We start from the raw sequence: 56,178 nt of genomic DNA on the forward strand, positions 1-56,178 counted from the left end.
TATTCTACGATTGGAGGCTTTTTTATTCAATGTCCATTTTCTTTGGTTCTAAGCAATCATCTTTCCAGGCCTGAGCTTTTTTACGGTTGTACGCTTTGGAATTTGCGGGGCTTTTGGTTACCGGGTCGATGTTACCCCAGTTTTTGCGACGACTTTTCTTGATCGCCTGCTGCGCCGTTTTCGATAGTTTAGCGAAAGAAATTTTTGCATATTAGTTACCTCGGTTGTGGTTAGTTATAGGTATTATAACGTAGATTGAACAGATTATGTTGTTTATGCTAATTTCCTGCAAATATGGTATAATTTTTACAAAGTATTAAAATAAAGGACAAAGTAAATTTTATACTGGTTGCTTTTAGTATATTTTGCCATTAGCTGTTAACTTGAAACTGTTTTGAAGTTATACTAAACTGATGTTAGAAATGTAAGTTCACCTGAAAAGAGGCAGGCTATGAAAGTATTTAATAACATTACTGATATACTTCGGGATGATATGACATCCACAATTACAAAGGGCAGTAAAGTTTCTATTGCTGCGGCTTGTTTTTCTATGTACGCTTATAATGAGTTGAAGAAACAGCTGGAAAACATTGAGGAGTTCCGATTTATATTTACATACCCTACATTTATTGCAGAAAAGGCTGAAAAGCAAAAACGTGAATTCTATATTCCACGTCTTAATCGTGAACACAGTTTGTATGGGACTGAATTCGAGTTGAAGCTACGAAATGAGATGACGCAAAGGGCTGTTGCACGGGAATGTGCTGAATGGATACGCAAAAAAGCAACTTTTAAATCAAATACTACAGGCAACAATATGAGCGGTTTTGCCACAGTAGAATCTGTTCAGGAAAATGTTGCCTATATGCCGTTAAACGGTTTTACTACAGTAGACATTGGCTGTGAGCGTGGTAATAATAGCTATAATATGGTCAATCGAATGGAAACACCTTTTTCTGAAGAATATATGCAGCTTTTTGAAACCATCTGGAATGATAAAACTCAGTTGCAGGATGTTACAGATGTTGTTATTGAAAATATCAGTACTGTTTATAATGAAAATTCACCGGAGTTGATTTACTTCATGACACTTTACAATGTGTTCAGTGAATTTTTAGAAGATATTTCTGAAGACGTACTGCCAAATGAAGCAACCGGATTTAAAGCCAGTAAAATATGGGATATGCTTTATGATTTCCAAAAAGATGCTGTACTTGCCATTATCAATAAGTTAGAAAAGTATAACGGCTGTATTCTTGCAGATAGCGTAGGTCTGGGTAAAACTTTTACCGCTCTTGCCGTTATCAAATATTATGAGAACAGAAATAAAACCGTGCTGGTGCTTTGCCCCAAAAAACTGGCAGAAAACTGGAATACATATAAAGATAATTATATCAATAACCCCATTGCAAGCGATCGTTTAAACTATGATGTTTTGTTCCATACTGATCTTTCCAGGGAATATGGCACTTCCAATGGGCTGGACTTGGATCGTCTGAATTGGGGTAACTATGACCTTGTGGTAATCGATGAATCGCATAATTTTAGAAACGGTGGCGCAATTTCAGGAGATGACAGCAGAGAGAACCGTTACCTGAAATTGATGAATCGTGTCATACGTGCCGGAGTAAAGACCAAGGTGCTGATGCTTTCTGCTACCCCTGTCAATAACCGCTTTATTGATCTGAAAAATCAGCTGGCTATTGCTTATGAGGGCGATTCAAAATTGATCAATAATGCACTGGATACAACAAAAACGATTGATGAAATATTCCGTCAGGCTCAGAAAGCCTTCAATGTATGGAGTAAATTAGAACCGGAGGCTCGTACTACGGAAGCTTTGCTTCGCACATTAGATTTTGATTTTTTTGAAGTATTGGACAGCGTTACGATCGCTCGTTCCAGGAAGCATATTATCAAATATTATAATACTGAAAAAATTGGCAAATTCCCGGAACGATTGAAACCAATATCGTTATGTCCCAATCTCACAGATATGGACAGTGCAATCAACTATAACGAAATCTATGAGCAGCTATCATCATTATCGCTTAGTATTTATACTCCGTCCGATTATATTTTCCCCAGTAAAATAAGTAAATATAGTGATTTGGCACATAACAAAGGTATAGGGCTTACCCAGCAGGGACGCGAAGAAGGTATTCGCCGACTGATGAGTATCAATCTGCTCAAAAGGTTGGAAAGTTCGGTTTATTCCTTCAAATTGACACTTGGTCGTATTCAGGAGCTTATTGTAAGAACCATTCAGGCCATTGATCAGTTTGAAAAATTCGGCTCTGCTGACATTGATATGTATGAAATTGATAAGAGTAATGATTTTGATAAGAGTAATGATTTTGATAAGAGTAATGATTTTGATATGGAAGACCAAAATACGGACGTTTTTTCTGTTGGTAAAAAAGTGCGGATCGCACTCTGCGATATGGATTATATAAGCTGGCGTGATGAATTGAAAAAAGACGCCGATATTCTTGAGCTGCTTACTTTGATGATTGCCGACATTACTCCTGAGCATGACAAGAAGCTACAGACGCTGCTCAAATTACTTTCGGAAAAAATCGAGCAGCCAATTAACGCTGATAACAAGAAAGTGCTGATCTTCTCGGCGTTTTCTGATACCGCAGAATATCTGTACGAGCAAGTTGGTAAATACATTAAAAATAAATATGGCCTGGAAACGGCAATGGTAACTGGTGATGTTGAGGGGAAAACCACCATTAAAGGGTTCAGGGCAACTTTAAATAATGTCCTTACGTGTTTTTCACCAATATCAAAGGGCAAAGACGTGCTGATGCCCGACAGTAAAGAAGAAATTGATATTCTGATAGCAACAGACTGTATTTCGGAAGGTCAGAATCTACAGGATTGCGATTATCTGGTAAATTATGATATCCACTGGAATCCGGTGCGCATCATTCAGCGTTTTGGCCGAATAGACCGTATTGGCAGCAGAAACGCACATATCCAGCTGGTCAACTTCTGGCCTGATCTGACACTGGATGAGTATATCAATCTCAAAAATCGTGTTGAAACACGCATGAAGATTTCTGTCATGACTTCCACAGGCGATGACGATCTTATCAATGCGGAAGAAAAAGGCGACCTGCAATATCGTAAACAGCAGCTGCAACGTTTGCAGGAAGAAGTGGTAGATATCGAGGACATGTCCTCAGGTATTTCAATCATGGACTTGGGCTTAAATGAGTTTCGGCTTGATTTGCTGGAATACATCAAGACTCATAAAGATTTGGATAAGAAACCCTTTGGGCTCCATGCAGTGGTGCCTGCCAGCGAAGACATGCCGCAAGGTGCTATCTTCATATTGAAAAATACCAATAACAGGATAAATATAGATAATCAAAACCGTATCCATCCGTTCTATTGGTCTATATTGGAGCGGACGGAGAAATCATCTGTGATTACCTTAACCCGAAGAAGCTGCTTGATACTATAAGGCTGCTTTGCCGGGGCAAAGATGAAGGGATTACAGAGCTGTGCCGTAGATTTAATGCGGAAACCGACGACGGCAGAGATATGAGCGCGATGTCAGAATTGCTGAATGAAGCGATCGATTCTATTATTGATATCAAAGAAGAAAATGATATCGACAGCCTGTTTAAAGATGGCGGCACATCTGCGTTGTTGTCAGAGGTATCAGGAATAGAGGATTTTGAATTAATCTGTTTTATCGTTGTAAAATAGGGAAGTGTTGAAATGTTGGGTTTACCGCGATCTACCGAATTTAATAAGCGTATTCCCAAGCAGAAGTTTTATGAACATCTTGCCGGAACTGCTGCCTTAAAGCGAATTTTTGCAGAACAGGTAAAGTCTGTTTACTGGCGTAATAAGATAGCAGTTACAACTATGAATATTGCTGCCGGTACAGCAGTAACAGAGATAGAAGTATTTGAAATACGTCTGAATCAGTCCCAAATTGATGAGAATGTTTTGCGGCAGATCGACAAAGTGATACCTTATCATATTTTGTTTTTACTGGAATACGAAGGAAAATATAAAGTAGCCATAGGTTATAAAGAAGCCGCAGCGCCAGGCAGTAAAGCATTTGCCGTTATTCGCTATTATTATACAGACTGGCTGCCACTGGATGAAATGCCTGTTAAATTAGATGGTTTGAATATTGATGCGATTTATGAAAATTTTGTGCGGCAGGTAGCCGCAGATCAGCTGCAAATTAATGATAAAGACAGCATTAAGCACGCTATAGAAAAAGAGGAAAAAAGGCGGCGACTGAAAAAACAGATGGCTGCTTTACAAAACAAAATCCGCAAAGAAAAACAGCTAAACAGGCAGATGCAGCTGAATCAAGAGTTGAAAATGTTGAAGTGGACATTGGAGGACTTAGTATGACCAATCATGATGAGATAGTAAAAAAAGGTCTTTTAAGGATAAATTCAGCGGGGCTGTTGAAAAGTAGAGAAAGCAATACAGTTGAATTTAAGATTTCTTTTAATAAAGCAAATACAGCTAAATATGCAAAGACCATGGCTGCGTTTTCAAATAATCGTGGAGGATATATAATATTTGGTATTAAGGATAGTCCTCGTGTTATCGAAGGATTAAATAATGATAACTTTGAAAATTTTAGTCAAGAACAATTTTCAGAAGCACTTAATTCGCTTTTTGCGCCATCTATTGAGTGGGAGTGTGGAACTGTTATTCTAGATGTAAGTGTGAATAATAAAATAGTAAAGAAAAAAATTGGTTGGATTTATACAGAAGAAGCTATTCAAAAACCTATTATTGCGCAAAAGTCTAATGATGGAGAAAAAATTACAAGTGGGGACATTTTTTATCGCTATCGGGCAAGAAGTGAGAAAATTCGAGTTGCTGAAATGACACGAATTATAGAGGGAAGAATATCTAAAGAGCGAGAAGGATTACTAAAACTTTTTGAAATAATTAGAAAAAACAATACTGCAAGCCTGGGAATTGTGAACTATAATAACGGTCATATATCGACTCCTTATGGTGTTGATGTAGCATTTGAACGAAAATTAGTGACTCAAGTTTTGCGGAAAGCAAAGTTTATTAAAGAGGGGAGTTTCAACGAAACAGATGGTATTCCCGTTATAAAAGTAACTGGTAACATAGATTTAGCAGAGGAGGTACCTGTACCAGATGGGAATCCTGATGAAACACATCCGTACATTCAAAAGCAGTTAGCAGAAAAATTAAAAATACCACCTCAGGATATTTATGCACTTGTTTGGTATTATAAAATGAAAGAGGCAAGAAAATATCATTTAGAAATAACCGTATCAAAAAATGGGAAAACTCATAAATTCTCGGAATTTGCTTATCAATTTCTTAATGAGAAACTTAAAGAACTTCATAAAAATCAAAATGAATTCAATAAAATTAGAGAGGCATATAGAAATCGCAAGAAAAACGGAGGAACAAACTAATGGATAGGATGCGGATGGAGTCGGTTGATATGACAGCTCAGAATATTGATAAAATTGGTTCGATATTTCCCAACTGTATCACCGAAACTATTGATGAGAACGGTAAGCCGAAGAAGGCCATCAACTTTGAACTTCTCAAGCAGATGCTTTCGGATGAAGTGATAGACGGTGAGGAAGCCTACGAATTTACCTGGGTTGGTAAAAAGGCCGCTATCGTAGAAGCACATAAACCTATTCGCAAAACGCTGCGCCCCTGTAAGGAAGAAAGTAAGGATTGGGATAAGACAGAAAACCTCTATATCGAGGGTGACAATCTGGAAGTGCTGAAACTTTTGCAGGAAAGCTATCTTAATAAAGTAAAGATGATTTATATTGACCCGCCTTACAATACGGGAAATGATTTTATCTATCGAGATGATTTTGCTCAAAGCATAGAAGAATATGCTGAGCAGAGTGGCGTAAATGATGACGAACAAAATCGTCTGTTTAAGAATACTGACACCAATGGTAGATTTCACTCTGACTGGTGCTCAATGATTTTCTCTCGCCTTATGCTATCTAGAAACCTGCTGACAGAAGATGGTATTATCTTTATTAGTATTGATGAGAATGAGGTAAATACGCTCAAATTAATCTGCGATGAAGTGTTTGGCGCAGCGAATTTTATCGCAGAACTCATTTGGTCTGCAGGAAGAAAGAATGACTCGAAATATATTTCGGTATCACACGAATACATTCTCTGTTATTTCAAAAATACTCAGTATATTAAGGAACATCAAATTGTTTGGCGAGAAAAAAAGCAAGGATTAGATGATATATATTCAAAATACGAAGCATTAGTTAAGCAATACGGAAATGATTGTGAAAATATTGAAAAAGACTTAAAGGCATGGTATAAAGCACTTCCAGATGGACACCCTGCAAAAGATCATTCTCATTATTCCAAAGTGGATAACAAAGGAATATTCTTTGCTGATAATATTTCATGGCCAGGTGGTGGCGGTCCGAAATATCAAGTGTTACACCCTATTACACATAAGCCTGTAAAAGTACCTTCGAGAGGATGGCTCACTAATGAAGCCACTATGAAGGAGTGGATAGCACAAGGAAGGGTTGAATTTGGAAAGGATGAAAATGGAGTTCCTACACTGAAATCATATCTTAACGATAGAGAAACAAGTGTACCGTACAGTGTAATTTATAAGGATGGTCGAGCAGCATCAAAGCGATTAGCTAAATTATTAGGTGAAAAAGTATTTGAAAATCCAAAAGACGAAGAAGTAATTCAAAGGCTAATTGAATTTTGTGGAACAGACAATGATGATATTGTGCTTGACTTTTTTTCGGGTTCTGCAACAACTGCGCATGCTGTTTTTCTGGCAAATGTTGTGCAAAATAAATCAAGAAAATTTATTCTTGTTCAGTTACCTGAAAAAATCATTCCAGAAAAATTACCTAATGGTAAAAGTCGAAAGGTTGCAGAAAATGCAGTTGCTTTACTTGACTCTATCAAAGCACCACATAATATCTGCGAGATCGGCAAAGAACGGATTCGCCGTGCCGGGGACAAAATCAAAGCTGAAACAGGAGCGGATATTGATTATGGCTTCCGTGTGCTGAAATTGGCTGATTCCAATATGACCGATGTTTATTACAGTGCTGATGAATACGATCAAAATATGCTGTCTAAATTAGAATCTAATGTCAAAGCAGACCGCAGCGATATTGACTTATTATTTGGCTGCCTGCTGGAATGGGGTTTGCCGCTTTCCCTGCCATATAAATCAGAACAAATTGAAGGCTGCACCGTACACACCTATAATGATGGTGACTTGATTGCCTGCTTTGATAAAAATGTGCCCGATAACGTCATTAAAACTGTTGCCAAACGCAAACCGTTGCGTGCAGTGTTCCGTGATAATAGTTTTGCCAATAGTCCTGCCAAAATCAATGTAACCGAAATTTTTAAATTACTGGCGCCTGATACCAGAGTGAAAGTCATCTGAGGAGGATGCTATGGCGGAGAAAAATAAAAAAGAAGTGACCGTAAGAAGTTCTGCGGCTGAATATCTTACCTATGTTGCATCTGTTGGTGACAGTGTGGACAGTATTGAAATGCGTTATGAAGACGAGAATATATGGCTGACCCAAAAGATGCTGGCTGCACTATATGATGTGGATGTTCGAACAATAAATTATCATCTGAAAAAGATATTTGACGATGCCGAATTACAGGAGGAGGCAGTTATCCGAATTTTTCGGATAACTGCTGCAAAAAATTATTTAACGGCCGATGAGATGGCTTCACTTGAGCTCATTGTATCTGCTTATCTGGATTTGGCAGAAAACAGAACAAGGCGAAAAATACCTATGACAATGGAAGATTGGGCAAAACATATTGATATTTATTTAGCTGCTGATGATTTGGCCATATTGCAAAATCCTGGTAAAATCACTGCTGCTATTGCGAAAGACCATGCAGAAACTGAATTTGAGAAATATCGAATTATTCAGGATAAACTTTTCATGTCCGACTATGACAGATATTTGCTGGAATTAGAGGAAAAAGTAAAAGTGACCGGTGAGAAAGAATGAAACTACAATTTAAACATCAGAAGTTCCAATCCGATGCGGCAAAAGCAGTATGTGATGTGTTTTCCGGCCAGCCTTATCTGACCCCGACTTATCTGATTGATAAAGGGAATGAGCAGGGACAGGGTTCTTTGATAGAGTATACAGGCTGGAATAATCAGCGTATCGTGCCGGAATTAAATGATGGCGTGATACTGGAAAATATCAATAAAATACAAAGAAGTTACCAAATAGAACCATCTAATCAGTTGGAGGGAAGATACAATCTGACTGTAGAGATGGAGACCGGTGTCGGTAAAACATACACTTACATCAAAACCATGTACGAGCTGAACAAGCGTTATGGCTGGAGTAAATATATTGTGGTCGTACCGAGTGTTGCTATTCGCGAAGGTGTTTATAAATCCTTTCAGGTGACACAAGAACATTTTGCGGAGGAATACGGTAAGAAGATTCGTTTTTTTATTTATAACTCTGACCGGTTGACAGAGATCGACCGCTTTGCTTCTGACAGTTCGATAAATGTAATGATCATCAACTCGCAGGCATTTAATGTCAAGGGTAAGGATGCACGTCGTATTTATATGCAGCTGGACGAGTTTCGCAGCCGCAGGCCGATCGATATTATTGCCAGGACCAATCCAATAGTTATCATTGATGAACCGCAGTCGGTAGAAGGCAAGCAGACGAAGGAACGCCTGAAAGAATTTAATCCGCTGATGACGCTGCGTTATTCTGCTACTCATAAGAGCGACAGTATCTATAACATGGTTTATCGCCTGGATGCGATGGAGGCTTATAACAAGCGTTTGGTCAAAAAAATCGCAGTTAAGGGCATTACCGAAACTGGCAGTACTGCTACAGAGAGTTATGTCTATTTGCAGGGCATCAATCTTTCCAAGTCTGATCCAACGGCTACGTTAGAGTTTGATTTTAAAGGATCTGCTGGGATCCGTAAAGTCAGTCGTATCGTTGGGATCGGGTATAATTTATACGATAATTCCGGACAATTAGATGAGTATAAGTTGGGTTTTGTCGTCAAAGCTATTGATGGACGCGATAATTCTGTCGAGTTTTTGAATGGTATCAAACTGTATGCAGGTGATGTTATCGGTAAGGTAAGCGAGGATCAACTGCGCCGTATCCAGATCCGCGAAACGATATTATCGCATATCCAGCGCGAACGGCAGTTGTTTTACAAAGGTATTAAAGTATTATCGTTGTTCTTTATTGACGAAGTCGCCAGGTATAAGCAGTATGATGCAGCCGGGCAGGCTTCCAATGGCATTTATGCAGATATTTTTGAGGAAGAATATAACGATGTTATCAACAACTTACAACTTCAGTTTGGCGAAGATGATTACATTAAGTATTTAGAAGCTATCTCTGCCCATAAAACCCATGCCGGGTATTTCTCGGTAGATAAAAAGGGCAGGCTGATCGACAGTAAGGTGGGGCGCAGGGAAACCACGTCTGATGATATTGATGCCTATGATTTGATTATGAAAAACAAGGAACTGCTTTTGGATAGAGATCCCAAGAAGTCTCCGGTGCGTTTTATTTTTTCTCACTCTGCTCTGCGTGAAGGCTGGGATAATCCCAATGTATTTCAGATCTGTACGCTGAAACAGAGCGGCAGTGATGTGCGCAAGCGTCAGGAGGTTGGGCGAGGGCTGCGTTTGTGTGTCAATCAGGATGGCGAACGTATGGACAGCAATTTGCTGGGGAATGACGTTCATACTGTCAATGTGCTGACTGTTGTTGCCAGCGAAAGCTACGACAGTTTTGCTAAAGGTCTGCAAAGCGAACTGGCTGAGGTAGTGGCAGATCGTCCCCGTGCAGTTACGGCAGATTTGTTTATTGGGAAGGTCATTCGGGATGTCAACGGTAATGAACAGGTTATTGATATGGGTATTGCTCAGGCAATTCATTTCGATATGATCATGAATGGTTATATTGACCGTAAAGGTGCACTGACAGATAAATATTATGCGGATAAGGCCAATAATGAGATCAAGGTTGCCGAGGAGGTACAGGATTCGGCAGCGGATGTGCTTGCTATTGTTGATTCTATCTATGACAGTAAAGTTATGCTGCCGGAAAATGCCCGCAGCAATAATGTGGAATTACAGGTCGATCCTGATAAACTGGCTATGCCGGAATTCAAAGCCTTATGGAAGCGAATCAACAGTAAGTCTGTTTACGTTGTGGATTTTGATACTGATGAACTGGTGCGTAATTCGATTACGGCTCTTGATGCGCGATTACGTGTATCAAAGATTTTCTTTAAAGTGGAAACCGGGCATATGGATAATATCAAAAGCAAAGATGCATTGCTTAGTGGAGATGCTTTTATAAAAGAAGCGTCGGCATCTTACGGAACGGGGGCTAAAATTGCCGTCAATCATGGCGTGAAATATGATCTTGTCGGTAAACTTGTAGAGGCGACGGGTCTGACAAGAAAAGCAGTTATTGCAATTTTGACCGGAATCCAGAAAGCAGTTTTTGATCAGTTTAAGGATAATCCTGAGGACTTTATTTTAAAAGCGGCTGCCCTCATCAATGATGAAAAAGCAACTGCCATTATTCAGCATATTACATATAATGTTTTGGATGAGCATTATGATACTGATGTCTTTACCGAGCCGACGATCAAAGGCAGGTTGGGCGTAAATGCAATTAAAGCAACTAAGCATCTGTACGATCATATTGTATATGATTCTAATAATGAGAGAAAATTTGCAGAGGATTTGGATGTCAGTAATGATGTCGCAGTCTATGTGAAGCTTCCAGATGGTTTTTATATTTCTACTCCGGTGGGGCGTTATAATCCCGACTGGGCGATTGCATTTTATGAAGGTGCGGTGAAGCATATTTATTTCGTTGCAGAGACTAAAGGATCAATGTCGTCTATGCAGCTTCGATTGATTGAGGAGTCGAAACTCCATTGTGCAAGAGAACATTTTAAAGCTATCAGCAGTGGAAATGTAGTTTATGATGTTGTGGACAGTTACCAGTCGTTGCTGGATAAGGTTATGAAATAATTTTGGAGGGATATGTAGATGATTGCGCCTACATCAGTAGATACAAATTTGAGCCAGTTACTGGAAGAAGTTAGCAACGGTAAAATACAGTTGCCTGAATTTCAGAGAAGCTGGACATGGGATGATAATCGTATTCAGGGCATTATTGCCAGTCTTTCACAAGGTTATCCGATGGGGGCTGTTATGCGCCTTCAATATGGAAATCCGGATATAAAATTCAAGTATCGGCCTATAGAAGGCGTAAGTGGAATAAGCGTTATGCCGGAATATTTGGTGTTGGATGGTCAGCAGCGCTTGACATCTATTTATCAGGCGGTTTTTTCTGATAAATGTGTGAAGACAAAGAATGACAAAGACAAAAAGATTGAAAGGTTCTATTACTTGGAAATAGAAAAATGTATGGATGAGAGCGTTGATAGAGCTGATGCTGTTACTGCAGTTCCAGCAGACAGAAAAATTAAGGGAAACTTTGATAGGAATATCAAGCTTGATTTGTCTGACCGCTATAAAGAATTTGCGAATAAAATGTTCCCGATGAATATTGTTTACCACAGTAAGCAGCTTACTGATTGGATGATGGGGTATTTTAAATTCTATAACGGGGATAGTGCGGCAACAGATCTATTCATGGAGTTTAAGGCAAAAGTGATTGACACGATTATCGCTTATAAACTGCCAGTTATAACTATGGACAAATCAACTCCGAGGGATGCTGTTTGTAAAGTTTTTGAAAACGTTAATACTGGTGGAGTAGCGCTTACTGTTTTTGAGTTGGTAACTGCTGCTTTTGCCACAAGGGAATTTGATCTTCGCAAGGATTGGCTTGCATGTAAACGTGTGATACAAGGCAGGGATGATACTCTGCGTACAGATTTATTAGATGGTATTGATGAAACTACATTTTTAACGGCAATTACCTTGTATATCAGTTATATAAATAAGAGCAGTGGAAAAACAGGAGCTGTTTCCTGTAAGAAGAAAGATGTACTGGCGCTGGATTTTGATTCTTATATAGCTAACAGGGAACAGATTCTTGTCGGATTTCAACTTGCTAGAGAATTCCTTTTAAAATATCAATTTGTGTTTAGAATGCGTGATCTTCCCTATACGACACAGTTGATTCCACTTGCGGCAATCTGTGCAGCGCTTGGAAAGTCAAAATGCAATGAGCCCAATACTATAAAAATCCTTTCGCGCTGGTATTGGTGCGGAATTTTAGGTGAGCTATATGGTGGTGCTAACGAAACACGGTACGCCAATGATATAGAGGATGTGATTGAAGAAATTTATGGCAGACCAAATGCTTCGAGAACGATAAATTCTGCTTTTTTCTCTTCGACTAGGTTGCTTACATTGCAGACCAGAAACAGTGCTGCTTATAAAGGTATCATGGCCTTGTTTTATATGCAAAAGTGCCGTGATTTTATGAATAATATTACAATTGATATTGTTAACAGTATGCTACAATCCCCAGATATTCATCATATATTTCCAGAGGCTTACTGTGAAAAAGTGGGCATCAGTCGCCAAAAATATAACTGTATTGTGAATAAAACTCCTATTTTGCCGGAGACAAATCGTTCGATTGGTGGTAATGCGCCTAGTGTTTATACAAGATCCATATTGAAGAAGGTGGCTGGACTTACTGAGTTAGAATTGAAGAGCAGGATTGAATCTCATTTAATAAACTACAAGTCACTTGCAACTGATGATTTTGATACATATTTTATCGACAGAGCCAAGAAAATACTGGATCTTATCGAGATGGCTATGAATAAACCAGTATCAGATAGAAATGCTGAGATTACGGTACAACAATTTGGAGCAGCTTTAAAATGACGGTACAATCTCCGCCACATCGCCGCTAAAATCGCCGCTGTGTCGCCTGTTCATAAAAGAATAAAGTAATAAACAAGAAAAGATACAGGAGAAAAAAATAAACGTTTTGTATTTACGGTACAGCATCGTGGGTTATTCTATTAACGTACTGCCTACAAAGTAAAATCAGTTTAGAGTTTTAATATAGTATTTATCTCAATACTAACGTACTAAGCAGAATATAAAACCAGGTATTACCTGCTAACGTACGTAAGCAGTAGTACGCGAAACAAAATTTAAAATTATTTTTACACTGCCCTTGAGATAACAGGGGCAGTTTTCTTTTGCCCCGAAGCAGGGAAGTGATTACAAAACCGCTGTTTGAGAAATTATTTGTGTAAGCAGCCTGATTTTGGGGATTTGTACTGTGTATTTAGTCTGTGAAGGAGAAGATATTGGCGGGTAAGCAGTTACAGGCAGGTGATTTAAAAGAAAATTTGTGTAAGGCTGTATGTTTTTTGGGTGGTTGCCTGCCCTATATATAGTGAGGGGGTAAAGCGATAGGCTTGTTCTTTGAGCCTGGCGCAGGAGTTTTTTATCATGAGCGTGCAAAAAAGAGCTGTAAATACTCGTTTAGAGGTGGGAGGAGATCAGAATGGAAAATTTATTCAGCGAGGGTTTTATTCAGGTGGGACGCAGGTTGTTTAAAGAGCATTACTGGGAGGAGGCGACGCCGGAGCAGAAGGTGATTTTGCTGACGCTGCTGAGTCTGGCGGTATATGAGCCGAAGGTTTGGGACGCTTATGGCCGAAAGATCACTTTGCAGCCAGGGCAGTTTGTCAAAACGCTGCCGAAGCTGCAGCAGGAGTGTGGGCGTGGCATAACGCTGAGCCAGATCAAGACGGCGCTGCACCTGTTTGCAGTGGCCGGTTGGGTGACGAGCGAGCCTGTCAGCAGGTCGCCGAAAAGCGGTAAGCTGTTTACGGTGGATGCAGCTTTGCGAACAGGACTTTCCCCAAGTGAGATTGAACTGCAGCGGCTGCGCCGGGGATGTGGTGCTGACGGTATGCCGTTTAAAATAAATTGATACGCTGGCTAAAATAAAAACTCACTGCCGCAGCAGTGAGTAAGGTGGTTGAGAAAATTTTTATTTCAAGTAATTTGTGCAGGGCAAGGTGCGTTTACCCTTATCGCTGACATTACCGTTCTTAATGTCAGTGGTTGCTATGACTGCCGCAGCCGTGCTCACCGCAGGTATGACCTGCGCCGCCGTGTTCATGTTCGTGGTGGTCGCATTTTACTGCGGGGTCATAGCTCAGCTTATTGTTGAGTAAGGCCGTCACTGCCGCGTCAGCCTCGCCGGTAACGCCGCCATAAAGCCGGATACCTGCCTGTGCCAGCGCCATTTGCGCACCGCCGCCGATACCGCCGCAGATCAGCGTATCAACGCCGCAGTCCTGTAAAAACTGTGCCAGCGCACCGTGACCGCTGCCGTTGGTACTGACGACTTCTGTTTTGACGATAGCCGTATTTTCGATATCGTAAATTTTAAAGAATTCGCTGTGGCCGAAATGCTGAAAGATTTGGCCGTCCTGATAAGTAACTGCAATTTTCATGGTTAGACCGCTCCCTTGTTGTGATGTATATGATTTTACGGCATATGCCCTAAACATTGTTTAGCATAGCACTGTTAATGGCCGGTGTCAATAAAAGGGTTGCATCTAAGTGCTGGCACTGCTGGCTGGCAAAATAAAAAAGCCCGTCGTCAGGGCAGACGCAAGCGGGCAAACAGTTTATTACGGCAGAGGTTCTGATGTTTTGGCGCTGGATATGTCGATTAGCATATCAGCGCTGCGCTTACTGCCTGCGTTGACGCCGCAAAAAGTACTTGGTCAGGCGGTAAGCCACGGTGCGGTATTGGGTAGCCAGATAGACGCCGCCGAGGATGAGTGCGCCGCCGACAGCCTGCGCTGCGAGAAATTTCTCATCTAAAAATAGTACGCCGCAGACGATGCCGACCAGCGGCATGATATTCATAAAGACAGCGGCCTGGCTGGGGCCGACGATGCCGGTGCCCCGGTTCCAGAAGATCATGGCGAGCAGCCCGCCGGCAAAAATGACGAACAGATAGGAGCCGAACGCCAGCGGCGAAAGCGTGGCCGGCAGCTCAAAGTGCCCCAGATAAGCGGCTCCGGCAGCCGTCGTTAGCGAGCCGAGCAAGCCCGACCAGGCAACGATGGCAAAGGGGGAGACAACGTCGATAATGCGCACGACGATAATAGAATACAGGGCCCAGGCGACCTGACTGGTAAAGAACAGCACGTCGCCGATATTGAAAGCAAGGTTTAAAATAACTGCCAGCGACCCGTTGCTGAGCAGGTACAGCGCGCCGCACAGGCTGCTGCAGATCCCCAGCCACTGCAGGCGGTGCAGCCGTTCGTGGATCAGCACAAAGCTGAGCAAGGCCGTGACAATCGGTGTCAGCGTGGCGATAATGGTAAAGTTGGTGACAGTTGAATATTGCAGGCCGGTAAACTGGGTGACATTGTTGATGCAGACACCGAGGATGCCCATAGTAAATAACGCCGGCCAGGTTCTGCGGGGCGGCAGCAGTTTTTCGCCGCGCCAGGCGAGCATAGCAAACAGCGTCAGGGCTACGATAGTGTAGCGAATGCTGACCATGGGGATGGGCTGCATTTCCCTGACGACGAATTTGGCGAACATTGGTTGGATGCCCCAGATAACGCAGGTGCAGATTAAAAGCGCTGAGGCGGTAAGCTTGTTTGTTTGCATAAGTTGCTTGACGACCTTTCGATGTTGCTTACTGAAAGTAGCGACTGGTAAAACCCGGCTTAACTGTTAGTCAGTGATTTTTGCCGGCGGCGTTTGACCAGATATTTGGCCAGCTTATAGGCGGCATGATTGTAGTGGGTCGTCAGATAAACGCCGGCAATGATCAGCAGGCCGCCGACAGCTTCGGATGGATAGAATTTTTCGTGCAGAAAGAGGATGCCGCAGATAATACCGACCAGCGGCATTAGATTCATAAAAACTGCACCCTGGCTGGGGCCGACGATGCGGATACCCTTGTTCCAGCAAATCATGCCGACGATACTGCCAATAAAGATAACGTAAAAATAAGAGCCCCAGGCGAGCAGCGACAGATCATAGGGCAACGCAAACTGGCCCGTAGCCACGCTGTAAGCGGACGTAGTGAGCGAGCCCAAAAGACCGGCCCAGGCTACAGCGCTGTAAGCGGAAACATATTTGCTGACATAGGCGACAAGGATCGTGTAAAGCGCCCAGGCGACCATGCTGACGACAAAAAGGATATCGCCGAAATTAAAGCTGAGGTTGATGATCGTGGACAGCGAGCCTTTGCTGATCAGGTAAACGGCGCCGATGATGCTGGTAACGATGCCGAACCACTGCACCTTATGCAGACGTTCCTGCAGCAGCACCAGACTGAGCAGTGCGGTGACGGCAGGAGTCAGCGAAGCGATGATCGTCAGATTGGCGACGGTAGAATAACGCAGCCCCGTGAACTGGGAAACATTATTGCCGCCGACGCTGAAGACACCCATCAAAAACAGCGGCAGCCAGGCCTTACGGGGTGGCAGCAGTTTTTCGCCGCTGTAAGCCAGAAAAGCCAGCATCAACACGCCCACGGTAAAGTAACGGATACTGACCAGCGGGATCGGATCAAATTCGCGGACGACAAAAGTGACAAACATCGGCTGTGCGCCCCAGATAACGCAGGCTGCCAAAACCATCAGTGTTGCTGCAGAAAATTTTTTTGGCATGGGAAACCCTTCTTCGCTGTTTATTTTACCAGCTGCGGGCTAAAAGCTTGCGTATCACAGCTGACAAGTTTATAGGTGATGCCGTTGCGTACGCCTTCAAAAACCATGCCGGCGTCGCTGCCGTGGATATGCCCGAAAACGCAGTGGCTGACGCCGTAGCGCTCCAGCAGGTCGGCGAAAACGGATTCATTGGCTGCGTCATACAGCGGCGGATAGTGCAGTGCGGCGATGATCTCGCTGTAACCTGCCTGTCTGGCAGCTGCCAGCGAAGCTTCCAGGCGTAGTCTTTCGCGGCGGTAGATCGCGTCGTCGTCCGCGCTGAAATTATCGGACGAAGGCAGGAGCCAGCCGCGGCTGCCGCAGATAGCTGTACTGCCGCAGGTATAAAAGTTGTTTTGCAGAAAGCTGAATTTATTTTCCGTTGCTGTCTGCATCTTTTTTAAGGAAGACCACCAGTAATCATGGTTGCCGCGCAGCAGGATCTTGCGACCGGGCAGGGCGGCGATCCAGTTCAGGTCTGGCAGCGCGCCGGTCAGGTCCATAGCCCAGGAGGTATCACCGCAGATGATGACGGTGTCGTCAGGGCTGACGAGCTGGCACCAATTAGCGGCGACTTTAGCGGCGTGGTCCTGCCAGTGGGGGCCGAAGATCTCCATCGGCTTGGCCGGCGGGTCACCTGAAAGATGCAGGTCGCCGATAGCGTAAATATTCATAGGATGATACTCCATTTTCGTAACATATTGTTAACTTTATGTTAGCCTATTTGGCGCTGGATTGCAAGAAATTGCTTTTTTTAGTTGCCTGCTGGCCCTGGCGCAATATGGAAAAGGGCTAAAAATGACTTGGATATAAAATATATGTTATAATCTTAGTGAAATAATTTATAAATAACAGGGGAGGGAGCGGCAATGAAAATTAATAAAAAGTTGTTATGCAGTCTGCTGTGCAGTCAGTTTTTGCTGAGCACAGGCGCTTATGCTCTGGAACCTTCGTCTGTAGAGTATGTCTATTACAAGGACAGGCCGCTGGTGTGCCTGAACTTTTATGGTGCAGGGAAAAAACTGAATGATGATTATGATTCTACCTATACCCTCACTGCCCCTTTAAAGCAGGCTCTTATGCAGGGTATGGATTATATGGCACAGATGTTGGGGCCGCAGGCTGCAAATAAGGAACCGGTAAATTTTTATATTTTTACCAATGATGTTGCGAATGCTGACGCTACGACTACTAATGAAGCTGGGGAGATGTGTCTGGATATTTTGCAGCAGGCTTTTGTGCAAGGTAAAGTTTTGCCGCCCATGACCGGCGCTTATATCCGTATTGGTGTGATAGATGATAAAGATGAGGAAAATAAAGGATGGGCAACGGACTTTTCTTCCCAGCTGCCGACAGGGGGCAACAAGTTTTCGCTGGGGCCGACGATAGCCCATGAGATGGTGCATGCATTGGGCGTGCTGGCAGCACAGGATGAAGATGATTCGACTCGATTTGCTTCTGCTTTGAATATTTACAGCGAGCATTTGTATGATTACTATGGTAAACAGGCCCAGCCCGGTATGCAGATCGTTGACGATACCTATACACAAAATGCAGATATTGCCAACAGTTTTATTGTGCGGGGCTTCGATGATCTGTCGGATGAAGGCGGCGCCTATTTTTCTGGCGAGCATGTGCGGGAAGTTCTGCGCGGCGCGAAGTTGGGAGATAAGTATCAAGTACCTGGCGTTCCTGTTAACGGGTGGGAATATATGGGTGATGACGACGAGGGGAATCCAGTAGTGTTGCCGGATATTTCGCATTTAGAGCTGCGCAACGGCTTGATGAGTCATTTTAATTATCGTAATTATACTACTTTTATGGAAGCGGAACTGGCGGTGCTGCAGGATCTGGGTTATCAGATCGACCGGCGCAATATGTTTGGTTTTTCCGTTTATAATGACAATGAAACATTTATCAATACCCAGGGCTACAGCGCCCGCAACGCAGCAGGGACAGCCTATCTGCCGGGTGTGGCTAATGACAGCGCTTTCGGTGTAGGGCTGCATATCTATGGTTCCAATAATACGATCACGCAGGCGGCGGATATTCTGACGGACGGGTTTGCCGGTACTGGTATCCGTATCGATGGACTGGGGAACAATAAGATAACGGTAGCTGCTGATACCAGTGTGCGCGCTGACGGCAGCAATGGTATCGGTCTGTTGACCTCCTATGGCAAAAACCATGATCTGACTGTCAACGGTGTGGTAACGGCGCTCGGCAGCGGCGGCGTGGCGGCCCGGTTTGATTTTGGCGACAATTTACTTGCCAATGGGACGGAATACCGGGGGTCTTATATCTGTTCTGTTGATAATGCCAATCTAAAGTTAAGCGAAGAAAATCATCCTGAGCTTAGTGGAGCTTTAGTCAAAAGCTTTAATGTAAATGGTACTTTGGCCGGCAATACTGCCGCGATCTATATCGCACGCAATGCCTTTGTTGAAAAAATCAATATCGAAAACGGAGCGCGGCTTTATGGCGATATCATTTCTGAATGGGGTCATTTTGCTGAAGCCGAAGTTCCGGAGTACTTAAAGATTCAATATTATGATGACGGCAAATTAGGGACAGACCTTTTAACGCAGCTGAACTTTAACGCTGATCTGGCCTATACCGGTAAGATCACAGGCAGTGATAACCTGCAGCTGAATGTTACAGGCGGCAAGTTAATGTATGACGGCAGCGCCGATGTTGTCTCAGTAAATGTAGCGCAGGGAGCGCAGCTGCTGGGCGGTAGTTATAAACTTAATCAGCAAAACAGCATTAATTACGACAATTCAAACTCAGGCCAATTTATCAGCGCAGGCCTGATCGGCGCTTTGACACCGACTGATAGCGATACGGTGATGAGGATAGAAGGCGAGCTTGACGCTAAAAACAGCAAGCTGCAGTTTACGGCCAATAAAGATTTCATAGGTACGATTTCTGTTACCGGCAAGGCCGATATTACTGATACGACGCTGCATATCGACAGCCAGGGTGTATATATACCCAATAAAACTTACAATACGGATCTCGTCAAGGCAACAGGTACTCTGACCGGCAGTATCACAGCTATGGAGGAGTATCGTTCAGGCATGATGGGAGCGGAGTTAAACAGTGCCGATACCACAAAGCTGTTGAACGCTCTAGACAATTCTGGTGTGGTCAATATTACTTTTATGCCGCAGGATAATCTGGGCGTACGCACGGCAGTGCAGCAGCAAATGTATGACAATGTCAGCAGTGTTTTAACGTCGAAGCCTGCTTATAACTATGATTACGCAGAACTCTACAGTTTGGATGCCGCTAAAGCTAAAGCGGCGCTGACTTCGTTGACAGGCGGCCTGCAGTCTGAGCTGGCTACAGCAGTAAAGCAGGATCGTTCTGCGGCTGCTGCTGTGTATGACAGGCTGGCAGCAGCGGATACTGACAATGATAAAGAGCTGTGGGCAGTGCTGCAAAAAGGCTGGGGCAGCATGGACAGCGCCGGCTGGCGCGGTGAGAGCAAGACTAATAGCTTCGGCGTCACTATCGGCCAGGATAAGGCTTTGAGCGACTTATGGCGTGGCGGTGCGTTGCTGCACTATGGCAGACAAAATGTCAGCAGCAGTGGTGACAAGGGTTCGGCTGATGATGTACGTCTGGGCCTTTACAGCCGTTATGGTAGGGAAAACGCGGCCAATGTCGCCATGTATCTGACTTATGGCTGGCAAAACAATGAAACGCAGCGTTCATTGGTCAATCTGCCGGAACGCCTGCGTGGCGATTATCACAGCGAAGTTTTGAGTACAGGCCTGCAGTTGAGCCGTACTTATCCACTGTCTCCCCCCCGTGTACACAATGACAGCGACTGGAGTATCAGGCCTTACGCCGGTGTGGACGCTTCTTTTTACCGGCTGCATGGCTTCAGTGAAACAGGCTCCCGTGGTTATAGACAAAGCTATGATGGGCAAAGTGATAAAGTAGTTAGCGTCGATGCAGGACTGGAACTAAAACGTAAGCTCGGCCCTGACGGCAGTTATACTATCGGCGCAGGTTGCCGCCATATTTTAACCGGTGAGGATACACCGCTGATGGCAAGGCTTGCGGCCGGCGGCAGCAGCTTTACCAGTATTGGCAGCGGCAGTGCTAAAGACCTGCTGACGCTCAAGCTGCAGGGTGAGGCTCGGGTCAGGGAAAATCTGACCATCAGCGGGCAGCTGCTGCAGGAAATGGGGCAGGGCACCCGCCGGCTGACAGCAGCACTCAATGCGGAATGGAGCTTTTAACTGAAAAAATTTAACCGCCAAAATTGTTTTTGGCGGTTTTTCTTTGCTGTTATCTACTACCAAAGTCTGAATGATATTCATAATATAGATATGAAGTTGGAATTGACCGTCAAGAATCTTTTTTCTTTCTATCCCCGGTTGCTGTTGCCGCTTTCGGTGTTTTTATACAATAAAGATACCAAAATATAAGGGAGGGGTAACAATGACCAAACAGCAGGATTTCAGTATGTGGTCGGCAAACTTTATTTTATTTTGCCTGGCTAATTTTTTGTATTACGGGGCTTTTTATTTATATATCCCGGTTTTACCGCAGTATGTAGAAATTCTGGGCGGTACGCCTGCCGACATCGGGCTGGTTGGCGGTGCTTTCGGCCTGTCATCGTTTATTATCAGGCCGTATCTGGGTAAGCTGGCCAATGAATGGGGCCGCAAACGCATGATGCTGCTGGGTACGATCTCTTTTGCGCTGCTGTTTCTGCTGTTTGGCAGAGTCACTGGCGTAGTGGCGCTGGTGGTGCTGCGTCTGGCACATGGCGTTTGTCTGGCTATGTATCTGGCGGCTTCGGCGGCCTATATCGCTGATTATGCTCCGGTTGACAGGCGCGGCGAGGTACTGGGGATTTACCAGACCTGCAGCGTTGTTTCCATGGCGATTTTCCCGGCAGTAGGTATCTGGATACTGCAGCATACGCAAAGCTATCCCTTTTTGTTCAATGTGACTTTTGTGACGGCCTTGGTCTGCTTTTTCGTGCTGCTGCCGCTCAGGGAAACAAATCCGGTTTATGACCAGGAACGGAAGCTGGATCTGCTGCCGATTTTTAAGCGCCGGGTGATTTTTATGTGCTCGCTGTGTCTTTTGGGAGCGTCGCTGGTCTATGGCGCGATCCTGACTTTTTTACCGATCTATGCACCGCTGCGCCATGTAAGTGATTATGGTATTTTTTTTGTAGTCTATGCTCTGGCAACGATGGGCAGCAGGGTCTTTGCCGGTAAGCTGTCCGACCATATCGACCGCCGGCTGGTCATCCTGCCGTTTTCGCTGCTGGTAGCGCTGGCAGCCTTGTGTTTCTTCGTTTTGGATAATGTCTGGACGCTGGGACTGATCGCAGTTCTGTTCGGTTTGGGCTATGGCGCTTTGGTGCCGGCGCTTACAGCGTTGGTCGTCGATGTGACGCGGCCGGAAGAACGTGGTCCGGCGCTGGGATTTTTTACGGCGTTTATCGAAGTGGGTATCGTTGTCGGCGCTATGGGGCTGGGTTTTATTACCGAGGCTTTGGGCTATGCCAATATGTTTGCGCTGTCGGGCATCATCGTGCTGGTGATCACGCTGGCCTTCTGGCTGCTGGTGCAGCAGCGGCATACTGTTAAGCTGGAAGTAGAAGAAACAGGCTCCAGGTGAGTAAAGGCCGTTGCAAGCCGGCTGTCGCCCCACAGGCAGCAGTACAGTAAGAAAAGACTTGAAACTCCACGGATTTGTGATATAATGGTTAAAGTATTTGCAGAATGAACAAATTCGTGGAAGCGGAGTAGTAATCTCAGGTCCCTGTTGCAGAAAGTTGACGGAAGCTGCGAGTCAATACAGGAGCAAGGTGAACTCGCCGCGGAGGAGTCGCGTCAAAAGCGCGGACGCAAACCGGCGTTACAGGTTTCGAGTGGCCGAGTTTTTTCGGCAAGCAGGGTGGTACCGCGAAAGCCATTTCGTCCCTGGCCTAACAGCCGGGGACTTTTTTATTTGCCGCGCTGCGGCGGTAAGCAAATTTTAGGAGGTTATGAGAAGAATGATCGAAGAAAAGTATGCTCCCCATGCCATAGAAAGCAAATGGCAGAAATACTGGGAAGATAACAAAGCTTTTAAAACTGACATTGACAACAGCAAACCCAAATCCTATGTGCTGGAAATGTTCCCGTATCCTTCGGGCAACCTGCATATGGGTCATGTGCGCAACTATTCTATTGGCGACGTAGTGGCCCGCTTCCGCAGCATGAACGGTTTCAACGTGCTGCACCCGATGGGCTGGGACTCCTTTGGTATGCCGGCCGAGAACGCCGCTATCAAGCACGGTATCCATCCGGCTAAATGGACGATGGAAAATATCGCCAATATGACCCGTCAGCAGAAGGAACTGGGCCTGTCCTATGACTGGGACCGCGAGGTTGCCACCTGCAAGGAAGATTACTATAAGTGGACTCAATGGTTCTTTGAGTTGTTCTATAAACGCGGTCTGGCCGTGAAGAAAAAATCCGCCGTCAACTGGTGCGATGAATGTAACACGGTTCTTGCCAACGAGCAGGTTATCGACGGCCGCTGCTGGCGCTGTGATCATGAGGTCGTTAAAAAAGACCTGTCGCAGTGGTTCTTTAAGATCACCGATTATGCGGAAGAGCTGCTGGACGATCTGAAGCTTTTGAACGGCTGGCCGGAACGCGTCAAGACCATGCAGAAAAACTGGATCGGCCGCAGTGAAGGCCTGGAATTCAGCTTTGACGTGCCCTGCATCAATGCCAAACTGCCTGTGTATACTACCCGCCCGGATACGGCTTTCGGCGTCACCTTCGTGGTTCTGGCTGCCGAACATCCCATGGTAGAGCAGCTGTGTGAGGACAATCCCAAGGCTGACGAGATCAGGGCTTTCTGCGCCCGTGTGCGCAATCAGTCCGATATCGAGCGTACCTCCAGCGAGTCGGAAAAAGAAGGTATCTTTACCGGCAAATATGCGGTCAACCCCTTCAACGGCCGTCAGGTCGAGATCTGGGTCACCAACTATGTTCTGTACGATTACGGCACCGGTGCGGTCATGGGCGTACCTACCCATGATGGCCGCGACTGGATGTTCGCCGATAAATACGGTCTGGACAAGATCGTCGTTATCAATCCGAAGGATAAAGAACTGAAGCTGGAGGATATGGACGACGCCTACGAAGAAAAAGACGGCGTCCTGGTCAACTCCGGCCAGTTCAGCGGTATGGAAATGCACGATGCTGTTAAAGCGATCATGGATTATGCGGAAGCACAGGGCTTCGGTTCCCGCCACGTCAACTACCGTCTGCGCGACTGGCTCATCAGCCGTCAGCGTTATTGGGGCGCGCCGATCCCGATCATTTACTGCCCTGACTGCGGCGAAGTGCTGGTACCGGAAGCAGAGCTGCCGGTACGTCTGCCTGAAGACGTCAAGTTTGATGCCGGAAGTGTTTCGCCTTTGGCAACCAGCGACAGCTTTGTCAACTGCACCTGCCCCAAATGCGGCAAGCCTGCCCGCCGCGAGACCGATACTATGGATACCTTCCTGTGTTCTTCCTGGTATTATCTGCGTTATACCGACCCGAAAAACGCCGCTGCCCCGTTCAGCAAAGAAGCTGTTGATTACTGGGCTCCGGTCGATCAGTATATCGGCGGTATCGAGCATGCGATCCTGCATCTGCTGTATTCCCGTTTCTTCATGAAGGTACTGCGTGACGCAGGCCTTGTTAAATACGACGAACCGTTTACCAACCTGCTGACCCAGGGCATGGTCATCAAAGACGGCGCTAAAATGAGTAAATCTCTGGGCAACGTCGTTTCGCCGGAAGAGATCATCAGCAAATATGGCGCCGATACGGCCCGCCTGTTCATTATGTTTGCCGCACCGCCGGAAAGAGAGCTGGAATGGAGCGATCAGGGCGTGGAGGGTTCCTTCCGCTTTATCAACCGTGTCTGGCGTATCGTCAGCCATTTCCAGGGCGAGCTGGCACAAAAAGTTACCAGCTATGATACGTCCAAACTGGATGAGGCGGATAAAGAGCTGCGCCGCGTGCTGCATACTACGATCAAAAAGGTGACCGACGATATTGAGCAGCGTTTTAATTTCAACACGGCTATCAGTGCCATGATGGAACTGGTCAATGCTTTGTATGTGTATAAGGAAGCGCAGAAAAATTACAATGCCGGTCTGGTTTACGAAACTATTTCCGCACTGCTGCGGTTGCTGGCTCCTTTTGTACCGCACGTGACAGAAGAATTGTGGCACGGCGTGATCGATGCTGGCAGCAGCGTCCATGCGCAATGCTGGCCCAAAGCCGAAGCAGAGGCTATGAAGGTAGATAATGTAGAGATCGTGCTGCAGATTAACGGTAAAGTCAAAGGCCGTCTGGTAGTGCCGGCGGAAGCCAGCAAAGAAGAGCTGGAAAAACTGGCTTTGGCAGATGAGCATATCGCCGCTATGGTCGATGTCAGCAAGATCGTGAAAGTCGTTTGCGTACCGGGCCGTCTGGTCAATATTGTAGCCAGACCCTGAGCCGCAGAAGAAAATTAAATAGCAGGATCAGTAAGATCACATCATAAAGACGCTATGGCAGAGTTCCTAAGGTATAACGAATTTATTGTTGACCTAAGGAGCTCTGCTTTTTTGCGTTTTAAAGGGGCTGGATAGCAATGCTGGAACGGGGATTAAGAAAAAAAGTAGCGGCACTGGGGGCAGCGGTAGTTTTATGTGCCGGCGGCAGCCTGTGGGGATCGTCGCCGCAGGAAACAGGGGAAATGGTCATGCCTGCTCCGGCTGCTGGCGTCAGTGCGGTACCGGCTCAGGGTGTACAGGTCTATGTGAGCGGTGCGGTAGCGAAGCCGGGTCTGTATGAAGTACCGGCAGGCAGCAGAGTAACGGCAGCAATCGCCGCTGCCGGAGGGCTGACGCTGGAAGCCAATGCGGATAAGGTCAATCTGGCGAAGCTGCTGAAGGATGGTATGCAGGTCAATGTACCGCGTTTAAATGCCAAACAGCTGCGGGAGCAGCGGTCAGTTGCTGTCGCTGACAGAAGTGCTGCTACAGCAGGCGGTAACGATGGCGCTGTGGGCAAGAGTAGTGCTGCCCGTGGTGCGTCAACAGCCAAAACTATGGGGAAGGTCAGCCTGAATACGGCGTCGGCAGCCGAACTGACCTCTTTGCCGGGAGTGGGCGACGTAACGGCGCAGCGGATCGTGGAATATCGGGCTTCACACAGATTTGCCAGCATCGAGGAGATCATGCAGGTCAAAGGTATCGGCAAAGCTAAATTTGCCAAAATGCAGCCTTATCTGGAGCTGTGATGCGGCAGCAATTGGAACAAATACTTGTCTATGGCACGCTGGCCTTTCTGCTGGGGTGTCATCTGGGACTCGGCAAAATTATACCCTTGTGGGCAGCCGTCAGCCTGGGTGCAGTGTTTAGCCTTTTGCTTATCGGCGCCTGCTGCAAAGACTGGGAAAGTAAAATTTTGGCAGTGCTGGCTGTGGGTGTTTTTTTCTGCTGCGGCGCTGCTATTGGCAGCGGTGCTATGCGTCAGGCGCAGCTGGAAATCGGTTCGTTTACAAGTCAGCAGGTGCTGGTGTATGGTACGGCGGAACCGGGCAGTGTTAAAAACAGGCCCGAAGGCACCAGCCTGGTACTGGTGTGCAATGCGGTACAGGCCGAATCTGTCGCAGCAGATACTAAAGACAGCTTAAACACAACTGCTGCCCCAACCAACAGGACAGCGACTGCTGTGGCCGGTAAAGTACGTGTTTTTATCAAAAATGTGCAGCTTGCTGATAAGCTTGTCGGTCAACTGGCGCTCAGGGGCACCTTAAAGCCGCTGACGAATTTTGCCAATCCGGGCGGCTGGGACGGCGAGCTGTGGAACGAGCTGCAGGGTCTGCAGGGAAGGATGTCTGTCAGCGGCAGCGAAGTATATTTGTCTGGCGGCAGTCCGGGTATCAGCGACCGTATCGCCGGGCTGGCGAATAATTTGCGGCAGCAGCTGCGAAGCACTGTTCCCGGTCAGGCCGGCGCAGTGCTGGCCGGTATGACTTTGGGTGGGTATGACGGTATCAGCGCAGAGACGCGGGATGCTTTTGCCAGGGTAGGGCTGGCACATCTGCTGGCGGTATCGGGCACGCATATAGCGTTGCTGACCGGCTTTTTACTGTTGGTGCTGCGTCGCCGCAACCGTTATACATTGCTGGTAGTGGCAGCTATCCTGCTTTTCTATGCGGCCTTGTGTGGTTTCAAGCCGCCGGTGCTGCGGGCGCTTTGCATGTCGCTGGCTCTGTTTGCTGCTGGCAGCGCCGACAGACTGCCGCAGCGCAGTAATATTTTCTGCGGCGTAGTTTTGCTGCTGCTCTGTTATCAGCCGCGCTGGCTGTGGGACGTGGGCTTTCAGCTCTCCTTTGTCACCACGGCGGGGCTGTTGTATTTTTATCCGGTGCTGAGTGGAGTCTGTGCCCGTTACATGCCTGTAGCCGCTGCCGAGGTTTTGGCGGTTTCCTTAACGGCGCAGCTGGCAGCTTTGCCGTTTTTAGTACATTATTTTCATCAGCTTTCTCTGGCCGGTTTGGCTGCCAATCTGTTTTTGGTGCCATTGCTGGAAATAGCTGTGCTGCTGACACTGGCAGGTTTTGCACTGCTGCCGCTGCTTGGCTTGGGCAAGCTGCTTTTTGTGCTGGCTGGCACGTTACTGCTACCGCTTTTAAAGCTCATCGGCTGGCTGGCGGGCTGGAGCTGGGCCACCATTACCATTGGCAGCTGGCCTTACCTGTGCAGTGCTATCTATTATTTGCTGCTGCTGTTAGTGCTGGGCAACAGCGACTGGGATGATTTTTCAAATAAAGAGCGGCGTCTGCTGATCGCTTGCTGCTGCTTTACCTTAGTTGGTATCGGCGTTTACGATAAAGTCAGGCCGCAGCCGCTGACTGTACATTTTATCGATGTGGGGCAGGGGGACGCGGCATTGGTCATCACGCCGCAGCGGCAGACGCTGCTGATCGACAGCGGTGGTCTGCGCGGTGATTATGATACAGGCCGCCGCATCATCCTTCCCTATCTGCGTTACTTGGGTATCCGCAGTCTGGATGTAATGCTTTTAAGCCACGGCCATCACGACCACGCCGGCGGTGCGGCCGCTGTATCCCAAAATCTGACAATCGGGAAAATCATTCTGCCGCAGGAGCAGCCTGCGGCAGATGTACAGGCCTTGCTGCGAAACACCAAAGCGCAGGTCGAGCATGCACAGACGGGCAGCAATTATTCCCTGGGCAATACTGAGTTGCAGATCGTCAGCGCACCTGTCAGCAGCAGTACTGCCGGTGACGCCAATGAAAGCTCGCTGATCGTACGGGTGGCCTCTGCGGGCGGCAGCATCGTCTTTACAGGTGATGCCACCGAAGACGAAGAACTGCTGGCAGCGGGGCAGATCCAGCCCAGTCAAGTACTCAAGGTCAGCCATCACGGCAGCGATCATTCTTCCTGTATGCCTTTTTTAACAGCGGTTCGTCCGCAAATAGCGGTCATCTCCGTCGGCGCCGGCAACAGCTACGGGCACCCCGGCAGCGCTGTGCTGCAAAGGCTGGCAGAAGTGGGGTCACAGGTCTGGCGAACAGACTTAGGCGGTGCCATCAAAATCACTTTTGACGGCGGCACGGTAAAATGTTATAGTTATCGGTATCAGAAGGAATATTTTTAGTGCTTCAGGATTGCCTGAAGGAGTGTGATTTTATGAAACTGGGCATCATCAGGTGTATGCAAACGGAAGACTATTGCCCTGGCACTGCTGATTTTAAAGCGGTACGTGAGAAAACAGGTGCTTTTGCGGAGGTCAGGGAAGAAATAGAGATCATCGGCTTTATAAACTGCGGTGGCTGCCCCGGTAAAAAAGCAGTCCTGCGGGCACGTGAACTGGTCAAACGCGGCGCTGATACGATCGCTTTTGCTTCCTGTATCCACAAGGGCACGCCGATCGGTTATCCCTGTCCCTTTGCGAAAAAGATGCAGCAGCTTGTTGCCGCAGATCTGGGAGCGGACATTACTTATCTTGAATATACGCATTAAAAATAGTTTCAGTATTTTGTAAGGAGCAGACGTATGGAAATCACGGCAGAAAAAATCATGCAGCAGCTGCATAAGGGCGAACTGGCCGCAAGTGTGATCGCTGTTTTTGGTGAAGAAGGCTATTACAAAGATAAGATCTCCGTTGCGTTGCCAAAGGCTGTTTTTGGTGAAGCAGCGCCGGAAGACAGAGAAATCACCGTCTTTGAACGTGATACAGATATGAAGGAGCTGTCTGCCGCCATCAATACCTATCCGTTTTTCTCCGGCCGCAGTCTGGTAGTAATTAAAGATGAAAAGCTGTGGGGCGGGAAGGATGCCGGTGAGAAACGCAAACAGCAGCAGGAAGAACTGGCCGAACTGCTGGCCGATGTACCGGAACACTGTCAGGTATTGCTGTTGGGCGAAAAAATCGACAAGCGCAGCAAGCTGTATAAAGGCCTGCTCAAAACGGCGGCTATGGTAGAATGTAAGCCTGTCAAAGCCTACCAGCTGAAACCCTGGCTGGACGATCAGGCCGCTTTGCGCGGCTGCCGGTTCGATTACGAAGCTTCGCAGACGATCATGGAATATTTATCGGTGACGGATAACGCGCCGCTGCTGCTTTTGGAGCAGGAAATAGAAAAACTGTCGGTTTACGCCGGTGAACGCAAGATCTGGACGAAAGACGATGTTGAGCAGACCTTTGCCGCCTTGCCTGAGGTTTCGCGTTTTGCATTGCTGAACGCTATCGCTGAAAAGCGGCTGGGACAGACGCTGGAGCGCCTGGGTGAAGAACGCAAGCATGGCAATACGGTGCTGGCGCTGTGCGGGCTGATCTCGTTTCAGGTGCGCCGTTTAGGACGGGTCAAGGAACTGCTGGAAGGCAGGGCTTCGCAGGCCGAGATCGCCTCGGAATTGAAAGCAGCCCCCTTTGCCGTCAAAAAAATGGTCGAGCAAAGCCGTCGTTTTGGTTTGGGCGAATTGGAACGGGCGCTGCTGGAGCTGTCGCAGCTCAATATTGAAGTGCGTTATGGCGGCAGACAGTTTGAAAAGCTGGAAGAGATACTGATCCGCCTGCTGAGTGACTGATCTGCGGTGCTGGTTGAGAAAAGCGTTTAAAGTTTCTTGTAAACACTGGACAAGCCAGACTGATGTTTGTTATAATGATGGCGATAGATCAATGGGGATCTTTCTGTTTTGCTGCCCAAAACAGGAAGGTCCTTTTTATATTTGTAGTTGTATTTCTGTTTCAGCATTGGGAAAGGAGCGCGGCACAGTGCCGCAAGTGATTACTATGATGAACAAGGAAATGTTGTATTACATCAACCCCGAACAGCAGACCCCGGAGGAATTAAAGGCTTTGCTGGAGATACATCCGGAAATCAAATTCGTTTCTTTTATGGGTGTGGATTTTGCCGGCAACGACACTGATGAAAAAGTGCCTATCAATTTGTTTCTTGAAGATATTAACGGCTTTCTGGAAGGCATGGCAGCCCAAACCGACGGTTCTTCCGTTGTTTTGCCCGGTATCGCTACGCTGAACAATGCCCGCGTCGACATGAAGATCGATAAAAGCGTCAACTGGTACATAGATTATAATTACGAGCATTTTGATGCCAATACCGGCAAAATGGTCGGTACTCTGCGTATCCCCTGTTTCCTGATCCATAACGAGGTCTTTGTCGATTCCCGTTCGATCCTGCAAAACAGCCTGGATTATGTGGAAGCGCAAATGCTGGAAATGTTCAAAAAACATCCGCAGATCGCAGGACTGGAGCATGTCGACCTGTCTCAGATCGAAAAACTGATTTTTACCTGTGCTACCGAACTGGAATTCTGGGTCAAATCCCCGCGTGAAGACGCGCCGATCGATGCACTCTCATCTTCACAGATGATGCAGGAACAATATTGGCAGCGTACACGCGGTAATGTGCGTACTGCTTTGGAGCAGACTATTGAAATGATGGAGGCCTACGGTCTGGAGCCGGAAATGGGCCATAAAGAATGCGGCGGTATCCGCGGTCAGATCGACGGGGCCGGCCATATGACCCATGTCATGGAACAGCTGGAAGTAGACTGGAAATTCAATGTTGGCCTGCAAACTGCCGATAATGAGCTGCTGGCCCGCATCATCGTCAAAGAAGTTTTCCGGATGAACGGTCTGGAGGTTTCCTTCCAGGCAAAACCGATCCCCGGTGTTGCCGGCAGCGGTGAACATACCCATGTTGGTATCGCCGCCAGACTTAAAAACGGTAAAACAGTCAATCTGTTCGCACCCGGCGATATGAAAGCTGATTTCCTTTCCGCTATCGGCTACGGCTCGATGATGGGTCTTCTGAAAAACTATGAAGTCATCAATCCCTTCATTTCGGCGACGATCGATTCGCTGAACCGTTTGAAACCCGGTTTTGAGGCTCCTGTCTGTATTGTTACCTCTCTGGGTATCAGCCCGCAGATCCCTTCCCGCAACCGTACGATCCTGGCCGGACTGATCCGCGATATCGACAGCCCGCTGGCGACCCGTATCGAGATGCGTTCGCCGAACCCCTATACTAATACCTATATCGCCATTGCCGCTTTCTATCTGGCTATGTGGGACGGTATCAAGGCCTGCGTGGAATCCGGCAAAAACCTGAAAGAGCTGGAAGCCGAGCTGTCCAAAAAAGCCGGCGTTGAAGGCTTCTATCTGGAAAAAGACCGTGAATACCGCAGTGAAGACGATGTTTTTGAAGATTTTACCGAAGCAGAGCGCAGCCGCCTGTTTGGTAAACCGCCTGCAACCGTGTGGGAAAATATGTGTGGCTTCAGCAAATATCCTGAAAAGAAAGCCGCCCTTACCAGCGGCAATATTCTGCGTCCGGAATTTATCGATTCCTTTGCTAAGGGAGCCTTAATCCGCTGGCAGACCGAGCTTTTAAACAGAATGATCCCCGAATTCCATGCCGAGATCGTAGCCATGAAATGCCTGCATGATACCGGCTTCTACAATAAATGCGACGACGAAAAATGGGCCAAGATCGCCGCTCTGCGCGTGATGCTGGCTAAAGATTCTGTCGAAGCTCCCTGTATTTTCACCATGATCCGCGAGGCTTTTGCCCGTGGTGATTTTGACAGCGCTTCCAAATTGAAGCTGGAAATGGTCAAGACCATGGAAACACTGCGCAGCAGCTATCACGATTATAAACAAAATATCATCGACTGATAAAACTATTATCACTGGACCCGCCGGTAGCTGTTATCGGCGGGTCACGTTATTTTTCACAAAATGTTTGCTTGACTGGAGCGGAGTCAAGGCCTGTATAATTTAGGCAGGGAAAACAAAGCGGACGGTATCAGTGCCGTGACGAAAGATAAATATTATTGGGGGAGCGCAAAATGAGGTGGAATAAGGTTTTTTCAAAAACAGGTCTGCTGGCAGTGATGCTGGTAGTGATCGGAATAGGAATATTTTTTTATGAACGGCAATACTGCGGGGCCGAACAGCCGGCGCGATATGAAACGCAGCAGCTGCGGCAGGTGATCACAGCTGACAGTAAGACTTCGCGGACGATCATGTGGCAGACGGCGGCGCCTGAAAGTGACGCCTGGGTGGAATACCGGCTGCAGGGCGGTCTGGATATTCAAAAAACAGCGGCGCATGGCAAAGAATTTGCAACTGACGCAGGCACTGTCTATCAGCAAAGCGTGACTTTGACAGGGCTGGAACCTGCGTCAGTATACGAATACAGGGCCGGCAGCGGCAAAGAATTTTCAGACTGGCATACATTGCAGACAGACGGCGGCGGTGCTTTTTCCGCTTTGATCTTCGGTGATTCGCAAAGCCTTGATTATAATGTCTGGCGGCAAACAGCGTCAGCTGCCTATGCTAACGACAAAGCGGCCGCCTTTTTCATCAACATGGGCGATCTGGTCGATAACGGCGAACAATACAGCCAGTGGCGCAGCTGGTTTCGCGGTGCGGCAGGACTGCTGCCGCAGATACCTGTAGCCCCCATCAGCGGCAACCACGAAAACTATTCGCTGCAATGGAAGCCCTACAAGGGTGACTTGTATCTAACTTTGTTCGACCTGCCGCTAAACGGGCCGGAAGGTCTGCAAAAACAGGCTTACAGCTATGATTACGGCGAGGTGCATTTTGCTGTTATCGATACGCAGCTGGAAGAATTAAAAGACTGGCAGCCTGATTTGGTTGCACGGCAGGTTAAATGGCTGGAAAACGATCTGGCAGCCAGCAACAAAAAATGGAAAGTAGTTTTAGTGCACCGCAGTCTGTTCCGTTATCAGGATGGTAAACCGAACGAACTGGGCGCGGCCCTGCTGCCGGTTTTGGACCGCAGTAATGTAGACGTAGTTTTTTCGGCACATATCCATACCTATGGACGTACGGCGCCCTTTAAAAACGGTAATGTAGCAGGACAGGGAACGGTCTATATTTCTTCTGGGCGCAGCGGTGACAAGACCTGGGCCGGTTCGCGGGCCAAACCGCAGGAAGTGGTTTTTGACAATGTGCTCGATCAGCCTAATTATATGAAACTTACTGCTGACAGTCACAAACTTACTGTTACCAGCCTGAAGCAGGACGGCAAGCTCATCGACACAATGACGCTGACAAAATGACAAGCTTCTGATTTTTTGATATAATAATACTATTAACAAATCAATGAATGGAGTGACATCATGGCTAAAGACAGTTCTTTTGACGTTGTCTCGCAGGTCGATATGCAGGAAATGGACAATGCGGTCAATCAAACGAAAAAGGAGATCGCCCAGCGTTATGATTTCCGCGGCAGTGATGCCAGTATCGAATTAGAAGAAAAATGCATCAAATTGGCAGCCGAAGACGAATACAAGCTCAACGCAATTATCGATATGCTGCGTGCCCGCATGGCCAAGCGCGATATCCCGCTGCGCTGCCTGGAGCTGGGCAAGGTAGAACCGGCTTCCAAAGGTACGGTACGCCAGACGCTGAATATCCTGCAGGGCATACCCAAAGAAAAAGCCAAAGCGATCGTGGCTGCTATCAAAGCTATGAAGCTGAAAGTAACTGCCCAGATGCAGGACGATCAGGTGCGCGTGAGCGGCGCCAAAAAAGACGAATTACAGGCAGTAATCCAAATGCTCAAAGCAGGCGACTTCGGTGTCGATCTGCAATTCATCAATATGCGCTGAACAGGTTTGTAAACGCTTCCTGCTTATGTAGGAAGCGTTTTTTAGTTTCTCGGCAATGTGACTTGTTAAGGTCTGATAGGTAGCAGATTTTTCAGCTGTAGGTGTTGCTTAAAAATCTGCAAAAAATATGTATACATGTATACATAGAAAAATTAAAAAAATAAAATTTTAAATTAAGGATATAAATAAGCCGCAAGGCCTGATGACAAGTAGTTGAACATCTTTCAGAAGACTTCGTTTGCAGCAGACAAACAAAACTTGATTAGGGGGGGACATGTGTTATAATTGACTCAACAAAATAAATAGCAGTAATTCTTAATCATAACGTCAGCGCTAAAGCAATAATTGCCTGAATGTCGATCCCGTCGGTAAAATGGTTGAGAATTTACAGTTTGTACTACGAGAGATGGTAAAGCTGGTTTGGTATCTTGTTTAAGATACTATCAGACAGTTTTATCGTTCTACGATAAAACTGCTTTTTTATTTTGTAGTAAAAATTATATATTGTTGGAATCAGGTACATTGTTGGTCTGTCAATAATGTTTAACAGGGAAGTCCGGTGTGAATCCGGCGCTGTCACGCAACTGTATTAGGGAGCTTCAGCATTGCAGTCCTTTCACTAAGGGATGCTGGAGTAATGATCTTGAGTCAGAGTGCTGACTGGTTCTATCTTTTGAACAGCCTGCGTAGACAGACTGGGAGAAAATTTTGCAGAGATATTTAAGTTTGGCGTTTTGCCAGACAAATATTTCTGCGGACGCTATGATTATGCGCTGAAACCAGCAGCGCGGAAATTTTAGTATTTTCGACCAGAAAAGCGGAGCAGGCTGTTTGGTAAAAACAAACGCTGCACTTTCACCGTAGGGACTGGTTGAAAATGCAGCGTTATTTTTTAACAAAGAGTGGGAGGATGGATTTGTATGAGGAAAGAAAGAAGAGGACTGCGGCAAGCAGCCATAACGGCTGGTATTTTAACTGCTATGGGCGTTTGCACATTAGGGGGGGACGTGAGACCTCTGTGGGCGGCAGAAGCAACTGAAAACGCAGTGGAACCAGCAGTGACGCAGGATGTCCAAGCTGCGGCAGATGAAACTGAAAACGATGGTATGTCTTTTGATCTGGAGGGCGTAACTGTTGAGGCGAAGCGGCCTGATTGGGAAGCTAAGCTATCACCTGGTACGGTAACGGTTATTCGCCCCGATGACTACAAAGGCGAGCAGAAAGACCTGCCGGACTTTTTAAAAATGGTTCCCGGCGTACATGTACGCGAGGTAAACGGTAAAGGTCAGTATACAACAGTCAGCGTACGTGGTTCTACTGCGGCGCAGGTCGGTGTTTTTGTCGACGGCGTGCTGTTTAATCTGGGCGGCGACGCGGCGGCAGATATTTCTACTATTCCTGTACATAATGTAGAACGGATCGAGGTCTACCGCGGTTACATACCGGCGCGCTTTGGCGGTACCTTTATGGGCGGCGTTATCAATATCGTTACCAAACGGCCTACTAAAGCTAACGTGCAGGCCAGCTTCGGCAAAAGCTCCTTTGGCGGCTACAAGGGTAATTTACAAATCGATGCTCCATTGGGTGGCGGCGCTTTGATGGTCGGTATCAACCGTGACCAAAGTGACGGCGATTTTAAATATAAAAATTTTGCTAATGATGCAAGATATCAACAGGAATTGAAAAGATTAAATACAGCAATATATGGTGATCCTAATAACGCAACTATTGGCGGAAGAATGGGTATATTATATGTCAATAAAGTTATTGAGGAATATACAGATGGAGGATCAGGTGGGGCAATAAAAAATTATCTTTCTATGGATCAGTGCATGGATATCTTGAATAGTGACCTATCTGAAATGAGAGACAAACTTAATCATATTAGAGACGACCTGTATGAATATTGTCCTGATGAGTATAAGAGTACGTGGAATGATGATTTTCAGACAAGTGTTGCTAATAAATTTGAGCGAGTTGTGGCATATAAGGATGTAGTTAAAACATATGAAAGCCCTGAACGCTGGCGTAAGGCTAATGATTATAAAAATACAGATGTTATCGTAAAATGGCAGGATGACCACTGGCTGGCCAAAGCTACCTGGAAACAGATCAAACGGCATTTGCCGTTTCCCTATAATAGTAATTATGCCAGCCTGGCAGGTATAGATACAGATGGGCCCACTCACGACTTAGTTGGCGGAGGAATTCCGGGATCTAATTTTTTTGAAAGCCCGCTTAATATCTATGTGCACCGTAATCAAAAACTGACGGCAAAGGAAGCCTTGCTGGGGCGGCGCGATACGGTTGGCAATTTAGAGTGGGGCTGGAGCTTAAATTATTTGAAGCAGAATAAAGATTATTATGTTGATAACTGGCAATGGATAGAAAAAAATTCCGGAGCGATGTTAAATTCATATGCTGCCAATAGCCTGTGGAGCAAGTATGACAGCCGCCGCCTGGGGGGGAAGATAGACGGCAGCTATAAAGCCGGCGATCGGCATCTGATCGAATTTCTGGTAGACGCCTCTAAAGAAAAAATGGATATTGACGGCTGGCGGATGCATGATTTTGAAAATTCCAGCGAAGATACCCGCGGCAGATGGCGTAACTACTATGAGCAGGAGATCATTAATGCGCAGATTCAGGATACGATTACATTAAATAAAAAAGGTGATTTTTATCTGACGCCCAGCGTTCGTTATAATCGTTCTAAGATTTTAGGGCGCAGCGACCGTTATGACGAAAAGAATGATCCGCAAAATGTAAAATGGTTCCATCAACAGGATGAGCAAACTGATGATAAAGTGACCTGGCAGCTGGCGTTGAAAAAGCAGTTTAACGACCACTTTACGCTGCGGGCGACAGGCGGTACTTACTACCGGCTGCTCAATATGTACGAGATCGCTGGTGACGGCGCCGGAATTTGGCCTATGCCGAACGTAGGCGGCACTGACAGCGTGTTCCCTATGCCGGAAGAAGGCAAACAGTGGGATGTAAGTGCTATTTGGGACGGCAAGGCATTGGGAGCCGACACGGCTAAATTCCAGCTGACTTATTTTGGCCGTGATTCTGAAAACCTACTGCAGTTGATGAGTCGGAATTTCTTCTTTTTCTACACTAACGCTGCCAAAGCAAAAGTCAATGGCTTGGAAATACAGGCAGACATGTCTTGGCAGAAATGGGATGTTAATTTACAAGCGACCTATACTAAACCTAAAGACGTGTTCTATGATATGACTAAACTGCCTGGTTATGACTCCAATACCATTGCTGGAAGCTTGACCTACCAGCCCCAATGGGAAGGCACAGCGCGCCTGACCTATCGGCCCGATACTAACTGGAGTTTATTTACGCAGCTGCGGTATGTGGACTGGATGGTTACAGACCCGATACCGTTAGCTACTGGCGCTGTACAGCGCCAGTCCTCGCTGACGACTATGGATGTGGGCGTAAAATATAAGTTTAATAAATCCTTGCAGTTGGCAGTGGGCTGTAATGATGTCTTGAATAAAGCTAATGATATGTATTTAAGTATGGCTGGTACCGGCGAGCTAAGAAATATCCAATACCCGATTCAGGGGCGCACTTATTATGCGACTCTGCAATATACTTACTAAAATAACAGGCGGCAGTATGCCTGGGAGGTGAGGCCAATGATTTAATCGAGGTTTTATAAAAAGAGAGCAGTAAATATTATTACAAAAATATTTTTAAATTAAAGGAGCGTGTAAAAAATGAGTGAAAATTTATTCGCCTATACAGCTACAAATTCTGGTTATTCCCAAGGTACTGCAGGTGCGATCAACGGTGATAGGGCTGCGGCTGCCACTGCTTTAACGGCTGTAAAAAACAAAATTACAGGGCTGAATGGTGATCCGGCTTTCTTTAATTATTTTGATAGAAACAGCAGCCGTCTGGTGCTGCGCCAATATAATTATACTTCTACCTCTGAACCTAATCAGATCATTGACCCGCAGGCTGCTACCTGGTCTTCTTTGGTTACTCCTATAGTTTGGTCTGGTGTTGCCAATTTGCATGGTGTTGCTACCAGCGGTAAATGGCTTTTGGGTACCGGCTATGATCTGTCCAAAATCGCTGTTGTCAATATGGACACCAATTACGAACAAACTCACGAATATGCTTTCCCGGCAGATTTCCCGACCTTTGCCAATCCTTATACCGATGGCGTTTTCCACGGCGAGGCATTGACTGTAGTTGGCAGTAAATTGTATGCTTTGTTCTATGTCAATAAAGGCAGTGGTTATGCTACTTATTACGACAGTGTTGTGGCAAGATTTGCTATTAGCGCAAGAGGAACATTAACTTATGATAATGCTTATGTAACAGTCGGTAAAAATTCCTTTACACTTGATTTATATGATAATAAGCTGTATGTCTGCTCGCTGGGCGGTATGCAAAATGCAGGCAGCGGCAATGCTGATACCAATCTGTGCATCGTTGACTTGGCAAACTTTACACAAACTGGTGTAACTACAGTCAATATCACAAACCCGACTCAAAAAGGCGACTTCCGTGACATTTCTATTCTGGATGATAATAATGTTTATATTTTCGCAGGTCATTATGACAGTGGTTTTGCGAATCTGGTAGGCAGCGTTTATTACACCACTTTGGCTAATATTACTACTCCGGCTAACTGGACAGAAGTCGTAGCAATTAATGACCCTGGTTATTTGTGGGGCATCCATGCTGACGGCAGCCGCTTGTGGCTTGTTAAAGGTACTCCGATCGCTGTTTATGACGGAACTCCCACTACGGCAGTAACAGCAAGCAGAACCTTTAGCATTACCGAAATGAGCGATTATACTGGTGGTAACCTCAACTCTGCCTGCTTCATCGCTCCGTCTATTCCTGCCACCCGCGGTCTGAATCTGGCTGTTGCTTCCAAGTCTTTGGCATCCCATATTCGCTTGGCCAAAGAAGCCCGCGAACTGGCTGAAAAAGCAAAGAAATAATGAACCCTATATAAATTAAAAGTTGATTTTCTGACAAGCGTGTCTGCATTGCCTGCTTTTGGCGGGTAATGCGGCAGCTTGTTATATTTGCTTAGTGCAGTATTATTAGTGCACTAAGCAAATATATATTAAATAAAGTATGAGTGGAGTGGATAGTGATGTATAGATTTTTTACAGTGGTATTATTAAGTTGTTCTTTACTGCTTCCGGCTTATGCTGCCGAAAAGCAGGAAGAGATACCTGCCGACCCATGGGCTTTTGAGCTTTCTGTGCAGCCTAAAAAGACTGAGGCAGAACTGGAGGCAGAACGTTGGACCCTGCTGATGAGCAGCGAGACCGGAAATTATTTGTTTGAGTATGACAGTATCACTCCTGTCGAAGACGCAGAGGGAAATAAAAGCAAAAATGAAAAACAGGTTTTGATGCGTACTGTTTTTAAAGATATTAAAGTTTTAGAACAGTTGAATAAAAACTATGCGGCTAAGCTGGAAACAGGTGAAAAAGCAGCTTATTGCGATATGCTGCTTGTTTTTGACCTGCGCAAACAGCTTTATAAAACTGTGCAGACTAAGGTTTATACTGGGGAAGGCAGAATTATTGATGAACGCAGCGGCGCGGGTATATGGAAAAAAGTCCCCGGACAGAGTTTTGCCGATACTTTGTTGAAATTTTTGTTGAAAAATGATAAACATAACTAGAATAAGGAGCGGTGAGAAGCGTATGAAGATCATTGCGGCAATTATTTTCAGTTTAAGTATTTTAATGGCAGTGCAGGGCTTCGCTGCCGAGGAAAGCGGCATATGATGGTACTTTTGCTGATTATTTTTATCATGCGGGTAATTGTGGCACCTGTAAAAATGCAAGCATGGTTTATTTTATGAGCGAGGTGGCGCCGGATGTTTTGAACAGGGACGTTAAGCAGTATGGCGGCAGTGTTCGTAATTTGTTGCAGGGTAACGATTGGTTGCGCGAGAAGAATTTTGAAATTGGTGAGGAGTCTGAAAAGGCTGTATTTGACGAGATGGTACAGAATATTTTTGTACAGGAGTGTTCTGTTGTGTGCAGGCAGATCAGAAGTCGGTTTTTGTATATGCACGAGCATCAGAAAACGGTTTTAAGAAAAGACAGATGCATTGGAAAATTGGAAGATATATCCAGACAGCGTGAAAGAACAGCGGCTGTTTTACGGGAGAAAGATCAACAACTTGTAAAATTGGAGCGGCAGTTGTTCAAACAATCTAAATTGCTGGCATCTCTGCAGGACGAACTGAAGCTTAAAAATAAACTGTTAGATGACATCAAAACTGAGTATAGATATATGAAGGAGTGCATAAACAGTGAAAACAATGATATGGAATTGCCTGCGACCGTAGAGTATCTTGATACGAAAACTGTTGCTGCGTTGCGGGTTGCCGTTATCGGAGGTCGCGATGACTGGCAGAACCGTTTGAAGCAAAAGTATCCTGATTTTATTTTTATCGGGGTAAAAGAAGTAAATTATGATGTGAACGTGCTTGATAAGGCTGATGTAATAGTGTTTAACTGGACATATGTCGGGCATAGTGTGTATAGTAAACAAAAAGACTATCTTGGAAAATTTTCCAAACCGCTGGTTTATACCCGCGGCAATGAGGAGATATTGTTGCGTGAGTTGGCGCGTTACGTATAACGGACACAGCATCTTTATTTTTAAGATTGCTGTGTCCTTTATAATATATGAATTTCATTTTTTATAATCAAGAAGGTGTTTATGGCAGGGGTATACATAGTATATACCTGCTAATTTTTCTTTATAATAGGAATTTCTATTTTGGATATGAAATTACTATGTGAATCTGATGTCCAGTAATTTTTAAATGTTTTTATAAAAATGGTATTACTTAAATTAAGATCAAGCGCTGCACAGAAGTCTGTTATTTGTGGTTGGGCGTAGTTTAAAGCATCATGAAAGTTATGATTTACAAAAATTTGAAGATATAAATCATAATTTTTTGTGTAATTATAGTTATTTTCATTAGTCTTACAGAAAACCTGGTAAAAGTCGGGCTTTTTATCAAGACAGGAAAGGGTAAATATAAATCCTGTTAAATCGTATTCTTTGATGCCATTATTGTCTGTTGCTGAACTTAACAGTTCAGCTGCAATTAAAAAACGTTCTTTTTGTGATTTGCTTAAGGTGATTTGGTCGCTGACTAAAAAGTATTCTTTTTCCTGATATGACAGGGTAATTTCATTTAGTTTTCTTGAATTGTATGTTTCTATTAAATTTATTTTACTTTGAATAGCATCACATAGTTTATTTATGATAGCTTTTTGCTTGGTCAGAGTATTTAATTGTTTATGCAATAGTTCTAATATGTTATTTGTGTCTCTATTATCAAGAAAAGTAATTATATCTTTTAAATGAAAGCCCATTTTTTTTAAATCCAGAATGATACCTAAAATAAAATATTGTTTGAGAGAATACATTCTATAGCCATTGTTATCAATAAAGGCTGGTTTAAGGATATTTTTTTATCATAAAAAATTAGTGTTTGTTTAGATATTTTATGTAGTTCAGCTAATTCTTTTGCAAAGAAGTAATTGTCTTTTATTGACATTTAATAATTCCTCCTATTGACTTTATAGTAACTATAAGGTGTATTATTCATTATGATATCACAAATTACCAAATAATTCGATAAAATAATATAGTTTTTGTTTGTGTATTATAACTATAAAGAAGGGAAGTTAAAATGATGAAAAAATTTTCAGGAAATGTACTTGTTTTAGCTGCTGTTTTCAGTATGATTCATCAGGGAATGTTGTTTGCAGAGGAGTTGAATACATATAATTTGGACGAGGTACTTGTTACCGAATCGAGGCTTGAAAAAGAAAAAGAAATGAATACTCCGGCTGCTACTGAAATATTTACCAAGGAAGATATAAAAAATTATAATGGCAGTAATGTGCAGGAGATATTAGAATATGCTACAGGAGCAATTGCCGCCCAGCCAACAGGTGTTGGGTCTACTTTTGGTATGCGCGGATTAACTGGTGCGAGCAGAAATCCAACTATTTTAATTGACGGCGTACCTTTAAATATGCAGGGATTTGGTAATTTAGATGCAATCCCGGTCAATGCTGTGGAAAGGATTGAAATCATAAGAGGCACCGGCGCTGTTTTATACGGTACTGATACGCTGACGGGCGTTATAAATATCATTACGAAAAAATCGCAGCAGGTTTCTATGAGTGCAGGTTATGGCAGCAGAGGCAAACGATTGGCTTCCTTAAATGCAAATGGTGATAAATTTGGTGTTTCATATAGCCATGACAGGGTTGCTGAACGTAATTGGTATACTTCTTCAAAAACTTCTAAGGGGAGGTGGATGGAAAAAAACAGTGCGCTGTTAAAATATACGCCTAATGATAATTTTGCTTTCCGATATTTAATTACAGATAATCAGAATACTTATGATAAATTTCAAAAATCTAAACCTAATGGTAACAATGATACTACAATTGCTTTCCATGATTTGAACATGGTATACAGGAATAAGGGAATTAATATCACACTGTTTGGGCAGCAGAGAAAGTATGAGAATGATTATTATAATAATTCCGGGACTTTAGTTCCTAAAAGTTCTTTGCGCAGGAAAAGTTATAACTATGGAGCAGATACCAGATATAATTTTAAAACCGGTAAGTATGATATAACAACTGGGTTGGAAATAGCTTTAGAAGCTGATTCACATGGTAATGTTAAAGGGACTTCTTTTGATTTGGATATGATTAAACGGCATAGGAAGGCCATATATTTTCAAGTCGTCAATGATGTAAATGATAAAACACAGTTTTCTTTCGGCGGCAGAGAAGTGATGTATGACAAGATGAAGAATGAATTTTTACCATCTTTCCAGATTTTGCATAAACTTAGTAAAAAGGATTCACTGTTTTTTAATGTCAATAAATCATTCAGAATACCAACGATAGGAGATCAGTACTCGGACAGTGATGCCGTAATTTTTAACGATGATCTTGGACCGGAAATTGGCTGGAACTATGAAATCGGCTGGAAAAAGTTGCTTTCGGACAGGGAAATGTTAAAATTATCTTTATACCATTTGGATATCGATAATCGTATTTATACTCAAAAAATCGATGATGATCACAGCATGGTCGTGAATGCCAATAAATTTAAGAATACAGGTGTTGAGTTATCATATGAGGGACAGTTAAATGAGCAGTGGAAATTAAAAACTGCGGTGGCATTCTCTGATCCAAAGCAGAATAATAAGCCGGGAGATGCTTTTCAAAGATGTGACGATAAATTGCTTATAAACAGTGTTTTGACTTATAAAACAGGTAAGATTACAAGTAATCTTTTGCATCAGTACGCCGCCATGCGCTATAATGCTTTCAATCCTCAGTCTGGCAAAGGTATTAAGCAATATTTGAGTTTTAATACTACTTATAAGTTTGATAAAGAAAACAGTGTGAAGTTTGCCGTTAATAATCTTTTAAACAGAACTGAAGAAATGGCCGCTTCCAGAGGTACGTTGCTGCCTTGTAGAGATTGGTTTATTTCTTATGAAAGAAATTTCTAAAAAATATATTTATTTTGTGAATCTAAACAGAGGAAAATGTATGCAAAAAGCGTTATTGGTATTAATTTTACTATTTTCATGGTTTGTTTCGGGCTGCAGCGAAGAGCGCAGTAATGTATCTGGAGAAGCAGGCATTTATTCAATAATGGATGCACGCGGGAAAATAGTTGCTTTTCACAAGCCGCCACAAAGAATAGTCTGCCTTAATTATAGCGCCTGTGAGATATTAACGGAATTAATCCCGTTGTCTGATGTAATCGCGACTGATAAATGGGCGCATGAAGAGGATCTGTCAAATTGTACGGAAGTAATAAAAGACATACCTGTTTGTGAAGATAATGTTGAGAGTATCTTGGCCTTTAAACCGGATCTGGTTATTTTGGCAAGTGGCAGAGGGACAGTCTTGGGGGAACTGTTGGATACGATAGATGTGAAAAATTGTATTTTACAGCAGCCTGAGAATATTTATAAGATACCAGATTATATTAAATTATTGGGAAAACTGGTAGATAATGAAGCTGCAGCGGAAAAAATGGCTGCAAAAGTTTCAGGGTATCTGAAGGCTGAGCGGGATACTCCGCGGATATCTGGAGTATTATTGCTGCATCCTAATGGAGGAACAGGTCATAAAGGGTCTATGAGTAATAGTGTTTTTGAAACTTGTAATATTGAAAATTTAGCTGCTCGGTATGAAAATTTTGCTGGAAATTATCTGGGAAAGGAGCAAATTGTAGCATTAAATCCGGAAAGACTTATAGTTTTGGATTGGTCGTTTGGTGGTCAGCATAAAAGTGCGGCAACAAGAAAAAAAGAAGTTTTGGAAGATCCGGGTTATCAGAGTATTGATGCTGTCAAAAATGGCAGAGTGATAATCCTGCCTATGAAGTATTTTAATTGTAATACACAATATGTAATAAACAATATGGAAAAGTTAAAAAAAGAACTTGCAAAAACTGTTTGACTAAGATGCCTGCTGAAGGCTGTTCTTTTTTCAATTTTGTTAAGAACAAATTTACGGTCACCGCCCGGGATAAGAGCTTTGAGGACGGAGTGACCGTATTTTGTTTTAACTTTACAAACTTTACATTGATTTTACAAAACCATGCTAACGGATTTTACTTTACTGGGCTATGCTATAGACATAGTCAGAAAACTACAAACAAATCATAAAATTTTGGAGGCTATAGTGATGAAAATGAACAAAAAAGTAGCAGGTATTTTATTAGCAGCAATGAGCACGATGATTTTTACAGGCTGCGGCAGCAGTGAACCTGAGAAAAAGGCTGATACTGCGGCAGTCGGCAGCAAGATCGTCGTTATCTCCCGTGAGGATGGCAGCGGTACCCGTGGCGCTTTCATAGAACTGTTTGGCATCGAAAAGAAAGATGCTAACGGCAAAAAAATCGATCATACTACTGACAATGCTGCGATCACTAATAATACTTCTGTTATGATGACCACTGTTGCCGGTAATAAAGACGCTATCGGCTACATTTCTCTGGGTTCTTTGAACGACACGGTCAAAGCACTGAAAATAGACGGTGCTGAGGCCAGTGCTGCCAACGTCAAGAGCGGTGCTTATAAAATCGCCCGTCCCTTCAATATCTGCACTAAAAACGGCTTAAGCGAAGTTGCTCAGGATTTTGTGACCTTCATCATGTCGAAAGAAGGCCAGGAAGTAGTTGCCAAAGCCGGCTGCATCGGTGACGAGAAAGCCGCTCCTTATAAAGGGACCAAACCGGCAGGTAAGGTTGTCGTTGCGGGTTCTTCTTCTGTAACTCCGGCAATGGAAAAACTGAAAGAAGCTTACTTGAAAATCAATCCTGCGGCTAACATCGAAATTCAGACCAGTGATTCCACTACAGGCGTCAAATCTGCGATCAGCGGTATCTGCGACATTGGCATGGCGTCCCGCGAGCTGAAAAAGAGCGAACTGGACCAGGGCTTGAAAGCTACAGTCATTGCTACTGATGGTATCGCGGTTATCGTCAATAAAGACAACAAGGTCAGCGATTTGAAGAAAGAACAGGTCGAAGCGATCTTTACCGGCAATACTACCGAATGGAACAAACTGTAAGCTGATAAAAATCATATCTGAAACATCAACGGCTGCCTTTCGGGGCAGCCGACTGTATAATGCGAGGACATATGGAGAAACGCAAAGAAGAGATAATGAAATTTGTTTTTCTGCTGGCGGCGTGCGTATCTATCGCCATGGTGGCGATGATCTGTCTGTTTTTATTCGCCAACGGCCTGCCGACTATCGGTAAGATCGGGATAGCAGACTTTTTCCTGGGTGAAAGATGGCGTCCGGCTAATGATATTTACGGCATCCTGCCGATGATCTTGGGCAGTTTATACGTTACTTTGGGGGCTATCGTTGTGGGTGTGCCGGTGGGTATACTGACGGCGATCTTTATGGCGCGTTTCTGCCCCGGGAAAATATATAACGTGCTGAAGCCTGCTGTAGAGTTGTTAGCGGGTATTCCTTCCGTAGTTTACGGTTTTTTTGGCCTGGTAGTAATGGTACCGCTGATCCGCGAACATGTAGGCGGAACCGGCAGCAGTATGCTGACTGCTTCACTGCTTTTGGGTATGATGATCCTGCCGACACTGATCAGTGTGGCCGAGGCTGCCTTGCGGGCAGTGCCCAACAGTTATTACGAAGGGGCTCTGGCTTTGGGGGCAGGCCATGTCCGCAGCGTATTTTTTACGATCGTGCCGGCTGCTAAGTCGGGTATCATGGCGGCGATTATTCTGGGGATGGGCCGTGCTGTCGGCGAAACGATGGCGGTGATCATGGTTGCCGGTAACCAGGCCCGGATGCCGATAGGCCTTTTGGAAGGCGTGCGCACGATGACGACGAATATCGTTATTGAAATGGGTTATGCTGCCGATCTGCACCGTGATGCCCTGATCGCTACGGCAGTAGTACTGTTTATTTTCATCATGATCATTAATCTGACGTTTTCGTACTTGAAAGGTAAGGTGGTGCAGCAATGACAGGGTTGAAAGCACAGCTTAACCGCAGGTTGTATGAGTGTGGTCGTGATCCGCTGTCGCTGTTTTTGCTGGGCTGCGTGGTGGCTGCGGCGCTGACGACTTTTCTGGTACTGAGTTTTTTACTGGGCTATATTTTGTGGCAGGGGCTGCCTAATATCGAAGCCAGCCTCTTTGCCTTGCATTATAATTCCGAGAACGTTTCGCTGTTTCCTGCTTTAATAGATACAGTTCTGATGGTGCTGCTGGCTTTGGCTATCGCAACGCCGCTGGGTATTTTTGCAGCCGTGTATCTGGTGGAATATGCCAGCCGCGGTAACAAACTGGTGGGAGTAGTGCGGGTGACTGCCGATACTTTGGCGGGTATCCCTTCCATCGTTTACGGCTTGTTCGGTATGCTGTTTTTCGTCACTTATTTAAAATGGGGGTATTCGCTGCTGGCCGGTGCCTGTACTGTTGCGATCATGATCCTTCCCCTCATCATGCGCACAACGGAAGAAGCTTTGAAGGCTATCCCGGACAGTTACCGTGAGGGAAGCTATGGTTTGGGCGCGGGCAAGCTGCGTACTGTTTTCGCCGTAGTCCTGCCTTCTGCTGTCCCCGGGATTTTAGCAGGCGTTATCCTTGCTATCGGCAGGATCGTGGGCGAAACGGCAGCGCTTATCTATACATCCGGCACGGTGGCGGCGCTGCCAGATGGAGTGCTGTCATCGGGCCGAACTCTGGCGGTGCATATGTATGTGCTGGCCAGCGAGGGCCTGTATATGAAGCAGGCTTATGCGACAGCCGTCATTCTGGTTGTGATCGTTATTGCGATCAATGCTTTATCGAACCGGCTGGCCAAACAATTGATGAAGGGAAAATAATATGGACGCAAAAATAGCTATTGAAAATTTAGACCTGTATTACAGCGAGTTCCAGGCGCTGAAAAATATCAATATGCGGATCCCGGAAAAGGAGATCACTGTTTTTATCGGGCCGTCCGGCTGCGGCAAGTCGACGCTGCTGAAATCTTTGAACAGGATGAACGATCTGATCGAAGGCTGCCGTATTACCGGTAAGGTATTACTGGACAATGACGATATTTACGCTAACGACGATGTGAACCTGCTGCGTAAACGTGTCGGGATGGTTTTTCAAAAGCCGAATCCGTTTCCCATGAGTGTTTATGACAATATTGCTTTCGGACCGCGTACACATGGCGTAAAAGGCAAAGCCAAGCTTGACGATATGGTAGAGGAAGCTTTGCGTAAGGCGGCGATCTGGGATGAGGTCAAGGACAGGCTTGATAAAAGTGCTTTGGGCTTTTCCGGTGGTCAGCAGCAGCGGCTCTGTATTGCCCGTGCTTTGGCAGTGCAGCCGGAAGTCCTGCTGATGGACGAACCGACCTCGGCGCTGGACCCGATCTCGACCCTCAAGATCGAAGATCTGGCTATGGAGTTGAAACAAAACTATACTATCGTCATTGTTACTCACAATATGCAGCAGGCGGTGCGTATTTCTGATAAAACAGCCTTCTTCCTTTTGGGTGAGGTGATCGAGTTCAACGATACTGATACTTTGTTTGCCAATCCGCAGGAGAAAAAGACTGAAGATTATATTACGGGGAGGTTTGGCTGATGGTAAGAAGCAGATTTGCGGCGCAGATGGAGCTTTTGAACACGGAACTGATCGTCATGGGCACTTTATGCGAGAATGCTTTGGAGCATGTAATGCAGGCTTTGCAGGAGGATAACGATGCTCTGAACAGAGAAATTGTTATTTTAGGCAAACGCACAGAGGAAAAAGAGCGTGAAGTAGAGAATATTTGTATAAATCTGCTTTTAAAACAGCAGCCGGTTGCTTCTGATCTGCGTCAGATTTCAGCGGCGCTGAAAATGATCACGGACCTGAGCCGTATCGGCGAGCAGGCGGGCAATATTGCTGAAATTTTAGGCAAGGCCGAGTTTGGCCGTGACTACGACACAACGCTGCTGCAGCAAATGGCGACGGCGGCGAAAAAAATGGTCAGCACCAGTCTGGACGCTTTCGTAAAAGGCGACCTGCGGCTGGCACAGCAGGTGGAACGTGACGACGACATTGTTGACGAATTGTTCAGCAAAGCAAAAAAAGAATTGATCCAGGTCATACGCAGCACTCAGGATAGCGGTGAGCAGGCTATCGATTATCTGATGATCGCCAAGTATTTTGAAAAAATCGGCGACCATGCGGTCAATATTTCCCAGTGGGTGCTGTTTATGATCACAGGAGCACATGAGGAGGATACTGTGCATGATCTTTTGCGTGGAGGACGATCCTAATATTCGTGAACTGGAAGTTTATACATTGCAGTCCGTCGGTTTTAAAGCATTGGGCGTCGGCAGCGGTGAAGAGTTGTTTAAAGCACTGGAATGTGCTAAGCCGACTTTGATCCTGCTGGATATCATGCTGCCAGGAGATGATGGCATAACGCTGTTGAAGCAGCTGCGCAGTGATAAACGTACAGCCCAGGTGCCGGTCATCATGGCTACCGCCAAGGGCTCCGAGTTCGACAAGGTACACGGACTGGATAACGGTGCTGATGATTATATCGCCAAACCCTTTGGCATGATGGAAATGGTGTCGCGGGTGAAGGCCGTATTGCGCCGCTATAAGCAGGATGACAAGCAGGGCAGGCTTACTGCCGGCGAACTGGTGATGGAAATTGATAAACACCGCGTGTTGGTTGGCGGGCAGGAAGTTATACTGACTTTTAAAGAATTCGAGCTTTTGCATAAACTGCTGGAACGCCCGGGGCAGGTGTTTACGCGCGAACAGCTTTTAACTGACATTTGGGGTTATGATTTTGCCGGTGAGACGCGTACTGTCGATGTGCATGTACGCACGCTGCGTCTGAAGCTGGGCAAGGCGGGCTCGTTGATCGAGACAGTACGCGGCGTCGGTTATCGTATAGGAGCTGGCTATGAGAAATAAAATTTTCAGCGGACTGCTGTGGTTATCGACAGCGGCTGTGATCATTGCTTCCGTGTTGATCGCCGTGATCATGTATCAGGGGTCGATGACAACGATGCAGCATGATTTGAGGCAGGAAGCTGCTTTTATCAAAATAGGTATGGAGCAGGGCGAAAAAAGTTATTTACAGGCTTTACAGGCTGAAGGAAATAAGGTGACACGGGTTACTTTGGTCGCGCCTGACGGCAAAGTCCAGTATGATAATTATGTGCCTGCCGAAAAAATGCTCAATCACAAAGACCGGGAAGAAGTACAGTCAGCGCTGACTGACGGCGTTGGTTGGGCAGAACGTATGAGCGACACCCTGTCGGAAAAAACTTTTTATTATGCGCTGCGATTGGAAAACGGTGATGTGCTGCGTGTTGCCCGAACTACTGATTCTGTTTTTGCGACAGTGGCAGGCAGTATTCCTTATATGATAGCAGTAGTGCTGCTTGTGGCTTTTGTTGCCATGCTTTTAGCCCGCCGGATAACTAATAAAATGGTTTTGCCGCTGGAACAGGTCGATTTGGAGCATCCTCTGGAAAATGATACTTACGATGAATTGGCGCCTTTTTTAACACGGATCTCTCAACAGCAAAAACAGGTTTCAGAAGGATTGCAGCAGCTGCGTCAAAAGCAAAACGAACTGACAGCAATTACTCAGAGCATGAATGAAGGGCTGATCCTTTTGAATGACAGACAGAATATTTTGTCTATCAACGACAGTGCGGCCAGATTATTTGGTTTGCAGGGCAACGAAGTGGCTGGTAAAAATATTCTGACCTTGGAACGGGGACAGGAAGTGCAGGAACTGCTGCAGAAGGTTGCCGCTGCCGGCAGCGGTGAAAGTCTTTATCAGAAGGATGGACGTTATTATCAGCTTTGCGGCAGCAGTGTTGGCGGCAAGGGCAGTGTACTGCTGATTTTTGATGTTACGGAAAAACGTGCGGCAGAAACATTGCGGCGGGAATTTTCAGCGAATGTTTCCCACGAATTGAAAACGCCGCTGCAGTCGATTCTGGGGTACGCCGAGATCATGAAAAACGGCCTGGTCCAGGAAGGTGACAAGCAACGTTTTCTGGAAAAAATCTACAGCGAAGCTGGGCACCTGATTGGCTTGATCGATAATATTATGAAATTGTCGCGCCTGGACGAAGCTGCCGGAGATATGAAAAATCTGGAAATGGTCGAGCTGAAAAAACTGGCTGAAAATACGGCTCAGCGTCTGCAGGCTCAGGCAGCCGGAAAAAATATCACTGTCAGTGTCAGCGGCTGTGAAGCTGAGGTAGAGGGTGTACCGGCGATTTTGGGCGAGGTCGTCTACAATCTGATCGACAATGGGATCAAGTATAATCGTGATGGCGGCCGCGTCGATGTAACGGTGGCAGTTGTTCCGGGAGAGGCTGTGCTGACCTTTAAGGATACCGGCTGTGGTATCGGCAGCGCGGATAAGGAACGTGTTTTTGAACGTTTCTATCGGGTCGATAAGAGCCATTTTAAAGAAACTGGCGGCACTGGTCTTGGCCTTTCGATCGTCAAGCATGGTATTTTATTCCATCAGGGACGTATCGAATTGGAGAGTGAGCTGGAACAGGGGACGACTATAAAAATCTTTTTACCAAGAAAATAAGTAAAATACCATTCACTGTAGTGCGCAGATGAATGGTATTTTTTTGTCTTCCTAAAGCTGATTATATAATAAAATTCTGTTTCATTGCTTAAAACGTATAATTTTGATAAAATTAATATAAATATATAATGAAAACAACTAATAAATTTATATTAAAACAATAAAAACAAAGGAAGCATTATTCTGATGAAATGGCTTAAAAACAGCTTGAAAATATTGGCGATGATAATAACGATTTTAGCCTGTGTATCTGCATCAGCGTCGGAAACACAGGCTAAACAGGTTGTTCGCGTTGCTTTTCCAGAATCCAAAGGACTGTGTGAAACTTATGCCGATGGAACGCGTGGTGGCGCAGTTTATGAATGGCTGCTGGAAATAGCTAAATATACAAATTGGGAATATGAATTTGTTGAAGATGATTTGATGGAAGCGATCCGGGGGATTTCTGCAGGCAAATATGATTTGATGGGAGCTATTTTAAAAATTCCCGGTTTTGGTGAGAATCTTTATTATCCTGATTATCTGATCGGTTTCAACAACAGTTTATTGATTTACAATAAAGATGATTATAGTATCAAGAGTTTTGATGTAAAAAGCATCGACGGTAAAACGATTGGCGTTTTTAAAAATGCTGCGGCCAAGTTGAAACGTCTGCATAATGTACTTGATTTTAACAATGTAGCATGTAAATTTAAATATTACAATGAGACCGATGATTTTGAACAGGCTTTGAATAAGCATGAAGTGGACTTGCTTTTGGTAAACGATACTTATAAAAACGTAAGTGATTACAATGTAGCACTGCGCTTTGACGCAGAACCGTGTTATATTGTAGCCCAAAAAGCTGATCCTGTTATCTGTGCCCAGCTTAATGATGCTATCAAAAAAATTTATGAGGCTAATCCAAATTTCGGGGAGACAAGTTTTAGAAAGTATTTCCCGGTCAATTATCATAATGCCGCCAATATTTCACAGGAAGAACTTGACTTTATCAAACGCAGTCAGCCGTTTAAGGTTGCTGTGATAGAAGATAATTATCCTTTTTATTTTCGGGAAGGTAAAAAGTCTGTTGGCATTGTTCCCGATATTCTGTCCTTGATTTCGGCCCAGACGGGAGCAAAATTTGAATATGTAACGGCTGCCTCTTATAAAGATTCCATTGAAATGGTCAAGACAGGCAAGGCTGATGTTTTAGGCTATTTTGCTAATGAGGATAATGCTGTTGGTGCAGAAGGCATAGATATTACTAAGAATTATATGACACTGAATTCGACCGTGATGCGTAATAAGTATACTGCTTTTTATGATAACAGAAGTGTTGCTGCAGTTATCAATGGCAGTACGGCTTCCCGCAATATCAAGCATGGCTCGGTAGTATATTTTGATACTTATGAAGAATGCCTGAAAGCAGTGGATGAGGGTAAAGCTGATTATACCAGGCTGCCTGTAGCTGTTTTAGAGCATTTGTATATGAGAGATTATTATACAAATATAACGCCGGTGGTAGACAGTCCTAAAGTATATCTGGCATTGGGCGTCAATGCTGATAGAGATACGCAGCTGTATTCCATATTGACTAAAGGGCTGGTAAACCTGACTGATGAACAAACTTCAAAGATTCTCTCTAATAATACTTTGATGTCAGGGAAAAAGGAGATGTCTTTTAGGGCGTTGGTTTATTCGAACCCGGTTACGTTTTCTTTGATCATAATTGTCTTTATTATACTGGCAGCTACGCTTGTTTTTATGTATTTCTGGTTTAAAATGAAAAATCAGGTTATTTACTTTAAGATGAAGCGGGTCGAGAACCTGAGTAAGGTGCGGTCGGAATTTCTTTCCAGGATGTCTCATGAGATCAGGACGCCGCTTAATGCTATTATTGGACTGGCCAATCTGATGCGGCTTTCCGGAGACGGGGATCCCGTTACGCAGAAAAATATTTCGAAAATAGATTCATCTGCTAAATTTTTGCTGTCGATAGTTAATGATATTCTGGATATGTCAAAAATTGAAAGCGGTAAGATCCAGCTTGAAAGCAGGCCGTTTTCTGTGGAAAACCTGCTTGAACAGCTGCGCAATATTTTTCAGGTTATGGCCGAGGAAAGGAATATCAACTTACAGTTTAAAGGCTATTTTACACATAAAAATTTTGTCGGCGATGAATTACGTTTGAAACAGATCTTGATCAATTTGCTGTCTAATGCTCATAAATTTACAGAAACAAAAGGTGAAATTACTGTTACTGTTTTGGAAAGCGCTGTTTCGGAAAATAGCTCAGCGTTGCGGTTCAGTGTTTGTGATACTGGCATCGGAATACCGGAAGCAGATCTGGAACGCATTTTTGGGTCCTTTGAACAGGTTTTCAGAAAAAGTCGCAGTAATCAGCAGGGGACAGGTCTGGGATTGGCGATCAGCCGCAACCTGGTAGAATTGATGGGTGGTATTTTAAGTGTGCGCAGCGAAGTTGCCAAAGGCTCGGAATTCTTTTTTACTATTGAACTGCCTGTTTATCAAGGGCAGCTTGAGGAGAGTTTAAAAAATAATGAAGTGGCCGGCGTGTATCATGCATTACAGGGTAAAAATGTTTTGTTGGCAGAGGATAATGACCTGAATGCCGAGATTGCTGCAACAATGCTGGAAATGCAGGGCGTAAAGGTAGAGCGTGTCGTTAACGGTCAGCAGGCTGTCGACAGGTTCAAGGAAACATTACCAGGTACCTATGATCTGATTCTGATGGATCTGCAGATGCCGATCAAGGACGGTTTAGAGGCAGCTGTAGAGATAAGAGCGCTGGAGAGAGCGGATGCACGAGGAATACCGATTATTGCTATGACTGCCAATACGATGCAGGAAGATCGGGAAAAAGCATTGTCGGCAGGCATGAATTGTTTTATTCCCAAGCCTTTTGATGTAGAACAGCTATATCAAAGTATAGAAAAATTTTTAAACTAGCTGAGTACTGTTTTTTTGCGTAATAAAAGAAGCGTGTATTGGGGAGAGGTTGCTGTGAAGCAAAAATATCTGAATGTCTTTGCTTTAACGGGTTTATGTTTGCTGACCTGGACAATAGAGACTGCGGCTGCTGAGGAAGCCGCAGAATTTTATTTGGAGCCGATGATAGTTACAGCGACACGTTATGAAACAAACGAAATCAAGCCTGGTTATTATAAAATTGGTGAGCAGCAGCTAAAAGCAGGTAATTATGATAATGCTTTGGACGTTGTGCAGGAATTGCCTGGTATCACTATTATGGGACAGGGCGTCAGCGGCGGCAGGAATGCTTACAGTAATATCCTGCTGAATGGTTCTGACCGTTATATTGTGGTGGTAGATGGTATTCGCGCCAACTGGAACGGCAGCAGCTACAATGATTTTGATTTTAGTGTGCTGCCAGCTGAAATGCTGGCGAGCGTGGAAGTACTGCCGGCGTCTGCCGGTGCTATATACGGTAATGCGGCGAAGGGCGGTGTGATCAGGATCACTACCAAAAAAGCTGCTGAGGGCGTTAAGACCAGTATCAATCTGGAAACCGGCAGCTATGGACGTGAACGCGAAAATATTCTGCAGCTTGGCAAAAGCGGTGACTGGAGCTGGTTGGTGGCTGCACAGAAAAGTATTACAGGTGACTACAGCAGCGCCAGACACAGCATACCTTCATATGATAATACCGAAAATGCCGACGTTAAGGTAACGAAATCCTGGGGGGATGCTGCCGAGCTTACTTTGAGCTACAGTGCTTTCAGCGGCAGATATATGTCGAAGATCTTTAACTATAAAAATATTGAAACAGATACAACTAAACCGGCAAATTTAGTTAAGAATATTTTTATGGTCAATGCCCGTAAAACTGAAAATAATATCAGCCTGGAATTTAATCGAAAAATTTCTGACAGCGAAAATAATGTTCTGGGGATTTATCGACGTGGCAGTAATGCTGTCTATGATGAAGGGTCTAACGTTCCTAACCCCTGGTTGATCGAATTGCGCACGCAGGGATTTTTTGACCGGTATACTAAGCAGTGGCATCCTAAAAATACTTTGACCGGCGGTATTGAATATTATCAGGATCTGGTGCTGGATTATCAGGACCTTACTTCAAATTATAATGACAGAACTATGATCAGCAAGGCTGTTTATCTGCAGAATGAGTGGCGGCTGGACGACAGGCTCAAAGCAACAGGCAGACTGCGGCAGGACTGGAATTCTTCTGCCGGTAAGAAATTGTCACCTGCGGTTGCTGTAGAATATAACCCTTCTGATAAACTGTTGTATACATTAGCGTATACTGAATATTTTGCACCGCCGAAACAGTTGCAGGTATTTTCGCCTAAAAATGGTAACGAGGGACTGAAACCGGAAGAAGGTAAAGTCTACGAATTTGGGGCTTCTTATAAGCCGGAGTATTCACTGACTCTGAAAGCCAGTATTTTTCACCGTGATGCTGCTAATGTTATCGCAGTAGATCGTACTGTAGATCCACGACGCTACGCTAATGTTGCTCGTGAGAAAGCCACTGGCTTTACGCTTTCTGCCGATAAACGTTTTTCAGAGCAGTGGCGGGCTTCAGTAGCCTATACGCAGACGAAGGTAGAGACAGAACGCAGCAAAAATATGCCTCAGGTCAGTACGATGATCCCGCATGGTGAATTACAGTTTAATCTGCTTTATGACAGAGCGCCTTACAGCGTTTTACTGCAGGGACGAGGTGTGTTTGACCAGGCCAACGGCCGCGGCGAGAACCTTTTTTCCAATAATACTTACTGGGTCTGGAATGCTTCTGTAAACTATAAATTGAATAAGCAGGCGAAGCTGTATGTGAAGGTCAATAATATTTTCAACCAGTTTTATTCCAGCTGGGATAATGATACAGGTGGTTTTTTGGGGGTTGAAGAATGGTATGCCGAACCGGGGCGCAATTATCAGATTGGCATCAATTATACCTTTTGAGTGCAGTTATTGTGCTAAACATAAATGAAACACCATACGTTTTTAGAGTGAAGTGGTATAAAGATGGTAGACACAAAAGTGTCTACCATCTTTTTGTGTTAA

The 56,178-nt window shown here is 45.0% G+C and carries 36 protein-coding genes, 2 pseudogenes, 1 riboswitch and 1 other annotated feature; of the genes and pseudogenes, 33 read left to right on the plus strand and 5 right to left on the minus strand.

From position 1 onward, the window contains the following. The first annotated feature begins 451 nt into the window (after window positions 1–451). The 8 genes and pseudogenes from Q4G98_RS10210 to Q4G98_RS10250 all read left to right on the plus strand — a co-directional run bounded on the left by Q4G98_RS10210 (window position 452) and on the right by Q4G98_RS10250 (window position 13,988). A pseudogene (locus tag Q4G98_RS10210) lies at window positions 452–3,723 on the plus strand (helicase-related protein). Window positions 3,724–3,735: 12 nt separating this feature from the next. Next, window positions 3,736–4,389: a DUF4391 domain-containing protein gene (locus tag Q4G98_RS10220; RefSeq protein ID WP_298563696.1), complete on the plus strand. Its 654-nt coding sequence runs from the start codon at window positions 3,736–3,738 to the stop codon at window positions 4,387–4,389. Next, complete coding sequence (locus tag Q4G98_RS10225; RefSeq protein ID WP_298563698.1) at window positions 4,386–5,447, plus strand: ATP-binding protein; 1,062 nt, start codon at window positions 4,386–4,388, stop codon at window positions 5,445–5,447. Before Q4G98_RS10220 ends, Q4G98_RS10225 begins: the two co-directional genes overlap by 4 nt. Further along, window positions 5,447–7,453 (plus strand): site-specific DNA-methyltransferase, encoded by a 2,007-nt coding sequence (locus Q4G98_RS10230; protein ID WP_298563701.1) that lies wholly within the window; start codon window positions 5,447–5,449, stop codon window positions 7,451–7,453. Before Q4G98_RS10225 ends, Q4G98_RS10230 begins: the two co-directional genes overlap by 1 nt. Window positions 7,454–7,463: 10 nt before the next feature. After that, window positions 7,464–8,042 carry a RhuM family protein gene (rhuM, locus tag Q4G98_RS10235; RefSeq protein ID WP_298563703.1) on the plus strand — a complete coding sequence of 193 codons (579 nt, stop codon included), beginning with the start codon at window positions 7,464–7,466 and terminating at the stop codon, window positions 8,040–8,042. After that, window positions 8,039–11,083: a type III restriction-modification system endonuclease gene (locus Q4G98_RS10240; protein ID WP_298563705.1), complete on the plus strand. Its 3,045-nt coding sequence runs from the start codon at window positions 8,039–8,041 to the stop codon at window positions 11,081–11,083. Before rhuM ends, Q4G98_RS10240 begins: the two co-directional genes overlap by 4 nt. Window positions 11,084–11,101: 18 nt before the next feature. After that, a complete protein-coding gene (locus Q4G98_RS10245) occupies window positions 11,102–12,922 on the plus strand; it encodes a DUF262 domain-containing protein (protein ID WP_293660777.1) in 1,821 nt (606 codons plus the stop codon). Between the two features lie 634 nt (window positions 12,923–13,556). Then, entirely contained in the window at window positions 13,557–13,988 is a 432-nt protein-coding gene (locus Q4G98_RS10250; protein ID WP_298563710.1) for a hypothetical protein, read from the plus strand. Window positions 13,989–14,115: 127 nt separating this feature from the next. Here Q4G98_RS10250 and Q4G98_RS10255 read toward each other — a convergent pair. The 4 genes and pseudogenes from Q4G98_RS10255 to Q4G98_RS10270 form a co-directional block, all read right to left on the minus strand. Next, a pseudogene (locus tag Q4G98_RS10255) lies at window positions 14,116–14,538 on the minus strand (NifB/NifX family molybdenum-iron cluster-binding protein); the annotation flags it as partial. A gap of 220 nt (window positions 14,539–14,758) precedes the next feature. Continuing rightward, window positions 14,759–15,694, minus strand: a complete 936-nt coding sequence (locus Q4G98_RS10260) for a DMT family transporter (RefSeq protein WP_298563712.1) — start codon at window positions 15,692–15,694, stop codon at window positions 14,759–14,761. Between the two features lie 59 nt (window positions 15,695–15,753). Further along, window positions 15,754–16,704: a DMT family transporter gene (locus Q4G98_RS10265; protein ID WP_298563714.1), complete on the minus strand. Its 951-nt coding sequence runs from the start codon at window positions 16,702–16,704 to the stop codon at window positions 15,754–15,756. A gap of 20 nt (window positions 16,705–16,724) precedes the next feature. After that, window positions 16,725–17,417, minus strand: coding sequence for a metallophosphoesterase (locus Q4G98_RS10270; RefSeq protein ID WP_301961963.1), 693 nt, complete (start codon window positions 17,415–17,417; stop codon window positions 16,725–16,727). Window positions 17,418–17,612: 195 nt separating this feature from the next. On the opposite strand from Q4G98_RS10270, the gene Q4G98_RS10275 reads away from it, so the two are divergent. From Q4G98_RS10275 to Q4G98_RS10340, 14 genes are all read left to right on the plus strand, one after another. Then, the gene (locus Q4G98_RS10275) at window positions 17,613–20,996 is read left to right on the plus strand and encodes an autotransporter domain-containing protein (RefSeq protein WP_298564749.1); all 3,384 of its coding nucleotides are present in this window, start codon (window positions 17,613–17,615) and stop codon (window positions 20,994–20,996) included. Window positions 20,997–21,198: 202 nt separating this feature from the next. Beyond that, window positions 21,199–22,395 carry an MFS transporter gene (locus Q4G98_RS10280; RefSeq protein ID WP_301961964.1) on the plus strand — a complete coding sequence of 399 codons (1,197 nt, stop codon included), beginning with the start codon at window positions 21,199–21,201 and terminating at the stop codon, window positions 22,393–22,395. A gap of 108 nt (window positions 22,396–22,503) precedes the next feature. Then, window positions 22,504–22,705: a binding site (T-box leader), on the plus strand. A gap of 69 nt (window positions 22,706–22,774) precedes the next feature. After that, the gene (leuS, locus tag Q4G98_RS10285; RefSeq protein ID WP_366916999.1) at window positions 22,775–25,267 is read left to right on the plus strand and encodes a leucine--tRNA ligase; all 2,493 of its coding nucleotides are present in this window, start codon (window positions 22,775–22,777) and stop codon (window positions 25,265–25,267) included. 137 nt (window positions 25,268–25,404) lie between these two features. Then, on the plus strand, window positions 25,405–26,055 hold the full coding sequence (locus tag Q4G98_RS10290; RefSeq protein ID WP_298564752.1) for a ComEA family DNA-binding protein: 651 nt from the start codon (window positions 25,405–25,407) through the stop codon (window positions 26,053–26,055). Then, the gene (locus Q4G98_RS10295; protein ID WP_298564753.1) at window positions 26,055–28,445 is read left to right on the plus strand and encodes a DNA internalization-related competence protein ComEC/Rec2; all 2,391 of its coding nucleotides are present in this window, start codon (window positions 26,055–26,057) and stop codon (window positions 28,443–28,445) included. The genes Q4G98_RS10290 and Q4G98_RS10295 overlap by 1 nt, the downstream gene beginning before the upstream one ends. A gap of 32 nt (window positions 28,446–28,477) precedes the next feature. After that, window positions 28,478–28,810 (plus strand): CGGC domain-containing protein, encoded by a 333-nt coding sequence (locus Q4G98_RS10300; RefSeq protein WP_293547784.1) that lies wholly within the window; start codon window positions 28,478–28,480, stop codon window positions 28,808–28,810. Window positions 28,811–28,843: 33 nt separating this feature from the next. Further along, window positions 28,844–29,878 (plus strand): DNA polymerase III subunit delta, encoded by a 1,035-nt coding sequence (gene holA, locus Q4G98_RS10305; RefSeq protein ID WP_301961965.1) that lies wholly within the window; start codon window positions 28,844–28,846, stop codon window positions 29,876–29,878. A gap of 208 nt (window positions 29,879–30,086) precedes the next feature. Beyond that, entirely contained in the window at window positions 30,087–31,991 is a 1,905-nt protein-coding gene (locus Q4G98_RS10310; RefSeq protein WP_366917000.1) for a glutamine synthetase, read from the plus strand. A gap of 173 nt (window positions 31,992–32,164) precedes the next feature. Beyond that, a complete protein-coding gene (locus tag Q4G98_RS10315) occupies window positions 32,165–33,406 on the plus strand; it encodes a metallophosphoesterase family protein (protein WP_298564755.1) in 1,242 nt (413 codons plus the stop codon). Window positions 33,407–33,466: 60 nt separating this feature from the next. Beyond that, window positions 33,467–33,958 carry a YajQ family cyclic di-GMP-binding protein gene (locus Q4G98_RS10320; RefSeq protein ID WP_177561545.1) on the plus strand — a complete coding sequence of 164 codons (492 nt, stop codon included), beginning with the start codon at window positions 33,467–33,469 and terminating at the stop codon, window positions 33,956–33,958. 498 nt (window positions 33,959–34,456) lie between these two features. Beyond that, window positions 34,457–34,637: riboswitch (cobalamin riboswitch) on the plus strand. A gap of 427 nt (window positions 34,638–35,064) precedes the next feature. After that, window positions 35,065–37,578 carry a TonB-dependent receptor plug domain-containing protein gene (locus Q4G98_RS10325; RefSeq protein ID WP_367949983.1) on the plus strand — a complete coding sequence of 838 codons (2,514 nt, stop codon included), beginning with the start codon at window positions 35,065–35,067 and terminating at the stop codon, window positions 37,576–37,578. A gap of 117 nt (window positions 37,579–37,695) precedes the next feature. Continuing rightward, the gene (locus Q4G98_RS10330; protein WP_298564758.1) at window positions 37,696–38,937 is read left to right on the plus strand and encodes a hypothetical protein; all 1,242 of its coding nucleotides are present in this window, start codon (window positions 37,696–37,698) and stop codon (window positions 38,935–38,937) included. 158 nt (window positions 38,938–39,095) lie between these two features. Next, entirely contained in the window at window positions 39,096–39,635 is a 540-nt protein-coding gene (locus Q4G98_RS10335) for a hypothetical protein (RefSeq protein WP_298564759.1), read from the plus strand. A gap of 179 nt (window positions 39,636–39,814) precedes the next feature. Beyond that, a complete protein-coding gene (locus Q4G98_RS10340) occupies window positions 39,815–40,606 on the plus strand; it encodes a hypothetical protein (protein WP_298564761.1) in 792 nt (263 codons plus the stop codon). Between the two features lie 110 nt (window positions 40,607–40,716). Here Q4G98_RS10340 and Q4G98_RS10345 read toward each other — a convergent pair whose 3' ends face one another. After that, entirely contained in the window at window positions 40,717–41,406 is a 690-nt protein-coding gene (locus tag Q4G98_RS10345; RefSeq protein WP_298564762.1) for a hypothetical protein, read from the minus strand. A gap of 266 nt (window positions 41,407–41,672) precedes the next feature. Between Q4G98_RS10345 and Q4G98_RS10350 the strand changes: the two genes are divergently transcribed. The 11 genes from Q4G98_RS10350 (at window position 41,673) to Q4G98_RS10400 (ending at window position 56,076) form a co-directional block, all read left to right on the plus strand. Then, window positions 41,673–43,526: a TonB-dependent siderophore receptor gene (locus Q4G98_RS10350; RefSeq protein WP_293660803.1), complete on the plus strand. Its 1,854-nt coding sequence runs from the start codon at window positions 41,673–41,675 to the stop codon at window positions 43,524–43,526. Between the two features lie 40 nt (window positions 43,527–43,566). Then, window positions 43,567–44,487 carry an ABC transporter substrate-binding protein gene (locus Q4G98_RS10355; RefSeq protein ID WP_298564764.1) on the plus strand — a complete coding sequence of 307 codons (921 nt, stop codon included), beginning with the start codon at window positions 43,567–43,569 and terminating at the stop codon, window positions 44,485–44,487. Window positions 44,488–44,715: 228 nt separating this feature from the next. After that, complete coding sequence (locus tag Q4G98_RS10360; RefSeq protein ID WP_298564765.1) at window positions 44,716–45,603, plus strand: substrate-binding domain-containing protein; 888 nt, start codon at window positions 44,716–44,718, stop codon at window positions 45,601–45,603. A 71-nt stretch (window positions 45,604–45,674) separates the two neighbouring features. Then, window positions 45,675–46,529 carry a phosphate ABC transporter permease subunit PstC gene (pstC, locus tag Q4G98_RS10365; RefSeq protein WP_293547800.1) on the plus strand — a complete coding sequence of 285 codons (855 nt, stop codon included), beginning with the start codon at window positions 45,675–45,677 and terminating at the stop codon, window positions 46,527–46,529. Beyond that, window positions 46,526–47,392, plus strand: coding sequence for a phosphate ABC transporter permease PstA (pstA, locus tag Q4G98_RS10370; protein WP_301961967.1), 867 nt, complete (start codon window positions 46,526–46,528; stop codon window positions 47,390–47,392). The genes pstC and pstA overlap by 4 nt, the downstream gene beginning before the upstream one ends. Before the next feature lies 1 nt (window position 47,393). Beyond that, window positions 47,394–48,146, plus strand: coding sequence for a phosphate ABC transporter ATP-binding protein PstB (pstB, locus tag Q4G98_RS10375; RefSeq protein ID WP_301961968.1), 753 nt, complete (start codon window positions 47,394–47,396; stop codon window positions 48,144–48,146). Continuing rightward, window positions 48,146–48,826, plus strand: a complete 681-nt coding sequence (gene phoU / locus Q4G98_RS10380; RefSeq protein ID WP_298564770.1) for a phosphate signaling complex protein PhoU — start codon at window positions 48,146–48,148, stop codon at window positions 48,824–48,826. The genes pstB and phoU overlap by 1 nt, the downstream gene beginning before the upstream one ends. Continuing rightward, window positions 48,798–49,478, plus strand: coding sequence for a winged helix-turn-helix domain-containing protein (locus tag Q4G98_RS10385; RefSeq protein ID WP_177561554.1), 681 nt, complete (start codon window positions 48,798–48,800; stop codon window positions 49,476–49,478). Before phoU ends, Q4G98_RS10385 begins: the two co-directional genes overlap by 29 nt. Then, window positions 49,468–51,129 carry a cell wall metabolism sensor histidine kinase WalK gene (locus tag Q4G98_RS10390; protein WP_298564772.1) on the plus strand — a complete coding sequence of 554 codons (1,662 nt, stop codon included), beginning with the start codon at window positions 49,468–49,470 and terminating at the stop codon, window positions 51,127–51,129. Before Q4G98_RS10385 ends, Q4G98_RS10390 begins: the two co-directional genes overlap by 11 nt. 186 nt (window positions 51,130–51,315) lie before the next feature. Further along, window positions 51,316–54,081: a transporter substrate-binding domain-containing protein gene (locus tag Q4G98_RS10395; protein ID WP_298564774.1), complete on the plus strand. Its 2,766-nt coding sequence runs from the start codon at window positions 51,316–51,318 to the stop codon at window positions 54,079–54,081. A gap of 54 nt (window positions 54,082–54,135) precedes the next feature. Then, window positions 54,136–56,076 carry a TonB-dependent receptor gene (locus tag Q4G98_RS10400; protein ID WP_298564776.1) on the plus strand — a complete coding sequence of 647 codons (1,941 nt, stop codon included), beginning with the start codon at window positions 54,136–54,138 and terminating at the stop codon, window positions 56,074–56,076. Window positions 56,077–56,178 lie beyond the last annotated feature (102 nt).

The sequence above is a fragment of the uncultured Phascolarctobacterium sp. genome, assembly GCF_958349595.1.
Taxonomy (GTDB): domain Bacteria; phylum Bacillota; class Negativicutes; order Acidaminococcales; family Acidaminococcaceae; genus Phascolarctobacterium.

Excerpts from the sequence above, each read along its gene's own strand:
- Q4G98_RS10280 (WP_301961964.1), top strand. The coding sequence starts at position 21,199 with ATGACCAAACAGCAGGATTTCAGTATGTGGTCGGCAAACTTTATTTTA.
- Q4G98_RS10275 (WP_298564749.1), top strand. The coding sequence starts at position 17,613 with ATGAAAATTAATAAAAAGTTGTTATGCAGTCTGCTGTGCAGTCAGTTT.
- pstB (WP_301961968.1), top strand. The coding sequence starts at position 47,394 with ATGGACGCAAAAATAGCTATTGAAAATTTAGACCTGTATTACAGCGAG.
- Q4G98_RS10245 (WP_293660777.1), top strand. The coding sequence starts at position 11,102 with ATGATTGCGCCTACATCAGTAGATACAAATTTGAGCCAGTTACTGGAA.
- Q4G98_RS10345 (WP_298564762.1), bottom strand. The coding sequence starts at position 41,406 with ATGTATTCTCTCAAACAATATTTTATTTTAGGTATCATTCTGGATTTA.
- Q4G98_RS10240 (WP_298563705.1), top strand. The coding sequence starts at position 8,039 with ATGAAACTACAATTTAAACATCAGAAGTTCCAATCCGATGCGGCAAAA.
- Q4G98_RS10350 (WP_293660803.1), top strand. The coding sequence starts at position 41,673 with ATGATGAAAAAATTTTCAGGAAATGTACTTGTTTTAGCTGCTGTTTTC.
- Q4G98_RS10315 (WP_298564755.1), top strand. The coding sequence starts at position 32,165 with ATGAGGTGGAATAAGGTTTTTTCAAAAACAGGTCTGCTGGCAGTGATG.
- pstA (WP_301961967.1), top strand. The coding sequence starts at position 46,526 with ATGACAGGGTTGAAAGCACAGCTTAACCGCAGGTTGTATGAGTGTGGT.
- Q4G98_RS10260 (WP_298563712.1), bottom strand. The coding sequence starts at position 15,694 with ATGCAAACAAACAAGCTTACCGCCTCAGCGCTTTTAATCTGCACCTGC.
- Q4G98_RS10360 (WP_298564765.1), top strand. The coding sequence starts at position 44,716 with ATGAAAATGAACAAAAAAGTAGCAGGTATTTTATTAGCAGCAATGAGC.
- Q4G98_RS10295 (WP_298564753.1), top strand. The coding sequence starts at position 26,055 with ATGCGGCAGCAATTGGAACAAATACTTGTCTATGGCACGCTGGCCTTT.
- Q4G98_RS10355 (WP_298564764.1), top strand. The coding sequence starts at position 43,567 with ATGCAAAAAGCGTTATTGGTATTAATTTTACTATTTTCATGGTTTGTT.
- rhuM (WP_298563703.1), top strand. The coding sequence starts at position 7,464 with ATGGCGGAGAAAAATAAAAAAGAAGTGACCGTAAGAAGTTCTGCGGCT.
- Q4G98_RS10340 (WP_298564761.1), top strand. The coding sequence starts at position 39,815 with ATGAGCGAGGTGGCGCCGGATGTTTTGAACAGGGACGTTAAGCAGTAT.
- holA (WP_301961965.1), top strand. The coding sequence starts at position 28,844 with ATGGAAATCACGGCAGAAAAAATCATGCAGCAGCTGCATAAGGGCGAA.
- Q4G98_RS10270 (WP_301961963.1), bottom strand. The coding sequence starts at position 17,417 with ATGAATATTTACGCTATCGGCGACCTGCATCTTTCAGGTGACCCGCCG.
- Q4G98_RS10320 (WP_177561545.1), top strand. The coding sequence starts at position 33,467 with ATGGCTAAAGACAGTTCTTTTGACGTTGTCTCGCAGGTCGATATGCAG.
- Q4G98_RS10395 (WP_298564774.1), top strand. The coding sequence starts at position 51,316 with ATGAAATGGCTTAAAAACAGCTTGAAAATATTGGCGATGATAATAACG.
- pstC (WP_293547800.1), top strand. The coding sequence starts at position 45,675 with ATGGAGAAACGCAAAGAAGAGATAATGAAATTTGTTTTTCTGCTGGCG.
- phoU (WP_298564770.1), top strand. The coding sequence starts at position 48,146 with ATGGTAAGAAGCAGATTTGCGGCGCAGATGGAGCTTTTGAACACGGAA.
- Q4G98_RS10265 (WP_298563714.1), bottom strand. The coding sequence starts at position 16,704 with ATGCCAAAAAAATTTTCTGCAGCAACACTGATGGTTTTGGCAGCCTGC.
- Q4G98_RS10385 (WP_177561554.1), top strand. The coding sequence starts at position 48,798 with ATGATCTTTTGCGTGGAGGACGATCCTAATATTCGTGAACTGGAAGTT.
- Q4G98_RS10225 (WP_298563698.1), top strand. The coding sequence starts at position 4,386 with ATGACCAATCATGATGAGATAGTAAAAAAAGGTCTTTTAAGGATAAAT.
- Q4G98_RS10335 (WP_298564759.1), top strand. The coding sequence starts at position 39,096 with ATGTATAGATTTTTTACAGTGGTATTATTAAGTTGTTCTTTACTGCTT.
- Q4G98_RS10220 (WP_298563696.1), top strand. The coding sequence starts at position 3,736 with ATGTTGGGTTTACCGCGATCTACCGAATTTAATAAGCGTATTCCCAAG.
- Q4G98_RS10330 (WP_298564758.1), top strand. The coding sequence starts at position 37,696 with ATGAGTGAAAATTTATTCGCCTATACAGCTACAAATTCTGGTTATTCC.
- Q4G98_RS10390 (WP_298564772.1), top strand. The coding sequence starts at position 49,468 with ATGAGAAATAAAATTTTCAGCGGACTGCTGTGGTTATCGACAGCGGCT.
- leuS (WP_366916999.1), top strand. The coding sequence starts at position 22,775 with ATGATCGAAGAAAAGTATGCTCCCCATGCCATAGAAAGCAAATGGCAG.
- Q4G98_RS10310 (WP_366917000.1), top strand. The coding sequence starts at position 30,087 with ATGAACAAGGAAATGTTGTATTACATCAACCCCGAACAGCAGACCCCG.
- Q4G98_RS10290 (WP_298564752.1), top strand. The coding sequence starts at position 25,405 with ATGCTGGAACGGGGATTAAGAAAAAAAGTAGCGGCACTGGGGGCAGCG.
- Q4G98_RS10250 (WP_298563710.1), top strand. The coding sequence starts at position 13,557 with ATGGAAAATTTATTCAGCGAGGGTTTTATTCAGGTGGGACGCAGGTTG.
- Q4G98_RS10230 (WP_298563701.1), top strand. The coding sequence starts at position 5,447 with ATGGATAGGATGCGGATGGAGTCGGTTGATATGACAGCTCAGAATATT.
- Q4G98_RS10300 (WP_293547784.1), top strand. The coding sequence starts at position 28,478 with ATGAAACTGGGCATCATCAGGTGTATGCAAACGGAAGACTATTGCCCT.
- Q4G98_RS10325 (WP_367949983.1), top strand. The coding sequence starts at position 35,065 with ATGTCTTTTGATCTGGAGGGCGTAACTGTTGAGGCGAAGCGGCCTGAT.